The 55,274-nt window shown below is 67.8% G+C and carries 53 protein-coding genes, 1 other RNA gene and 1 riboswitch (2 of these 55 cut by a window edge); of the genes, 37 read left to right on the top strand and 17 right to left on the bottom strand.

Going from position 1 to position 55,274, the window contains the following annotated elements; genetic code table 11:
- From BLQ14_RS07070 to BLQ14_RS07085, 4 genes are all read left to right on the top strand, one after another.
- Positions 1-556, top strand: partial view of a 5-formyltetrahydrofolate cyclo-ligase gene (locus BLQ14_RS07070; protein ID WP_092499623.1) — the 3' portion only. Its footprint begins 29 nt before the window's first position; 556 of the gene's 585 nt are visible here — the last part of the coding sequence; its start codon lies off the left edge, out of view; its stop codon occupies positions 554-556.
- 10 nt (positions 557-566) lie between these two features.
- Complete coding sequence (locus BLQ14_RS07075; protein WP_092499625.1) at positions 567-1,379, top strand: TIGR00282 family metallophosphoesterase; 813 nt, start codon at positions 567-569, stop codon at positions 1,377-1,379.
- A gap of 3 nt (positions 1,380-1,382) precedes the next feature.
- A complete protein-coding gene (locus BLQ14_RS07080; RefSeq protein WP_092499627.1) occupies positions 1,383-2,285 on the top strand; it encodes a DMT family transporter in 903 nt (300 codons plus the stop codon).
- A gap of 166 nt (positions 2,286-2,451) precedes the next feature.
- Positions 2,452-4,167, top strand: a complete 1,716-nt coding sequence (locus BLQ14_RS07085; protein WP_092500206.1) for an SLC13 family permease — start codon at positions 2,452-2,454, stop codon at positions 4,165-4,167.
- Positions 4,168-4,247: 80 nt separating this feature from the next.
- On the opposite strand, the gene BLQ14_RS07090 is transcribed toward BLQ14_RS07085, so the two are convergent.
- The 3 genes from BLQ14_RS07090 to fabA are packed head-to-tail and all read right to left on the bottom strand — an operon-like array spanning position 4,248 to position 6,818.
- Positions 4,248-5,036, bottom strand: coding sequence for an enoyl-ACP reductase FabI (locus BLQ14_RS07090; RefSeq protein WP_092499629.1), 789 nt, complete (start codon positions 5,034-5,036; stop codon positions 4,248-4,250).
- Positions 5,037-5,042: 6 nt separating this feature from the next.
- The gene (gene fabB / locus BLQ14_RS07095) at positions 5,043-6,272 is read right to left on the bottom strand and encodes a beta-ketoacyl-ACP synthase I (protein ID WP_092499631.1); all 1,230 of its coding nucleotides are present in this window, start codon (positions 6,270-6,272) and stop codon (positions 5,043-5,045) included.
- Between the two features lie 39 nt (positions 6,273-6,311).
- Positions 6,312-6,818, bottom strand: a complete 507-nt coding sequence (gene fabA / locus BLQ14_RS07100; protein WP_092499633.1) for a bifunctional 3-hydroxydecanoyl-ACP dehydratase/trans-2-decenoyl-ACP isomerase — start codon at positions 6,816-6,818, stop codon at positions 6,312-6,314.
- Between the two features lie 169 nt (positions 6,819-6,987).
- Here fabA and irrA point away from each other — a divergent pair, with 169 nt between their 5' ends.
- Positions 6,988-7,410: an iron response transcriptional regulator IrrA gene (irrA, locus tag BLQ14_RS07105; protein ID WP_092499635.1), complete on the top strand. Its 423-nt coding sequence runs from the start codon at positions 6,988-6,990 to the stop codon at positions 7,408-7,410.
- 22 nt (positions 7,411-7,432) lie between these two features.
- Here the strand turns inward: irrA and BLQ14_RS07110 are convergent, their stop codons facing one another.
- Positions 7,433-8,293, bottom strand: a complete 861-nt coding sequence (locus BLQ14_RS07110) for a hypothetical protein (RefSeq protein WP_092499637.1) — start codon at positions 8,291-8,293, stop codon at positions 7,433-7,435.
- Between the two features lie 148 nt (positions 8,294-8,441).
- Between BLQ14_RS07110 and miaB the strand changes: the two genes are divergently transcribed.
- The 12 genes from miaB to BLQ14_RS07170 all read left to right on the top strand — a co-directional run bounded on the left by miaB (position 8,442) and on the right by BLQ14_RS07170 (position 20,498).
- Positions 8,442-9,764, top strand: a complete 1,323-nt coding sequence (gene miaB / locus BLQ14_RS07115; protein ID WP_092499639.1) for a tRNA (N6-isopentenyl adenosine(37)-C2)-methylthiotransferase MiaB — start codon at positions 8,442-8,444, stop codon at positions 9,762-9,764.
- A gap of 261 nt (positions 9,765-10,025) precedes the next feature.
- Complete coding sequence (locus BLQ14_RS07120) at positions 10,026-10,598, top strand: OmpA family protein (protein WP_092500207.1); 573 nt, start codon at positions 10,026-10,028, stop codon at positions 10,596-10,598.
- 24 nt (positions 10,599-10,622) lie between these two features.
- Positions 10,623-10,916 carry a hypothetical protein gene (locus BLQ14_RS07125; RefSeq protein WP_425412094.1) on the top strand — a complete coding sequence of 98 codons (294 nt, stop codon included), beginning with the start codon at positions 10,623-10,625 and terminating at the stop codon, positions 10,914-10,916.
- Between the two features lie 195 nt (positions 10,917-11,111).
- Positions 11,112-12,128, top strand: coding sequence for a PhoH family protein (locus tag BLQ14_RS07130; protein WP_092499643.1), 1,017 nt, complete (start codon positions 11,112-11,114; stop codon positions 12,126-12,128).
- Positions 12,112-12,717 (top strand): rRNA maturation RNase YbeY, encoded by a 606-nt coding sequence (gene ybeY, locus BLQ14_RS07135; protein WP_092500208.1) that lies wholly within the window; start codon positions 12,112-12,114, stop codon positions 12,715-12,717. The genes BLQ14_RS07130 and ybeY overlap by 17 nt, the downstream gene beginning before the upstream one ends.
- A complete protein-coding gene (locus BLQ14_RS07140; RefSeq protein WP_092499645.1) occupies positions 12,717-13,688 on the top strand; it encodes a hemolysin family protein in 972 nt (323 codons plus the stop codon). The genes ybeY and BLQ14_RS07140 overlap by 1 nt, the downstream gene beginning before the upstream one ends.
- The gene (gene lnt / locus BLQ14_RS07145) at positions 13,681-15,255 is read left to right on the top strand and encodes an apolipoprotein N-acyltransferase (protein WP_092499647.1); all 1,575 of its coding nucleotides are present in this window, start codon (positions 13,681-13,683) and stop codon (positions 15,253-15,255) included. The genes BLQ14_RS07140 and lnt overlap by 8 nt, the downstream gene beginning before the upstream one ends.
- 34 nt (positions 15,256-15,289) lie before the next feature.
- Positions 15,290-15,340: riboswitch (SAM-SAH riboswitch) on the top strand.
- An 8-nt stretch (positions 15,341-15,348) separates the two neighbouring features.
- Positions 15,349-16,500 carry a methionine adenosyltransferase gene (metK, locus tag BLQ14_RS07150; protein ID WP_092499649.1) on the top strand — a complete coding sequence of 384 codons (1,152 nt, stop codon included), beginning with the start codon at positions 15,349-15,351 and terminating at the stop codon, positions 16,498-16,500.
- 120 nt (positions 16,501-16,620) lie between these two features.
- Entirely contained in the window at positions 16,621-17,340 is a 720-nt protein-coding gene (gene trmB, locus BLQ14_RS07155) for a tRNA (guanosine(46)-N7)-methyltransferase TrmB (protein WP_092499651.1), read from the top strand.
- Between the two features lie 76 nt (positions 17,341-17,416).
- Positions 17,417-18,766 carry a 3-phosphoshikimate 1-carboxyvinyltransferase gene (gene aroA, locus BLQ14_RS07160; protein WP_092499653.1) on the top strand — a complete coding sequence of 450 codons (1,350 nt, stop codon included), beginning with the start codon at positions 17,417-17,419 and terminating at the stop codon, positions 18,764-18,766.
- A gap of 104 nt (positions 18,767-18,870) precedes the next feature.
- A complete protein-coding gene (cmk, locus tag BLQ14_RS07165; RefSeq protein WP_092499655.1) occupies positions 18,871-19,509 on the top strand; it encodes a (d)CMP kinase in 639 nt (212 codons plus the stop codon).
- On the top strand, positions 19,506-20,498 hold the full coding sequence (locus tag BLQ14_RS07170) for an aldo/keto reductase (protein ID WP_092499657.1): 993 nt from the start codon (positions 19,506-19,508) through the stop codon (positions 20,496-20,498). Before cmk ends, BLQ14_RS07170 begins: the two co-directional genes overlap by 4 nt.
- Before the next feature lie 198 nt (positions 20,499-20,696).
- On the opposite strand, the gene BLQ14_RS07175 is transcribed toward BLQ14_RS07170, so the two are convergent.
- From BLQ14_RS07175 to BLQ14_RS07200, 6 genes are all read right to left on the bottom strand, one after another.
- Complete coding sequence (locus tag BLQ14_RS07175) at positions 20,697-21,470, bottom strand: alpha/beta fold hydrolase (protein WP_092499659.1); 774 nt, start codon at positions 21,468-21,470, stop codon at positions 20,697-20,699.
- A gap of 8 nt (positions 21,471-21,478) precedes the next feature.
- Positions 21,479-22,075, bottom strand: a complete 597-nt coding sequence (gene recR / locus BLQ14_RS07180) for a recombination mediator RecR (protein ID WP_092499661.1) — start codon at positions 22,073-22,075, stop codon at positions 21,479-21,481.
- 5 nt (positions 22,076-22,080) lie between these two features.
- Positions 22,081-22,425 (bottom strand): YbaB/EbfC family nucleoid-associated protein, encoded by a 345-nt coding sequence (locus tag BLQ14_RS07185; protein ID WP_092499663.1) that lies wholly within the window; start codon positions 22,423-22,425, stop codon positions 22,081-22,083.
- Between the two features lie 71 nt (positions 22,426-22,496).
- Entirely contained in the window at positions 22,497-24,260 is a 1,764-nt protein-coding gene (locus BLQ14_RS07190; protein WP_092499665.1) for a DNA polymerase III subunit gamma/tau, read from the bottom strand.
- 91 nt (positions 24,261-24,351) lie between these two features.
- An RNA gene (gene ffs / locus BLQ14_RS07195) (signal recognition particle sRNA small type) lies at positions 24,352-24,448 on the bottom strand.
- Positions 24,449-24,504: 56 nt separating this feature from the next.
- Positions 24,505-26,355 carry a bifunctional 2',3'-cyclic-nucleotide 2'-phosphodiesterase/3'-nucleotidase gene (locus BLQ14_RS07200; RefSeq protein ID WP_092499667.1) on the bottom strand — a complete coding sequence of 617 codons (1,851 nt, stop codon included), beginning with the start codon at positions 26,353-26,355 and terminating at the stop codon, positions 24,505-24,507.
- Between the two features lie 236 nt (positions 26,356-26,591).
- On the opposite strand from BLQ14_RS07200, the gene nudC reads away from it, so the two are divergent.
- Together nudC and BLQ14_RS07210 are read left to right on the top strand one after the other, a co-directional pair.
- Positions 26,592-27,557 (top strand): NAD(+) diphosphatase, encoded by a 966-nt coding sequence (nudC, locus tag BLQ14_RS07205; protein WP_092499669.1) that lies wholly within the window; start codon positions 26,592-26,594, stop codon positions 27,555-27,557.
- Between the two features lie 70 nt (positions 27,558-27,627).
- On the top strand, positions 27,628-28,095 hold the full coding sequence (locus tag BLQ14_RS07210) for an SRPBCC family protein (protein ID WP_092499671.1): 468 nt from the start codon (positions 27,628-27,630) through the stop codon (positions 28,093-28,095).
- A gap of 37 nt (positions 28,096-28,132) precedes the next feature.
- Here the strand turns inward: BLQ14_RS07210 and BLQ14_RS07215 are convergent, their stop codons facing one another.
- Positions 28,133-28,969, bottom strand: a complete 837-nt coding sequence (locus BLQ14_RS07215; protein WP_092499673.1) for a prephenate dehydratase — start codon at positions 28,967-28,969, stop codon at positions 28,133-28,135.
- Between the two features lie 112 nt (positions 28,970-29,081).
- Here BLQ14_RS07215 and BLQ14_RS07220 point away from each other — a divergent pair, with 112 nt between their 5' ends.
- The 5 genes from BLQ14_RS07220 to BLQ14_RS07240 all read left to right on the top strand — a co-directional run bounded on the left by BLQ14_RS07220 (position 29,082) and on the right by BLQ14_RS07240 (position 35,719).
- Positions 29,082-29,618: a c-type cytochrome gene (locus BLQ14_RS07220; protein WP_092499675.1), complete on the top strand. Its 537-nt coding sequence runs from the start codon at positions 29,082-29,084 to the stop codon at positions 29,616-29,618.
- 302 nt (positions 29,619-29,920) lie between these two features.
- Entirely contained in the window at positions 29,921-31,756 is a 1,836-nt protein-coding gene (locus BLQ14_RS07225) for an extracellular solute-binding protein (protein ID WP_245657028.1), read from the top strand.
- Positions 31,757-31,792: 36 nt separating this feature from the next.
- Positions 31,793-32,878: a microcin C ABC transporter permease YejB gene (locus BLQ14_RS07230; RefSeq protein ID WP_092499679.1), complete on the top strand. Its 1,086-nt coding sequence runs from the start codon at positions 31,793-31,795 to the stop codon at positions 32,876-32,878.
- Between the two features lies 1 nt (position 32,879).
- Positions 32,880-34,082 carry an ABC transporter permease gene (locus tag BLQ14_RS07235; protein ID WP_092499681.1) on the top strand — a complete coding sequence of 401 codons (1,203 nt, stop codon included), beginning with the start codon at positions 32,880-32,882 and terminating at the stop codon, positions 34,080-34,082.
- Positions 34,079-35,719 (top strand): ABC transporter ATP-binding protein, encoded by a 1,641-nt coding sequence (locus BLQ14_RS07240; protein WP_092499683.1) that lies wholly within the window; start codon positions 34,079-34,081, stop codon positions 35,717-35,719. The genes BLQ14_RS07235 and BLQ14_RS07240 overlap by 4 nt, the downstream gene beginning before the upstream one ends.
- A 7-nt stretch (positions 35,720-35,726) precedes the next feature.
- Here BLQ14_RS07240 and BLQ14_RS07245 read toward each other — a convergent pair whose 3' ends face one another.
- Together BLQ14_RS07245 and BLQ14_RS07250 are read right to left on the bottom strand one after the other, a co-directional pair.
- Complete coding sequence (locus BLQ14_RS07245; RefSeq protein WP_092499685.1) at positions 35,727-37,013, bottom strand: homoserine dehydrogenase; 1,287 nt, start codon at positions 37,011-37,013, stop codon at positions 35,727-35,729.
- A gap of 89 nt (positions 37,014-37,102) precedes the next feature.
- Complete coding sequence (locus BLQ14_RS07250) at positions 37,103-37,888, bottom strand: hypothetical protein (protein ID WP_092499687.1); 786 nt, start codon at positions 37,886-37,888, stop codon at positions 37,103-37,105.
- 114 nt (positions 37,889-38,002) lie between these two features.
- On the opposite strand from BLQ14_RS07250, the gene BLQ14_RS07255 reads away from it, so the two are divergent.
- The gene (locus BLQ14_RS07255) at positions 38,003-38,590 is read left to right on the top strand and encodes a TetR/AcrR family transcriptional regulator (protein ID WP_092499689.1); all 588 of its coding nucleotides are present in this window, start codon (positions 38,003-38,005) and stop codon (positions 38,588-38,590) included.
- A gap of 39 nt (positions 38,591-38,629) precedes the next feature.
- Positions 38,630-39,154 (top strand): hypothetical protein, encoded by a 525-nt coding sequence (locus BLQ14_RS07260; RefSeq protein WP_092499691.1) that lies wholly within the window; start codon positions 38,630-38,632, stop codon positions 39,152-39,154.
- 12 nt (positions 39,155-39,166) lie between these two features.
- On the opposite strand, the gene BLQ14_RS07265 is transcribed toward BLQ14_RS07260, so the two are convergent.
- From BLQ14_RS07265 to BLQ14_RS07275, 3 genes are read right to left on the bottom strand one after another with little or no spacing between them, the layout of a single operon-like run.
- On the bottom strand, positions 39,167-39,724 hold the full coding sequence (locus BLQ14_RS07265; RefSeq protein WP_143004468.1) for a TadE/TadG family type IV pilus assembly protein: 558 nt from the start codon (positions 39,722-39,724) through the stop codon (positions 39,167-39,169).
- The gene (locus BLQ14_RS07270) at positions 39,721-40,272 is read right to left on the bottom strand and encodes a TadE/TadG family type IV pilus assembly protein (RefSeq protein WP_092499695.1); all 552 of its coding nucleotides are present in this window, start codon (positions 40,270-40,272) and stop codon (positions 39,721-39,723) included. The genes BLQ14_RS07265 and BLQ14_RS07270 overlap by 4 nt, the downstream gene beginning before the upstream one ends.
- Positions 40,269-41,987 carry a TadE/TadG family type IV pilus assembly protein gene (locus BLQ14_RS07275; RefSeq protein WP_170068364.1) on the bottom strand — a complete coding sequence of 573 codons (1,719 nt, stop codon included), beginning with the start codon at positions 41,985-41,987 and terminating at the stop codon, positions 40,269-40,271. Before BLQ14_RS07275 ends, BLQ14_RS07270 begins: the two co-directional genes overlap by 4 nt.
- Before the next feature lie 497 nt (positions 41,988-42,484).
- Here BLQ14_RS07275 and dnaG point away from each other — a divergent pair, with 497 nt between their 5' ends.
- The 11 genes from dnaG (at position 42,485) to ribD (ending at position 54,180) form a co-directional block, all read left to right on the top strand.
- A complete protein-coding gene (dnaG, locus tag BLQ14_RS07280; RefSeq protein ID WP_092499699.1) occupies positions 42,485-44,461 on the top strand; it encodes a DNA primase in 1,977 nt (658 codons plus the stop codon).
- A gap of 129 nt (positions 44,462-44,590) precedes the next feature.
- The gene (rpoD, locus tag BLQ14_RS07285) at positions 44,591-46,591 is read left to right on the top strand and encodes an RNA polymerase sigma factor RpoD (protein WP_092500209.1); all 2,001 of its coding nucleotides are present in this window, start codon (positions 44,591-44,593) and stop codon (positions 46,589-46,591) included.
- A 72-nt stretch (positions 46,592-46,663) separates the two neighbouring features.
- On the top strand, positions 46,664-46,942 hold the full coding sequence (locus BLQ14_RS07290) for an HlyU family transcriptional regulator (RefSeq protein WP_092499701.1): 279 nt from the start codon (positions 46,664-46,666) through the stop codon (positions 46,940-46,942).
- Between the two features lie 63 nt (positions 46,943-47,005).
- Positions 47,006-47,524, top strand: coding sequence for a ubiquinone anaerobic biosynthesis accessory factor UbiT (ubiT, locus tag BLQ14_RS07295; RefSeq protein WP_143004469.1), 519 nt, complete (start codon positions 47,006-47,008; stop codon positions 47,522-47,524).
- Positions 47,521-48,519, top strand: a complete 999-nt coding sequence (ubiU, locus tag BLQ14_RS07300) for a ubiquinone anaerobic biosynthesis protein UbiU (RefSeq protein ID WP_092499705.1) — start codon at positions 47,521-47,523, stop codon at positions 48,517-48,519. Before ubiT ends, ubiU begins: the two co-directional genes overlap by 4 nt.
- A 5-nt stretch (positions 48,520-48,524) precedes the next feature.
- Positions 48,525-49,430 (top strand): ubiquinone anaerobic biosynthesis protein UbiV, encoded by a 906-nt coding sequence (gene ubiV, locus BLQ14_RS07305; protein ID WP_245657003.1) that lies wholly within the window; start codon positions 48,525-48,527, stop codon positions 49,428-49,430.
- A 177-nt stretch (positions 49,431-49,607) separates the two neighbouring features.
- The gene (locus BLQ14_RS07310; RefSeq protein WP_092499709.1) at positions 49,608-50,414 is read left to right on the top strand and encodes a patatin-like phospholipase family protein; all 807 of its coding nucleotides are present in this window, start codon (positions 49,608-49,610) and stop codon (positions 50,412-50,414) included.
- 102 nt (positions 50,415-50,516) lie between these two features.
- Entirely contained in the window at positions 50,517-50,939 is a 423-nt protein-coding gene (locus tag BLQ14_RS07315) for a secondary thiamine-phosphate synthase enzyme YjbQ (protein WP_092499711.1), read from the top strand.
- A 7-nt stretch (positions 50,940-50,946) separates the two neighbouring features.
- Positions 50,947-52,506 carry a zinc-binding metallopeptidase family protein gene (locus BLQ14_RS07320; RefSeq protein WP_092499713.1) on the top strand — a complete coding sequence of 520 codons (1,560 nt, stop codon included), beginning with the start codon at positions 50,947-50,949 and terminating at the stop codon, positions 52,504-52,506.
- Positions 52,507-52,612: 106 nt separating this feature from the next.
- A complete protein-coding gene (gene nrdR, locus BLQ14_RS07325; protein WP_092499715.1) occupies positions 52,613-53,086 on the top strand; it encodes a transcriptional regulator NrdR in 474 nt (157 codons plus the stop codon).
- A 20-nt stretch (positions 53,087-53,106) separates the two neighbouring features.
- Positions 53,107-54,180, top strand: a complete 1,074-nt coding sequence (gene ribD, locus BLQ14_RS07330; RefSeq protein ID WP_092499717.1) for a bifunctional diaminohydroxyphosphoribosylaminopyrimidine deaminase/5-amino-6-(5-phosphoribosylamino)uracil reductase RibD — start codon at positions 53,107-53,109, stop codon at positions 54,178-54,180.
- A 48-nt stretch (positions 54,181-54,228) separates the two neighbouring features.
- On the opposite strand, the gene BLQ14_RS07335 is transcribed toward ribD, so the two are convergent.
- A protein-coding gene (locus tag BLQ14_RS07335; protein ID WP_245657004.1) for an ATP-dependent helicase crosses the window boundary here: on the bottom strand, positions 54,229-55,274 show its end. 1,327 nt of this gene lie beyond the right edge of the window; 1,046 of the gene's 2,373 nt are visible here — the last part of the coding sequence; its start codon lies off the right edge, out of view — the gene reads right to left on this strand; the stop codon is at positions 54,229-54,231.

Consider the following 55,274-nt stretch of genomic DNA (forward strand, 5'->3'; position numbering starts at 1 on the left):
GGCGCGGCAGGCCGCTCTTGCCCGGCGCGCAGCCGCCTTCGCCGCCGGTGACGGCGGCGCCGGGGCGGCGCGGCTGCTCGAGGTCCTGCGGCCGCACAGCGGCCGCGCGCTCGCCGGCTACATGCCCATGCGCACCGAGATCGACCCCTTGCCGGCGATGGCGGAGATGGCCCGTCATGGACCCGTGGCCATGCCTGTCATCGAGGGCATGGGGCGCCCGCTTCGATTCCGCGCCTGGAGCCCGGAGGCGGAGACGGTCGAAGGGCCCTTCGGTGCGAGAGTCCCACGCGAGGGGGAGTGGATCGTGCCCGAGGTTCTGGTCGTTCCGCTTCTGGCCTTCGACCGGCGCGGCGGGCGGCTGGGCTATGGAGGCGGCTTCTACGACCGCACGCTCGCGGCTTTGCGCGCCGCCAATCCGGCAACGCTGGCGATCGGTTTCGCCTTCGCCGCGCAGGAGGCGGAGGCACTTCCGCTCGAACCCACCGACGAGCTTCTCGACCTCGTGGTGACCGAGGCCGAGGTGATCGCGCTTGCACCGCGGCGCCGGAACGCTTAGGCGGGCGCCCATGCGACTTCTTTATCTGGGCGATGTGGTCGGCCGTGCGGGCCGGCGCGCGGTGATCGAGCGCCTGCCGGCGCTGCGGAAGGAATGGCGGCTCGACTTTGTCGTGGTCAACGGCGAGAACGCCACCTCCGGCGCGGGGCTCAACCCCGATCACGCCAAGCTGCTGCTCGAGGCCGGCGCGGACTGCGTGACGCTTGGCGACCATGCCTTCGACCACCGCGAGATGCTCTCCTTCATCGAGAACGAGCCGCGCATCCTGCGCCCGCTCAACTATGCCAAGGCCGCGCCCGGTCACGGCGCGCGCCTCTTCGAGGCTCCCGGCGGGCGCAAGGTGCTGGTCGCGCAGGTGCTCGGGCAGGTGTTCATGAAGCGCCCCTTCGATGACCCCTTCTCGGCGGTCGATGCCGTGCTTGCCGCCTATCCGCGCGGGGGGCTCGCGCAGGCGGTGATCGTCGATGTCCATGCCGAGGCGACGTCGGAGAAGATGGCGATGGGTCATTTCTGCGCCGGCCGCGCCTCGATGGTGGTGGGCAGCCATACCCATGTGCCGACGGCCGATGCGATGCTCCTTGACGGCGGCACCGCCTATCAGACCGACGCGGGCATGTGCGGTGACTATGATTCGGTGATCGGCATGAAGAAGGACGAGCCTCTCCGCCGGTTTGTCACCGGCATGGGGCAGGGCCGTTTCACGCCGGCGACGGGGCGGGCGACGCTTGCCGGGCTCTATGTCGAGACCGATGACCAGACCGGCGCGGCCACGCGCGTGGTCATGGTGCGCCAAGGCGGGCGGCTGGAAGCCTCGGGGCCCTGAGACATGCGCGCCGGCAGGCAAGTCGCCGCGGCGCAGCCCATCCACGTGGCCGCGCTGCTCGTCATCGGTGCGGGCTGGGGGCTCACACAGCCGCTCGCCAAGATCGCGGTGACGGCGGGGCTGCATCCGCTCGGGATGGTGTTCTGGCAGCAGGTGATCGTGGCGCTCATCCTTGGCGCGGTGCTCGCCCTGAGGGGCAGGCTGCCCGGCCTCTCGGCCGGGCGGATGGGCTGGTTCGCGGTGATTGCGCTTCTGGGCACCATCCTGCCCAATTCGGCGGGCTACACGGCGGCGATCCATCTGCCTGCCGGGATCATCTCGATCGTCACCTCGATGGTGCCGATCTTCGCCTGGCCGGTCGCGATCGCGTTGGGGGCCGACCGCTTCGAGCGCGTCCGCGCCGCCGGTCTCGCGCTCGGGCTGGCCGGGGTGGCCGTGCTCGTCCTGCCCGGCGCGGGCCTGCCGAGGGCGGCGGCGGGCGCCTTCGTGCTGCTCGCCGCGCTGGCGCCGCTCTGCTACGCCTTCGAAGGCAACCTCATCGCCCGTTTCGGAACTGCGGGGCTCGACCCGGTGCAGCTTCTCTTCGGCGCGAGCATCGTCGGTGCGGCTGGCATGCTGCCCTTGACGCTGGCCACGGGAACCTGGTTCGAGCTGGCGCCGCACTGGACAGCGGGGGATGCGGCGCTGGTGGTGTCTTCGGTCATCCATGCCGTCGTCTATGCGGGCTATTTCGCGGTCGTGCGGCGGGCCGGCGCGGTCTTCGCCGCGCAGGTGGCCTATCTCGTCACTGGCTTCGGCGTCCTGTGGGCAATGCTTCTGCTCGGCGAGCGCTACCCGGCCTCGGCCTGGCTGGCCATGGCGCTCATTCTGACCGGAATGACGCTGGTGCGCCCGAGGTTGACGTGAGCGGGCGTGCGCGCTTGCCGCGGGGGGCGCCGCGTGGCTAGATGGTGCCGCTTCGCAACAGCCCCGACAGCCGCGCGAGCCCCAGCAGAGGAATCCTGCCAAGGTGATTGATCTTCCCCTTGCCCCTTCCCTTCAGGCGGTTCTCGCGCTCGGCATCGTCGCCGGAATGTTCGTCCTGTTCCTGCGCGAGACGTTTCCACCGGAGGTCACCGCCATCGCCGGCGTGGCGGTGATGTTGTTCCTCGGGCTTCTGCCCTACGAGGCCGGGCGCGAGGTGCTGGCCAACCCCGCCCCCTGGACGATCGCGGCGATGTTCGTCGTCATGGGGGCGCTGGTGCGCACCGGAGCGCTGTCGTGGTTCACCCGGCTGGCCGAGACCCGCGCCGATTCGAACCCGCGCCTTGCCATTGCCAGTCTGATGGGTCTCGTCATTCTCACCTCGGCCTTCGTCAACAACACGCCGGTCGTGCTGGTGATGATTCCGGTTTTCGTGCAGCTGGCCCGCCGGCTGGGGGTGGCCGCCTCGAAACTGCTCATCCCGCTTTCATATGCGGCGGTTCTGGGGGGCACGCTCACGCTGATCGGCACCTCCACGAACCTTCTGGTCGACGGACTGGCCCGGACGCATGGATTGAGGCCCTTCTCCATCTTCGAGATCACCCCGCTGGCGGCGGTGCTGGTTGCCTGGGGAATGCTCTACCTCTGGCTCTTTGGCCGCCGCCTGCTGCCCGAGCGGTCGAGCATGGCCACCCTGCTCGGCGGGCGGCAACGGATGAAGTTCTTCACCGAAGTGGTGATTCCGCAGGACAGCCCGCTGATCGGCCAGCCGGTGCGGGAGGTGGAGCTGTTCAGCCGCGAGGGCGTGCGGCTCATCGACGTGATCCGTGGAGATGTCTCGCTCAGGCGCAACCTCGACGGGGTGAAGCTGCGCGCGGGCGACAGGGTGGTGCTGCGCACCGAGATGGCCGAGCTTCTGAGCCTGCGCGAGGAGAAGGCGTTGAAGCCGGTGAACCCGCTCGGCTCGCGCGAGACCACGACGGTTGAAGTCCTGATCACTCCCGGCTGCCGCATGGTCGGGCGCACGCTGGGCTCGCTGCGGCTGCGTCGGCGCTATGGCGTGTATCCGCTTGCGGTGCACCGCCGCGACGAGAACATCGGCCGTCAGCTTGACGATCTCGTGGTCAGGGTGGGTGACACGCTGCTGCTCGAGGGAGCGCCGGAAGATATCCAGCGCCTCGCCGCGGAAATGGATCTGCTCGATGTCTCGCGCCCCAGCGAGCGGGCCTATCGCCGTGCGCAGGCGCCGTTGGCGGTGGCAGCACTCGCCGGCCTCGTCATTCTCGCAGCCCTCGGCACCGCCCCGATCCTCGCCCTGGCGGTCATCGCCATGGCCTTCGTGCTGGTGGCGCGCTGCGTGGATGCCGAGGAGGCCTTCTCGCTGGTTGATGGCAGGCTGCTGGCACTGATCCTGGCCATGCTCGCCATCGGTGCCGGCCTCGAGCATACGGGTGCGGTGCAGATGATCGTTGATGCGCTTGCCCCGCAACTTGTCGGGTTGCACCCGTTCTTCCTGATCTGGGCGGTGTATCTGGTGACTTCGGTGCTGACCGAGCTCGTCTCCAACGCCGCCGTTGCCGCGGTGATGACGCCGGTGGTGATAGCACTTGCCAACACCATGGGGATCGAACCGCGCCCGCTGGTGGTGGCGGTGATGATTGCCGCCTCGGCATCCTTCGCCACGCCCATCGGCTATCAGACGAACATGCTGGTCTACGGCCCCGGCGGCTACCGCTTCACCGACTTTCTCAAGGTGGGGATCCCGCTCAACCTGTCGGTGGGGCTGATCGCCTCGGCGCTCATCCCCGTCTTCTGGCCGTTCTGAGCCTCAATACGAGGTCCCCGGCTGCCGGCGTCGGGCGCGGGCCGTGGAACGGGCCTTTTTCAGGCCCGTTCGCGGGGCGGTCAGAGGTTCTGCGCCTGAGGCATGCCGAGGACGTGATAGCCGCCGTCCACGTGGATGATCTCGCCGGTGGTGCAGGCGCCATAGTCCGACGCGAGATAGACCGCCGTGCCACCAACCGCCTCGAGCGTGGCGTTGCTGCCGAGCGGCGCGTTCATCTCGGTGTGGCGGAAGGTCTTGCGCGCCCCGCCGATGGCCGCACCTGCCAGCGTCTTCATCGGCCCCGGCGAGATGGCGTTGACGCGGATCTTCTCCGGGCCGAGGTCATTGGCGAGGTAGCGCACGGCCGATTCCAGCGCCGCCTTGGCCACGCCCATGACGTTGTAATAGGGCGTCACCCGGTTTGATCCCTGATAGGTCAGCGTCAGGATGGTGCCGCCCTCGCTCATCAGCGGCCGGGCGCGGCGGGCCACGTCGATCAGGGAATAGCAGGAGATCGACAGCGAGTTGCGGAAGTTCTCGAGCGTGGTGTCGATGAACCGGCCGTGCAGCTCGGCCTTGTCGGAATAGGCGATGGCGTGGACGACGAAATCGAGCCTGCCCCACTCCTCGCGCAGCCGGGCGAAAGCGGCGTCCATTTCGCCGGGATCCATCACGTCGCATTCCATCAGGAATTCGGACCCGAGGCTTTCGGCCAAGGGCCTGACACGCTTGCCGAAGGCGTCGCCCTGATAGGTGAAGGCGAGCTCCGCCCCCTCCGCCGCCATCGCCTTGGCGATTCCCCACGCGATGGAGCGGTCGTTTGCGACGCCCATGATCAGCCCGCGCTTCCCCCGCATCAGCTCAGCCATGCTGCGTCATCCCTCGTATCTGGAAAGGAGCATCGAGCCGTTGGTGCCGCCGAAGCCGAAGCTGTTGGTCATCACCGTGTCGAGCCCTGCGTTTTCGATTGTTTCGGTGGCGATCTCTCCGGGGCGGATCGCTGGGTCGAGATGCTCGATGTTGATCGAGGGCGCAATGAAATCGTCGCGCAGCATCAGAAGGCAGTAGATCGCCTCCTGCGCGCCGGCCGCGCCCTGGCTGTGGCCGGTCATCGACTTCGTGGAGCTGATCGGCGGCGTCTGGCCCTCGCCGAAGACGCGGCGCACCGCCTCCACCTCGCCCACGTCGCCCACCGGCGTGGAGGTGCCGTGGGCGTTGATGTAGCTCACCCGCCGCCCCTCGGGCAGGGTCTTGAGCGCCAGCCGCATCGCCCGCTCGCCACCCTCGCCGGAGGGGGCGACCATGTCATGACCGTCCGAGGTGGCGCCGAAGCCCGTGACCTCGGCATAGATGCGCGCGCCGCGGGCACGGGCGCGCTCGAGATCCTCGAGCACCACGATGCCGCCGCCCCCGGAGATCACGAAGCCGTCGCGGTCGGCGTCGAAGGCGCGGGAGGCGCGCTCGGGCGTGTCGTTGTATTTCGAGCTCATCGCGCCCATCGCGTCGAAGAGGCAGGACAGCGTCCAGTCAAGCTCCTCGCCGCCGCCGGCGAACATGATGTCCTGCGCGCCAAGCGCGATCTGCTGGGCGGCCATGCCGATGCAGTGCAGCGAGGTCGAGCAGGCGGAGGTGATGGAGAAGTTGACGCCCTTGATCGCGAAGGCGGTCGCGAGGTTGGCGGAGACGGTGGACGACATGCACTTGGGCACGGCGAAAGGGCCGATGCGCTTGGGGCTGCCCTTCTCCACTACCGTCTGGTGGGCGGCGAACATCGCCGAGGTTGACGGCCCGCCCGAGCCTGCGATGAGGCCGGTCATCGGGTTCGACACCTCCGCCTCGGTGAGCCCGGAGTCCTCGATGGCCTGGCGCATGGCGATGTAGGCGTAGGCCGCGCCCGGGCCCATGAAGCGCAGCAGCCGCTTGTCGATGTGCTCGGCGGGGTCGATGTCGATCGCCCCCTTCACGCAGGAGCGGAAGCCGCGCTCGGCGTAATCGGGCGCGAATACGATTCCCGAGCGGCCGGCCTTGAGGCTGGCGGCGACCTCATCGGCATTGTTGCCGATCGAAGATACGATCCCAAGTCCGGTGACGGCGACGCGGCGCATGTGCAACTATCCCTTGCGGCCCGGCGAATGGTCGGGGTGTCAGTCGGTGAACAGGCCGACCTTCATGTTCTCGGCGGTGAACACCTCTTCACCGTCGGCCAGAATGCGGCCGTTGGCAATGCCGAGCTTGAGCTTCCGGTCGATGACCCGGGTGAACTCGATCTCGTAGCGCAGGAGCTTGTTGACGGGCGTGATCATGCCGGTGAACTTCACCTCGCCCACGCCGAGCGCGCGACCGCGCCCCGTCATGCCGCGCCAGCCGAGCGAGAAACCGGTAAGCTGCCAGAGCCCGTCAAGCCCAAGGCAGCCCGGCATCACCGGGTCGCCCACGAAATGGCATTCGAAGAACCACAGATCCGGGTGGATGTCGAATTCGCCCACGGCATGGCCGCGGCCATGTGCGCCGCCGTCATCCGAGATCTCGGTGATGCGGTCGAGCATGAGCATCGGCGGCATCGGCAGCTGCGGATTGCCCGGTCCGAAGAGCTCGCCGCGGGCGCAGGCCAAAAGGCCTTCCTTGTCGAAACTGCTCGGAAATGCAGACATGCCGTCCCCCTCCGGATCAACCTGCGGCTCAACCGGCCTCCGTCTATCACCGGCGGCGCGAACTCTGCAATAGCGGCCAGGCCCGGCGCCCCGTGGCATGGCAGCGCGGCTTTGCGATTGAAAATCATCTGCTGCGCCGCCTATATTCGCGTTTCAAGGAGGGGCCGGCATGGCGCTCGACGAGGCATGGCAGGAACGCGGCAGGAAATGGCTTGAGGCGGGTGGGCTCAGGCCCACGCGCCAGAGGCAGGTTCTGGCAGCACTTCTCATCGGCGACGGCCGTGACCGGCATGTCACGGCCGAAAGCCTGCATGCCGCCTGCGCCGAAACGGGTGACACGGTTTCGCTCGCCACCGTCTACAACACGCTGCGCGCCTTCTGCGAGGCGGGGCTGATCCGCGAGGTCACGGTTGACGGGCGCGGCAGCTACTTTGACACCCGCACCGATGATCATCCGCACTTCTACTGGGAAGATGACGGACAGCTGGTCGATGCGCCCGCCGACGAACTCGACATCGCCCGCCTGCCCCCGCCGCCGGAAGGTGCGGCGGTTGCGCGCGTCGATGTGGTGATCCGCCTGCGCCGGCGCTGATGGTGCTCGGGGCCAGGGGCGCTCAGAACCACTGGCCCGGTTCCATCAGCCCCAGATTCATCAGCTGCGTCGAGGACCACTCGAACGGCACCGAGTTGTGCCACCGGAAGGTGCGGATGTCGAAGCTCGAGCCGGCATTCGTCTTCAGCGCCTTGGCGGTGCGGAACGAGCAGATGGCGGCGGTGAGGTTGTTGTGCCACGGACAGGCGTAGGTGTTGTACTCTTCCTCGTCGAAGGTGTGGTCGGTGCGCAGATGCAGCCCCTTTTTCGCGCGAAAAAGGCTGATGCGGTCGATCTTGCGGCGGTCCTTCGGCACATGTTCCTCGAAGCGCCATCTGAGACCGCCATAGAAGTCGAGCTGGCGCTCCTTGGGGCCGTTTTCGCCGTGGCGGGATAGCGCGTAGTAGCCGGTGCGGTCGAGGCAAGCATCGGTGAGCGACACCGCGTTGGGGTGGCGCTCGAGGTCGCCGGCGTAAAGGTCGATGACGTAGGTCAACATGGCCTCGCGCCGCTCTTCGGCATGGAAGGCGAGCATCTCGGCCACGCTTCGCGTCTCGCAGAAGGGGAAGAAGAGATATTCGGCATTGTAGCAGTAATAGAGCCAGACGTTCGGGGCGGCCGCGATCACCCGGTTGACCGTATCGACAAGCAGCGCAGTCGTGGTCACGTGCAGATCGACCCGATGCACCTGCTCCTCCAGAAGCCGCGAGAGCCGCAGCTCGATCGGTGCAAAGAGCACAAGCTCGGCGAAACCCGTGTTGAGGTGGTGCCGAATCGTGGAATCGACCTCGACGAGGTCTTCGGCGAAGACGAGCGCCACCGGCCCCTTGGCCAGTGCCCTGCGACCGTCGGTGAGAAAGGCTTCCAGGCTCTGATAGCGCATGTTCTGGTTCTTGATACTGCCCGCATGTTGAATTTCCCACGAAACGCCCCAGCCTATCAACCGTTGCGGCGGGGCTGCGGGTGATGTAGGCCCCGCGCATTCCAAAGGCGCCCATCTGAAGGGCGTCCATCGGCAAGGCCCTGTGACGATGACCGGCGAACGCAAGCTCTACATCCGCACCTATGGCTGTCAGATGAACGTCTATGACAGCGAGCGCATGGCCGAGGCGCTGGCGCCGTCGGGCTACGCGCTGACCGATACGCCCGAAGAGGCGGATCTGATCCTGCTCAACACCTGTCACATCCGCGAGAAGGCGGCCGAAAAGGTCTATTCCGAGCTTGGCCGGCTCAAGCCGCTGAAGTCCGCCAACCCCGATCTGAAAATCGGCGTGGCGGGCTGCGTGGCGCAGGCCGAGGGCGAGGAGATCCTGCGCCGCCAACCGCTTGTCGATCTCGTCGTGGGGCCGCAAAGCTATCATCGCCTGCCCGAGCTCGAGGCGCGTGCGCGCGCCGGCGGCGCGGTGGTGGACACCGATTTTCCCGCCGAGGACAAGTTCGAGCACCTGGGCGCTCGGCCGAAGGCAAGCCGCGGCCCCACGGCCTTTCTGACCGTGCAGGAGGGCTGCGACAAGTTCTGCGCCTTCTGCGTGGTGCCCTACACGCGCGGTGCCGAGGTCAGCCGCCCGGTGGAGCGGGTTTTGGCCGAGGCGCGCGATCTGGTGGCGCGCGGGGTGCGCGAGATCACGCTTCTGGGCCAGAACGTGAACGCCTATCACGGGATCGGCCCCGACGGAGAAGACTGGAGCCTTGCGCGGCTCATTCGCGCGTTGGCCGAGATCGAGGGCCTTGCCCGCATCCGCTACACCACCTCCCACCCGAACGACATGACCGATGACCTGATCGCCGCGCATGGTGAGGTCGAGAAGCTCATGCCCTATCTGCATCTGCCGGTGCAGTCGGGGTCTGACCGCATCCTCAAGGCGATGAACCGCAAGCACACGGCCGAAAGCTACATTCGCCTCATCGAACGCATCCGCGCCGCGCGGCCCGACATCCTGATCTCGGGCGACTTCATCGTCGGCTTCCCCGGCGAGACGGAAGAGGATTTCGAGGCCACGCTCGCGCTCGTGCGCGAGGTGCGCTACGGGCAGTGCTACTCCTTCCGCTATTCGCCGCGGCCCGGCACGCCCGCGGCCGAGCGTGCACAGGTGGCGCCCGAGGTCGCCTCCGAGAGGCTCACGCGACTGCAGGCGCTGCTCGAGGCGCAACAGCGCGAGGTCCAGCAGGAGATGGTCGGCCGCACGCTCGAGGTGCTGTTCGAGAAGCCCGGCCGCATGGCGGGCCAGATGGTGGGCAAGTCGCCGCATCTCCATGCCGTCCATGTCAGCGGCGGCGACATTGCCGTCGGTGACATTCGGCCGGTGCGCATCACAGCGAGCGCATCGCATTCGCTTGCCGGCGAGCTCGCCTAGCCGGGACGTCGCGTCGCCGGCGGGGCAGCTCCCGAAACCCCTGTCTCTCATCGTCCACATCGGACAAGGCGCGGGGCATGGCCTTGACCCGAGCCTGGCCGGCGTGCCGCTGCGATGTGACGAGATGTTGTAAAACCTCTTCCCTTTGCACCAAGACTTGTTAAAGTCATCCATATCCTGTGGGCAGGTTTTCGGCACAGGCGACAAAATGCGGTAATGCCCGCGGCGCCTGAAAGGCAGCAGGGAGAGGGCGAAAAGGCGATGGGCAAGATCATTGCGATACGGAAAGGGGGGCTGGCGGCGGCGGTTGCGCTGGCCGGGTTCACGGCGGTGTCAGCCTGGGCTGACGAGACGGGCGGGCGGCGTGCCATTGTCGGCGAGTCATACATCCCGACCATCTGGATCGATCCCGACGGTTGTGAGCACTGGGTGATGGATGACGGCTGGGAGGGGTACATGACGCCCCATGTCACCCGCGAGGGAATCCCTGTATGCCGGCGCGTCAACACTTGCGCGGTCATGAACTCCGACACGCTCTTCGCGACCGACAGCTACAGGCTCAGCCGCGGCGCCAGGGCGCGCCTCGAGGATTTCTTCCGCACCGCAGGCGCGACCGCCTACATCATCGTCGGTCATACCGACAGCCGCGCGAGCGACGACTACAACCTGCGTCTTTCGCTGCGGCGCGCCAACGAGGTGGCGCGGGTGGCCAAATCGGTTGGCGCGCGGATTGCCGATGTGCGCGGTTATGGCGAGCGGATGCCCATTGCCTCGAACGCCACGGCCGAGGGCATGGCCCGCAACCGCCGCGTCGAGATCATCTGCATTCGCTGAGCTTCGGGGGGCATTGGAATGAGCATGTTCAGAGCAGCCGCACTGATCGCAGCAGCGGCGCTTCTCGCCGGGTGTGTCGACAACAAGACCGACAAGACCGTCGATCGCGGCATCGACTCGAAGCACCTCAGCCAGCTGCGTGCCGGCATCTGGGTGGACCCGAACGGATGTGATCACTGGATCATCGACGATGGTGCCGAAGGGTACCTCTCGCAGCGGCTCGACAAGTACGGCAAGCCGGTGTGCTCGGGCGTCGCGCCCCCGAACACTGCCATCGGCCCCTACAAGGCGGGTTCGGACGTGTCCGACCCGATCTGAGTTTTCGCGCCGCGGGCTTGCCGCGCATGTCGTGGAGATTACATCGCGCCGTGCCCCGGCAAGGGTGCGGCGCGCCTGCCTTTTCGAGGTGCGGGCCGTGCGCAATATTCCGGCCGGGGCGGCAAGCGGCCTTGCTCTTGCCGCAAGGCCTTGGCACCATGCGAATGAACCCGCCTGCTTGAGAGGGAACCACGCTTGAGCGTCAGCGCACTGACCCCGTCACCCATTGCCGAGGACAATGGCGACACTCTGATCGAATTCTCCGACAACCGCCTCCTGATCGATCTTTGCGGCGAATTTGACCGCAACCTTGCCCAGATCGAGCACGCCCTCGATGTCCATATCCAGCGCCGTGGCAATCTTCTGACCCTGCACGGGGAGGCGCCGGCCCGCGCCCGCGCGGCGGAGGTCCTGACGGCCCTCTACGCGCGGCTCGAGGCGGGGCGCGGCATCGACTCCGGCGCCATAGACGGCGCCATCCGCATCGGCGCGGGCGAGGAAGGGGCGGCGCGCTTCCCTGGCGAGCAGATGGAGCTCTTCAGCGGCGGCCGTGTCGAGCTGCGCACACGCCGCAAGATCGTGGAGCCGCGCACCCAGGCGCAGCGCGCCTATGTCGCCAATCTCTTCAAGCACGAGCTCAACTTCGGCATCGGCCCCGCAGGCACCGGAAAGACCTATCTCGCCGTCGCCGTCGGCGTGACCATGTTCATCGCCGGGCAGGTGGACAAGATCATTCTCTCCCGGCCGGCGGTCGAGGCGGGCGAGCGCCTTGGCTTCCTGCCGGGGGACATGAAGGAGAAGGTCGACCCCTACATGCAGCCGCTTTATGACGCGCTGGGCGATTTTCTGCCCGGCAAGCAGCTTGCGCGGCTGATGGAAGAGAAGCGCATCGAGATCGCGCCGCTTGCCTTCATGCGGGGGCGGACGCTTTCCAACGCCTTCATCGTTCTCGACGAGGCCCAGAACGCCACCGCCATGCAGATGAAGATGTTTCTCACCCGCCTCGGCGAGGGGAGCCGGATGGTCGTCACGGGTGACCGCAGCCAGGTTGACCTGCCGCGCGGCGTTGCAAGCGGCCTCGGCGACGCCGAGCGGCTGCTGAAATCGGTGGAGGGGGTGGGATTTTCCTATTTCACCGCGCGGGATGTGGTGCGCCACCCCCTGGTTGCGCGGATCATCGAGGCCTATGACGCCGATGACCGAGGCGAATGACGCCCCCCGCGCCGCCGGGCAGGAAGGCGGCCCCGCCGAGGTCATCATCGAGGACGGGCGATGGCAAGCGGTCGAGATCGAAAGGTTGGCCGAGCGCGCGATCTCGGCCGGACTTGCGCAGCTCGGTCTCGCGCCGGAGCGCTTTCTGGTCAGCATCCTGGCCGCGGACGATGCCGCCATCGCCCGGCTCAATCGCGATTTCCGGGGCAAGGACCGCCCCACAAACGTCTTGAGCTGGCCCTCGGTCGAGCGGCGCCCCGCCGTGCCGGGGCAGGCGCCACCGCTGCCCGGTGCGGGCGAGGAGGAGCTCGGCGACATCGCGCTCGCCTACGAGACCTGCACGAGGGAGGCGCGCGAGGCCGGGATTTCGTTGCAGGACCATGTGACGCACCTGCTGGTGCATGGGCTGCTGCACCTATTGGGTTATGACCATGAGCGCGACGCCGATGCAACGCTCATGGAGATGCAGGAGGTGGCGATACTTGCAGGCCTTGGCATCGCGAACCCATATAGGTGGCAGGAAGAAGCGGATCGGCCCGCCGAACAGGGTGGGAACGGACAGCGATCCGCGCAGGATGGAAAGGATTGATGGCCAACGCAGAAGCGGGTCAGTCTAGCGCGGCGCAGGGCGCGCGCATCACCCGCGATCAAGGAAAGTCGGGGCTCCCCCTGCAGACTGACGAGGAGCCTCAGTCGTCCGGCGGCATTATTGCCCGACTGTTCAGGAAGCTTGGGGGCGGTTCGGCGCCCGCGGCGGCGCGCGATGCCGGCCGCGCGTCACGGGCCAATGGTGCCTCCGCCCACGGCCTTGCGAACCTCGGCAGGTTGCGCGTGGCGGATGTGGCCGTGCCCAAGGCCGAGATTGTCGCCGTGCCCATCGACATCAGCCGGGACCAGCTGCTCGAGGTCTTCCGCAAGAGCGGCTACTCGCGCCTGCCGGTCTACCGCGGAACGCTCGACCACCCCGTGGGCCTCGTGCACCTCAAGGATGTCGCCCTCGAACATGGCTTCGGCAAGGAAGGCAAGCGCTTTTCCCTGCGCAAGCTCCTCAGGCCGCTGATCTTCGTGCCGCCGTCGATGCCGATCGGCGTCCTGTTGCAGAAGATGCAGAACGACCGCATCCACATGGCACTCGTCATCGACGAATATGGCGGGGTGGACGGGCTTGTGACCATCGAGGATCTCATCGAACAGGTGATCGGCGAGATCGAGGACGAGCACGATGTGAACGGCGACAGCTACTGGGTTCAGGAAAAGCCTGGCTGCTACCTTGTTCAGGCCCGTGCGCCGCTCGACGAATTCGAGGAGGAAATCGGAATTCCACTCCGCGTGAGCGAGGAAGAGGAAGACGTGGACACCGTCGGCGGGTTGGTCTTCCTGCTTGTCGGGCGGGTGCCCGCGCGCGGCGAGGTGATCCGCCATCCGGCCGGCCCGGAATTCGAGGTCGTCGATGCCGACCCCCGACGCGTCAAGCGGCTGCGGGTGCGGCTGCCGCAGGCGCTGGCGAAAGCGGGCGAGGCGAGCGCCGTTTCGGCGCGGCAAGCGCGGAGCGATGGCTGACATCCGTGCTGGCGCCACATGGCGGTTGCTGCCGGCCCGGCCGCGCGGGCGGATGGCGCTTGCCGCGCTGGCAGGCGCGCTCGCCGCCGCGGGACAGGCGCCGCTGGGTCTTGCCTGGGCGACCCTGGTGGCGCTTGCCGCGCTGTGCGCGCTGCAGCTTGGTGCCCGGGGCCCGCGCGAGGCAGCGTGGCTCGGCTGGGCGGGTGGAACCGGCCATTTCGCGGCCGCGCTGTTCTGGATCGTCGAGCCGTTTCTTGTGGACGCCGCACGCCACGGCTGGATGGCCCCGTTCGCCCTCGTGGGCCTTGCCGGGGGGCTTGCGTTGTTCTGGGCCGGGGCGTGCTGGCTGGCGGCCTGGCTCAGGCCCGGCTCCGGCGCCGCTCCGGCACTTGCCTGGGCAGCGGCCCTTGCGGGCGCGGAGGCCGTTCGAAGCTATGTTCTCACCGGTTTTCCCTGGGCGCTCATCGGCCATGTCTGGGTGGGCTGGCCGGCGATGCAGCTTTCCGCATGGGTCGGGCCGCTCGGCCTGACGGCGCTGACCGTTGTCACCGCGGCCCTCGCCGCGGCGCTCGCATTCTCGCGTCGCTGGAGTCTGCTGCCGGGCCTGGGCGCATGCGCGGCCTTGCTCTTCGTGCCCGGCCTCGCCGCTGAGCGCAGCGCCGAAGGTGCCGGAGCGCAGGCCGTCTTGCCGGCGGCGAGCGCGCAGGCGCGGCCGCTTGTGCGCCTCGTCCAGCCCAACGCCGCGCAGCATCTGAAGTGGGATCCCGAACACGCGCTGCGTTTCTGGCAGCGTCAGATCGACTTCACCGCGGCGCCGGCGGAAGGCGGGCGGCGACCCGATCTCGTCGTCTGGCCCGAGACGGCCGTGCCCTGGCTCCTCGAACGTGCGGGCGCCGCGCTCGAGCGGATTGCAGAGGCCGCCGATGGGGTGCCGGTTGTCTTCGGCATCCAGCGCACCGAAGGCGGGCGGGCTTACAACTCGCTGGCGCTGCTTGATGCGGACGGCTCTCTCGCTGCGGTCTATGACAAGCATCATCTCGTGCCATTCGGGGAGTATCTGCCCTTTCCCGGGCTCATGGCGCGTCTCGGCCTTTCCGCCTTCACCGCACAGGCCGGCTATGGTTACACGCCCGGGCCGGGGCCCGTATTGCTCGCGATTGGTGGCGATCTGGGGCAGGCGCTGCCGCTCATCTGCTACGAGGCAATCTTTCCGCACGAAGTTCTCGCCGCACCCGGTCGGGCGGACTTCATCCTGCAGATCACCAATGACGCGTGGTTCGGCACCCTGGCGGGGCCTCAGCAGCATCTGGCCCAGGCGCGGCTGAGGGCGGTCGAGACCGGGCTGCCGGTGGTGCGCGTGGCCAACACCGGCATCTCGGCGGTGATCGACACGCGGGGACAGGTGATCGGCTCGCTGCCCCTGGGCGAGGCCGGATATCTCGACCTCGCCTTGCCGCCGCCGGAAAGACCTACCATCTATGCGCGAGCGGGTGATGCGCCGGTCATCCTTCTGCTGACCGTCGGGCTTGCGGCGCTTGCCGCGACGGGCCGGCGAAAACCCGGTTGAACTCGGACCGATCCGCGGGTAACGCAAATCGGTCAGCGCGTCACAACGGCTTCCTGGCGTGGCGTGGCTTAAACCCAATGGAGCACTCCCCCGATGTCGCGAAAGAACTACCTCTTCACCTCGGAGTCGGTTTCCGAAGGCCATCCCGACAAGGTCTGCGACCGAATTTCCGACGCGGTGCTTGATGCCTTCCTTGCCGCCGATCCCAATGCGCGGGTTGCCTGCGAGACCTTCGCCACCACCGACCGCGTGGTCATCGGCGGCGAGGTGCGCGGGCCGGGCGAGGTGATCGAGCGTGTCGAGCAGATCGCGCGGGACTGCGTGCGCGACATCGGCTACGAGCAGGACGGCTTTCACTGGGCGAACATGAAGGTGGAAAGCTACCTGCACGCCCAGTCCGCCGACATCGCCCAGGGCGTGGACCGCGAGGGCGCGGGCGATCAGGGCATCATGTTCGGCTATGCGGTCAACGAGACGCCGGAGCTGATGCCGGCGCCGATCCAGTACGCCCATGCGATCCTGCGGCGCCTGGCCGAGGCGCGGAAGTCGGGAAGGGAGCCCAAGCTCGGGCCGGACGCCAAGTCGCAGCTGACCCTGCGCTACGAGGACGGCAGGCCGGTCGAGGTGACCTCGCTGGTGCTTTCCACGCAGCATCTCGACGAGACGCTGACCTCCGATGACGTGCGCGCCATCGTCGAGCCCTACATCCGCGAAGTGCTGCCCGAGGGCTGGCTCACCGAGGCCACCGAGTGGCACGTCAACCCCACCGGCAAGTTCGTCATCGGCGGGCCGGACGGGGATGCGGGGCTCACGGGACGCAAGATCATCGTCGACACCTATGGCGGCGCGGCGCCGCATGGGGGCGGGGCCTTCTCCGGCAAGGATCCCACCAAGGTGGACCGTTCGGCGGCCTATGCTGCCCGCTATCTGGCCAAGAACGTGGTGGCCGCGGGGCTTGCGGAGCGCTGCACCATCCAGCTTTCCTACGCCATCGGCGTGGCCAGGCCGCTTTCGGTCTATGTCGACACGGCGGGAACGGGCCATGTGCCCGACGAGGAGATCGAGAAGGTCGTCGCCGGGATCATGGATCTCACTCCGCGGGGGATCCGCGAACATCTGGGGCTGAACCGGCCGATCTATCAGCGCACCGCCGCCTACGGTCACTTCGGGCGCGCGCCCGAGCCCGATGGCGGGTTCTCGTGGGAACGCACCGATCTGGCCGAGGAGCTGAAGAGCCGCTTCTGAGCCATCCCGCGCCTGCGGCGCGAACGCCGCTCTGCGGCGTGCCTCCGGCGGGGGTATTTCGGCCAGGATGATGGAAACCGGGGCGTGACGGGCTGAAGGGCCCTTGCGAGCTGAGACGGCATGACTGACCAGCGAAAGGAAGCGGCTCCGGCCAAGCCGTGGCGCAACTTCTACGGCCGGCGCCACGGCAAGGCGTTGCGCGACAGCCAGAGGAGCTATCTTGCCGAGGATCTCGGGCGGCTCTCTCCGGGACCGGTGAATTGGGAGGAGAACCCCGAGCGCCGGCCGCTTGATCTTGACCGGCTCTTCGGCGGGCGCCCGGTGTGGCTCGAGATCGGCTTCGGGGGCGGGGAGCACATGGTGCATCAGGCGAGGCTCAACCCCGGCGTGGGGCTGATCGGCTGCGAGCCCTTCATCAACGGTGTGGCCATGCTTCTGGGCAAGATCCGCGAGGCGGGGGTGGAGAACATCCGCATCCACCCCGGTGATGTGCGCGATCTCTTCGACGTGTTGCCGGATGCTTCGATCGAGAAGGCCTTTCTGCTTTATCCCGACCCCTGGCCGAAGAAGAGGCACCATCGGCGGCGCTTCGTGACGCCCGAGCATCTTGAGCCGCTGGCGCGGGTGATGGCGCCGGGCGGCGAGTTTCGCGTGGCCACCGACATCCCCGATTACGTGCGCCAGACGCTCGAGGAGGTGCCGCGTCACGGCTTCGAATGGCTGGCGGAAGGGCCGGAGGACTGGCGGCGTCCCTGGGATGACTGGCTGTCGACCCGCTATGAGCAGAAGGCCCTGCGCGAGGGGCGGGTGCCGCATTACCTGACCTTCCGGCGGCTCTGAGCGCAGGCGATTGGCCATGGACCTTGACCGCGGCTCGCGCTAGCCAGCGGCGTGATCGAGCAAGGAGGGTGATGCGATGTCGAGCCACGGCGACCCCGTTCCCATGACCGCCCGGCCGTCGGGCCCGCTCTCCGGCGTGGCGGAGGTGCCGGGCGACAAGTCGGTCTCGCACCGTGCGCTGATCCTGGGCGCGCTGGCGGTGGGCGAGACGCGCATCACCGGGCTTCTGGAGGGGCAGGATGTGCTTGACACCGCCCGCGCCATGCGCGCCTTCGGCGCGCAGGTGGAGCGCGAGGGGGAAGGCCTTTGGTCCGTCCGGGGCGTGGGCGTGGGCGGATTCTCGGAGCCTTCGGACGTGATCGACTGCGGCAACTCCGGCACCGGCGTGCGGCTCATCATGGGGGCGATGGCCACGACGCCGATCACCGCCACTTTCACGGGCGATGCAAGCCTGCGGTCGCGCCCGATGGGGCGGGTGACCGAGCCCTTGGCGCTCTTCGGGGCGCGGGCGGTGGGGCGCGCGGGCGGGCGGTTGCCGATGACGGTGGTGGGCGCGCCCGCGCCGGTGCCGGTGCGCTACGCGGTGCCGGTGCCGTCTGCGCAGGTGAAGTCGGCGGTGCTGCTGGCCGGCCTCAACGCGCCGGGCCAGACGGTGGTGATCGAACGCGAGGCGACACGCGATCACACCGAGCGGATGCTTGCCGGTTTCGGAGCGGAGATCGTCACGGAGGACGGCCCGGAGGGCAGGGTGATCACCCTCACCGGTCAGCCCGAGCTGAAGCCACAGACCATCGCCGTGCCGCGCGATCCGTCCTCGGCGGCGTTCCCGGTGGCGGCGGCGCTCATCGTCGAGGACTCGGAGGTGCTGGTGCCGGGCATCGGGCTCAACCCCACGCGCGCGGGGTTTTTCACAACGCTGCAGGAGATGGGTGCTGACCTGTCCTTCGAGAATGCCCGCGACGAGGGCGGCGAGCCGGTGGCCGATCTGCGCGTGCGCTTCTCTACGCTCAGGGGCATCGAGGTGCCGCCTGAGCGCGCGCCGACGATGATCGACGAATACCCCATCCTTTCCGCCGTGGCGGCCTTTGCCGAGGGCACGACGGTGATGCGCGGGGTTGGCGAGCTGCGGGTGAAGGAGAGCGACCGGATCGATGCGATGGCGCGCGGGCTCGAGGCCTGTGGTGTACGCGTCGAAGAGGATGAGGAGACGCTCATCGTCCACGGTCTGGGGCCGGGGGGCGTGCCGGGCGGTGCCACGGTGGAAAGCCGCCTTGATCACCGCATTGCCATGTCCTTTCTCGTTCTCGGGCTGGCGGCGCGGGCGCCGGTCACGGTTGATGACGCGAGCCCCATCGCAACCTCCTTTCCGGTGTTCGAGGAGCTCATGCGCGGGCTTGGCGCGAGGCTCGAGCGGGGCGGCGCGTAGCCGGCCGCGTGCGCCGAGTGGCGAGGTCCGACGGGCCTTCCGCGATAGACTTGAGCCCCGCGCAGGCCTGCGTTACCGCTTGGGAAATCTGCGGGAGTGGCGCGATGGCATTCACGGTGGCGGTCGACGGGCCGGCGGCGGCGGGCAAGGGCACGGTGGCGCGGGCCGTGGCCGAGCATTTCGGGCTTGCCCATCTCGATACCGGGGCGCTCTACCGCGCCGTGGGGCTCAAGGTGCTCGAGGGGGCCGATCCGGTGGACGCCGCCCGCAGCCTCACCCCCGCCGATCTCGAGCGCTCCGATCTGCGCACGCCTGAGGCGGCGGATGCGGCGAGCAAGGTGGCGACCATTCCCGAAGTGCGCGCGGCGCTGCGCGATTTTCAGCGCGCCTTTGCCCGGCGCGCGGGCGGCGCGGTGCTCGACGGGCGCGACATCGGCACGGTGATCTGCCCTGATGCCGAGGTGAAGCTCTTCATCATCGCCTCCGACGAGGTGCGCGCCGAGCGCCGCTGGAAGGAGCTGCGCGAACGCGGGATCAATGTGACGCTGGCTGATGTGCTGGCCGAGCTGCGCGAGCGCGACCGGCGCGACACCACGCGCACCGATTCGCCGCTGCGGCCGGCGGAGGATGCCATCATCATCGACACGACGCATCTGACCATCGACGAGGCCATCGCCCGCGCCGTGGCCGAGGTCGAAAAGCGGCTGCCGCCGGAGATGCGCAAGCAAGGGAAGGCGCAATGAAGGCAAGGAAACTCGGGGAGGGGGGGCCGGAGGTTCCCGCCCTTGGGGTGGGGGCGATGAGTTTCTCGGATTTCTATGGCCCCACCACCGAGGAGAACTCGCACGCCGTGCTGCGCGCGGCCTTCGAGGCGGGCATCCGCCACATCGACACCTCCAACGTCTATGGCATGGGGCGTTCGGAAGAGGCGATCGGCGCCTTCCTGCGCGAGGTGCCGCAGGCGCGCGAGCAGTTTGTCATTGCCACCAAGGCCGGGATCGTGCCGGGGCCGAAGCGCCGCTTCGACAACTCGCCCGAGCATCTGGTTTCGGAGCTTGAGGGAAGTCTCGGGCGGCTTGGGGTCGAGGCGGTCGATCTCTTCTACGTGCACCGCCGCGATCAGAGCATCCCCATCGAAGAGGTGGCCGGGACGCTGGGCGAGATCGTGCGCTCGGGCAAGGCAAAGGCCGTGGGATTTTCGGAGATCGCGCCGTCGTCGCTCAGGCGGGCGCATGCGGTATTTCCGGTGGCGGCGGTGCAGTCGGAGTATTCGCTCTCGACCCGCGCGCCCGAGCTTGGGCTTGTGCAGACCTGTGCCGAGCTTGGCGTGGCACTTGTGGCCTTCGCGCCGGTGGGCCGGTCGCTCTTGACCGATCATCCACTGCCGCTCGAGGTGGCGCAGGGGCTGGGCTTTCTGAAGCAGAACCCGCGCTTCATGGAGCCGAACTACGCGGCCAACATCGCCGTGACCGACAGGCTCAGGGCGCTGGCGCGCGAGATGGGCGAGCCCACGGCGGCGCTGGCCATCGCCTGGGTGCTGAGCAGGGGCGAGCATGTGCATGCCATTCCCGGCACGCGTTCGGTGGCGCATTTCCGCGAGCTCTTGCGCGGGGCGGAGCTTGAGCTTTCCGATGCTGATCTCGCCGCGATCGAGGCGGCGCTTCCGGTGGGCTGGGCGCATGGCGACCGCTACTCGGAGGCGCAGTGGGTGGGGCCGGAGCGCTACTGCTGAGGCGTGGCGCTACGGAAGAATGGCGCCATTCGCGTCAGGAAGCTGGAGAACGGCCCGAGCGATCGCAGGCTTTCCGCCCGGGGCGCGGAGCGGCCCGGGCATGCGCCCGCCCGCCCCCTTGGCGGGCGCATTCGCGCCCACCCGGGCGGGCGCATGCCCTGTGTTTCGTCGTCGAGCGATTCCGGTCAGAACCGATATTCATTGCGTGTCAGCCTCGAGAAAGGCGCGCACCGCGGCCTCGAACTCGCGCGGGCGATCGGCGTGAAGCCAGTGGCCGGCCCGCGGGATTGCCGCGAAGCGGGCGCGGGGAAAGAGCCGCTTGATCGCATCGCGGTGCTCGCGGCGCACATAATCGCTCTCCGCCCCGGTCAGAAACAGCACCGGCCCATCATAGCGCCCGTCGATGTCGGGCCAGCCGGTGATGCGCTCCATCTCCCGGTCGAGCACGTCGAGATTGAGCCGCCAGCGCCGGGCGGGCACGTCGAGCGACTGCAGAAGGAAGGCGCGCAGGCCGGGATCATCCACGAGGTCATGCAGCGCCGCATCGGCGTCCGAGCGCCGCTCCATCCGCTCGAGCGGCACGGCGCGCATGGCTTCGATCAGGTGGCGCTGGCTGTGGCCGTAGGCCACGGGCGCGATGTCGGCGACGATGAGCCGCTCGACAAGCTCGGGGCGGGTGAGCGCCAGCACCATGGCCGCCTTCCCGCCCATCGAATGGCCAAGCACCGCCATGGGCCCCCCGAGCGCCTCGATGGTGTCGGCAAGATCGCCGGCCATGTCCTCGTAGCTCTGGCTTTCGGCCCGGGGGCTTTGGCCGTGGTTGCGCATGTCCACCGCGACCACCTGGCGGTCGTCCGAAAGCCGCTTGGCGATCACACCCCAGTTGCGCGCCGAGCCGAAAAGCCCATGCGCGATCAGGAGCGGCGGCTTGCCGGGGGCGGGGGCGCCATGGGTGACGGTGTGAAGCCGCATTGCCTTCCTCAGAGTGTCTTGCGCGCCCTGAGGGCGGCGGTGATGGTGCCGTCGTCGAGATAATCGAGCTCGCCGCCCACCGGCACGCCCTGGGCAAGCGAGCTCACCCGCACCCGGCCCTCGAGCGCATCGGCGATGTAGTGGGCCGTGGTCTGGCCATCGACGGTGGCGTTGAGCGCGAGGATCACCTCGGTGATGTTCTCCGCTTCGATCCGGTCGAGAAGGCGCGGGATGCGCAGCTCTTCCGGGCCGATGGAGTCGAGCGCCGAGAGGGTGCCACCGAGCACATGATAGCGGCCGCGGAAGACGCCCGCGCGTTCCATCGCCCAGAGATCGGCCACATCCTCGACCACGCACAGCTCGCCATTGGCGCGCGCCTCCGAGGCGCAGATCGGGCAGATGTCGGCGGTGGCGATGTTGCCGCAGTTGAGGCATTCGCGCGCGGTTTCGGCGACCGCCTGCATCGCCTGGGCGAGCGGTGCCAGAAGCTGGCCGCGCCGGGCGATGAGATGCAGAACCGCGCGCCGCGCCGAGCGGGGGCCGAGCCCCGGCAGCCGCGCCATCATGTCGATGAGCGCCTCGATCTCCTGCGGCGCGTCGGCCATTCGCGTCAGAAGGGCAGCTTGAAGTCGGCAGGCAGGCCAAGCTCGCCAACGAGCGCCTGCATCTCTTCGGCGCCCTTGGCCTGCGCACGGGCGAGCGCGTCCTTGACGGCGGCAAGGATCAGATCCTCGACCACCTCCTTTTCCTCGGGCTTGAAGAGGGAAGGGTCGATCTCGAGCGCCTTGAGCTCGCCCTTCGCCGTGGCGGTGACGCGCACCAGCCCCGCGCCGGCCTCGCCGGTGACGGTGATGGTCTCGAGCCGCTCCTGCAGCTCGCCCATCTTGGCCTGCATTTCCTTCGCGGCCTTCATCATCTTGGCCATGTCGCCCATGGCCCCGAGCCCCTTCAGCATGCCTCTCTCCCGTGGCTGAGTTCACTCACGACATAGCGGCGGGGCGGGCAGGCGGCAAGCGACGGCGGCCTTCAGCCGTCCTCGAAGGGGTCCCACTCCTCGCCCGCCTCCTCTGCCTCTTCTTCCGCTTCGGGCAGCGCCTCCTGCGCCGCCTCGGCGATGATCTCCTCGGGCTTGCGGATCGCGGCGATGCGGGCGGCCGGAAAAGCCTCCATCACCGCCTGTACGAGCGGATGGGCCAAGGCCTGTTCCTCAAGCGCGCGCCGCTCCGCCTCGCGGGCCTCGGCGATGGTGGGCGCGCCTCCCTCCGCAACCACGCTGACCCCCCAGCGCACACCCGTCCATGCCTGCAGCCGCTGGCCGAGGCGCGCGGCGAGATCGCCCGGCGCGCCGGGGGCGGGCTCGAACTCGATGCGGCCGGGGGCGTAGCGGACAAGCCGCACGCCTGTCTCAACATCCACAAGAAGCTTCACGTCGCGCCGGGCGCGGATAAGCTCGAGCACATCCTCGAAGCGCCCATAGCGCGCAAGCGCCGTCTCGGGGGCCTCGGCAAGCGCCGTTGCGGTGGTCACGCCACCCGAGCCGCCCCCGCGCGGGGGCGGGGAGGAGCGGCCGGCCGCACTGCCGGGCCCGCGAGGCGTCGCGGGTGCCGTGCCCCCGGCGGCAGGGGGTGCGCCGGCCGGTGCCTCGGGCAGGCGGCGGATCAGCTCCTCGGGCGGGGGCACATCGGCCACATGCGTCAGCCGGATCACCGCCATCTCTGCAGCCATCATGGCGTTGGGCGCCTGCGCGACCTCGTCGAGCGCCTTCAGCAGCATCTGCCAGGTGCGGGTGAGCACGCGCATCGGCAGGCGGGAGGCCATGTCGAGCCCGCGCGCGCGCTCGTCGGGGCCGACGGTGGGGTCTTCGGCCGCCTCGGGCGTGATCTTGATGACGCTGAGCCAGTGGGTGATTTCGGCGAGATCGCGCAGCACCGCCATCGGGTCGGCCCCGGCGGCGTATTGCGCGGCGAGCTCGGCAAGCGCACCGGCCGCATCGCCCTTCATGACGAGATCGAAGAGGTCAAGCACCCGGCCCCGGTCGGCAAGCCCCAGCATGGCGCGCACCTGATCGGCGGTGACCTCGCCCGCCCCGTGGCTCAGCGCCTGATCGAGCAGCGAGGTCGCATCCCGCGCCGAGCCCTCGGCGGCCCGGGTGATCAGCGCCAGCGCCTCGTCGGTGATCTGCCCGCCCTCGGCATCGGCAATGCGGCGCAGAAGCCCCATCATCTGCTCCGGCTCGATCCGCCGCAAATCGAAGCGCTGGCAGCGCGAGAGCACCGTGACCGGCACCTTGCGGATCTCGGTGGTGGCGAAGATGAACTTCACATGCGCCGGCGGCTCCTCGAGCGTCTTGAGAAGCGCGTTGAAGGCCGAGGTGCTGAGCATGTGCACCTCGTCGATGATGTAGATCTTGTAGCGCGCCGAGGCCGCGCGGTAGTGCACGCTGTCGATGATCTCGCGGATGTCGTCCACCCCGGTGTGCGAGGCGGCGTCCATCTCCAGCACATCCACGTGCCGGCCTTCGGCGATCGCCACGCAGCTTTCGCAGGTGCCACAGGGCTCGGTGGTGGGCCGGCCGTCGCCGCCCGTGCAGTTGAGCCCCTTGGCGATGATCCGCGCCGTCGTGGTCTTGCCGGTGCCACGGATGCCGGTGAGGATGAAGGCCTGCGCGATGCGGTCCGCGGCGAAGGCGTTCCTGAGCGTGCGCACCATCGCCTCCTGCCCGACGAGGTCGGCAAAGGTTTGCGGGCGGTACTTGCGGGCGAGAACGCGATAGGCGGGAGCGTCGGACATTCGCGCGGCATTCCTCTGAACGGCGACAGGAGAAGAGACTAGGCCAGAGGGCGGGCGAGGTCCACCGCCGGAGCTGCCGGGAAGGGGAGGGGGTGAGAGGCTGGACAGCGACCCAGGCGGGACTCGTTACGGCTGCTTCCTTCCGGACCTGACCGGGTTGGCGAGGCGCCTGCCCGCGCCAGCCTCTCGCGCACCGATCTATGCGAGCGACAAGGGCAATACAAGGCGCAGCGTGCGCCCACGGTCAGAGACGGAGGCGAAAGCGCATGAAACCGCCCGGCGCCGGACCCTCGGGGGTGATGTCGAACCCCTCGAGTGCCTCGAGATGATCGGCAGCGCCCGGCGCGGTGTCGAAGAAAACCTCCGCTCCGCCGAGCGGGCGGAAACGCCACACCGGGAAGCTGGCGGGCACTATGGTGCCATGCGCCTCGACGAAGCGGGTGAGAATCTCGAGGCTCGTATCTTCGCTCTCCAGGATCGCCTCGCCGCCAGTGCCCGGGAAACGCCCGCCGCCGGCGGCGCGGTAGCTGTTCGTGACCATGAGAAACGCCGCATCATCGCGCACCGGTTGACCATGCCGGCGCAGGTTGACGACCCGGCCTTCACTTTCGGGCCGGGAGAGATCGATCTCGTAGCTGATGCCGTCAATGATGTCGAAGTCATAGGGCGGAGCTCCGTCCTTGACGAGCGCCTGTCCTGTCTGCCCCGGCGTCACCTGGCAGAACAGGCTGGCGGCGCGCTCCAGCCAGCCGCGCAGGTCGGCGCCGGTGATCCGCAGCACCGCGAGCGTGTTGGGGAACGGGCAGATTTCGGCCAGATGTCGCAGGCTGATCTCGCCGGGAGGAATGTTGGTGTAATGTTGCGGCCCCGCGCGCCCGCCCGCCCGCGCGGACGCCGCCGCCGACAGGAGAGGCAGGCCGTCGAGGCCCGCGGCGGCGAGCCGCGGACGCATATGCCAGCGCTGGGCCGCGTTCAGAAGCCGCACGGTCGGCGCGTGGCCGAGAAGCGCGAAGTGAGTGGTCAGCGCGGCCGCGCTCCGCCCCGCCGGCCGATGGATGTGCGCCAGAGTCGCCCGGTGGGCCGCCTCGGTTGCGGCGATGACCTCGCTTGCCGCCGCGCCTGCCGCAAGCGGGGCCACGGGAAGGGCGCGGCTCTGATGTCCTGCAATGCGCCAGGCGCGACCATGCCGTTCCATTATCAGGTCGATGAGCCCCAGATGCGTTCCCTGCGCACCCGCCATCACCGCCGGTTTGCCGTGCAGCGTGCCCGCCTCTCCGTCAACTGCCGGTGTGCCTTCGGTCGGGCTTCGGGGAAAAAGATCATGTTGATGGCCGGCGACGACGACATCGACCCCCTCCACCGCCGCGAGCGGCACGGCCGCGTTCTCCATGCCGCAAACATGCGCACTCTCGCCGATCCCGGAGTGGCTCAGGGCAACCACCAGCTCAGCTCCGGCCTCGCGCATCCGCGGCACCCACGCCCGCGCCGCCTCGACGATGTCCCGGGTGTGGAGTCTGCCGCCAAGCCGCCTTCGGTTCCAGGCCGCCAGCTGCGGCGGCGCGAAGCCGATCACGCCCACGCAGAGCTCATGGTGCCGGCCCGCGTCATCGGTGACGTCCCGGCGAAGGAGAACGTAGGGCGGAAACAGCGTCTCGTCGCATTCAGGGCGCGGCCCGAGGCGGGTGGCGACATTGGCCAGCACCATCGGGTGGCGGGCCGCGCGCGTTGCCCTGAGCAGGAAGCCCAGTCCATAGTCAAAGTCGTGGTTGCCCAGTGTGGCGGCGTCGTACCGGGCGGCATTCATTGCCGCGATCATCGGATGTGCGCCGCTCTGCCATCCGCCCCAATGGGCCAGAAAATCTGCCATCGGGGTGCCCTGAAGGAAATCGCCACAGTCGAAGAACAGCGTATTCGGAGCTTCACGCCGCAATCTCTGGGCAAGTGCTGCGGCGGCCGCGAGGCCGGTGTTCGGCCGGCGTGCCCCGGTGAAGTAGTCATAGGCGCAGAGCTGAAGGTGGAGATCGGTGGTTGCCAATATCCGCAGCCGTAGCCGGGTTCGTGCCGTCGCGCCGGTGGGTTGGACGGATTCGAACATGGTCTTCCACTCCCCCCGGCCTCAAGCGCGGCGAAGCGCATGCCGGCAACACAATGTCCACTGACGCGCATGCAGGCGCGGCATGCCGCGTCGGCGAAACCACCAGCGGCAGACGCACGCTAGAGTTGTATTCTCGTTGCGTCAATGGCCGAGCAGGGGACGGAATGCCCAAGCTGATCTTGCCCTCGAGCGGATTCCGTCGCAACAGCCGTCAACGACTGGCGGGGAGGAGGGGCATGCGGATTGGCGAGAGCGTTACCTTTGGTGGCTCCGGGCTCGAGCGCGCGGCGCATCTGCGCGGCGACGCTCAGGCGCAGGCACGCCTTCTGGCCGATCGCCAGGCGGGCGTTCTGGCGCTCTGGCGCGGCAAGCCGGCGGTGGAAAGAGGCGACACGGCCCGGCTGTGCTGGCTCGCGCCGGGCCATCCGGTTCTGGCCGAGGCGCAAGAGGCGCCGATCTTTCTGGGCCTCGACGCGGGCGCACCACGTTTCGCGGTCGATGTCTCGGCATGGCAGCCCGAGGAGATGCCCGACACGCTCGGCGCCTTCTTCGATCCATCCGAGCAGCGCCATCCGCAGATGCCGGAGGGTGCGGCGTTCGTCGAGCTGCGGGGCGTCATGGCGCTGCTGTCCGCGCGGGATGCGGAGCTTGCCGCGATGGCGCGCGCTCTGACCGGGTGGCACGCCGCGCACCGCTTCTGCGCGCGTTGCGGCGGGGCGAGCGTTCCGGCGCAGGCGGGATGGCAGCGGGACTGCCCCCGGTGCGGGGCGCGTCACTTCCCGCGTACCGATCCGGTGGTGATCATGCTGGTCACCCGCGGCAACCGGGTGCTCCTTGGCCGGTCTCATGGCTGGCCGGAGGGCATGCATTCCCTGCTGGCCGGTTTTGTGGAGCCCGGCGAGCCGATCGAGGGGGCGGTGCGCCGGGAGGTGGCCGAGGAGACAGGCGTGCGCGTCGGCCGTGTCACGTATCTTGCGAGCCAGCCCTGGCCGTTTCCCTCATCGCTGATGATCGGGTGCCGGGGCGAGGCCGTGAGTGACGCGATCAGGATCGATCGGGCCGAGCTTGAGGGGGCGGTGTGGGTCGGGCGCGAGGCGCTGGCAGCGGCCTTTCGCGGCGAATGCAGCGCGATCCGGCCCGCCCGGCGCGGCTCGATCGCCAACTTCCTGCTCTGGAACTGGCTTGCGGACCGGCTGGATTGACGGCAAGACGGATCGGCCAGAAAAGGCCGGCGAGCCGCGACATGCGGGACGTTGAGGAGGCGGGCAGGGCATGAAGATTTCCACACGCCGCGACATCGAGGCCCCGATCGAGGTGGTCTTTGCCGCGGTGACCGATTTCGAAGGATTCGAGCGGCAGGCACTGCGGCGCGGTGCCGAGGTGCGGCGCGAGGATCCGGATGGTTCGCCGGGGCTCGGCAGCCGCTGGACCATCCGCGGCCGGTTCCGAGGCCGGCCGCGCGAGCTGGAGGCTACCCTGTCGCGCTACGAACCGCCCGAAGCGATGGCCTTCGATATCCGCGCGGCCGGCATCGAGGGACGGCTGGAGATCGAGCTGGTTGCTCTCTCCGCGCGCCGCACGAGACTGCGCCTCGCGCTTGAGCTGCGGCCCAATACCTTCAAGGGGCGGTTGCTGTTGCATTCGCTGAAACTGGCGAAAGGCGCTGCGAAGTCGCGCATTGACGGGCGACTTGAGCAGTTCGCCCGCCGTCTGGAGGAAACCGGGACCCCGCTGAGCTGAACGGCCCTGCCCTCGCGGCACGGGGGCCGGGCGCCGTTCACAGGACCGGGCGTCCGCGACCGGCGGGATAGACGCCCAGAACGTTCACATGCGAGGAGAAATAGGCCAGCTCCTCCAGCGCGAGGCGCACGTTGCGATCCTCGGGATGTCCCTCGATGTCGGCATAGAACTGGGTGGCGGTGAAGGTGCCGTCGAGCATGTAGCTTTCGAGCTTCGTCATGTTCACGCCGTTGGTGGCAAAGCCTCCCAGCGCCTTGTAGAGCGCGGCGGGAATGTTGCGCACCTGAAAGACGAAGGTGGTCATCATCCGCTCCGCCCGCCTGCTCAGATCGGGCTCGCGGGCCATGACCAGAAAGCGCGTGGTGTTGTGGCCGTGATCCTCGATGTGGCGGGCCAGCACTTCGAGCCCGTAGATCTCGGCAGCCAGCTCGGAGGCCAGCGCGCCGAGCGACGGATCGCCCGCCTCGGCCACATGGCGCGCCGAACCGGCGGTATCGGCGCCGGTGACACGCTCGATGCCGTGACGGTTCAGGAAATCGCGGCACTGGCCGAGCAGCACCGTGTGGCTCATCGCCCGCTTGACCTGCTCGAGCCTGGTTCCGGGCAGCGCAAGGAGGTTGATGTGCACGCGCACGAAGGCTTCCTCGACGATGTGCAGCCCGGACTCCGGCAGAAGGTGATGAATGTCCGCCACGCGCCCGTAGGTGGAGTTTTCCACCGGCAGCATCGCCAGATCAGCGTCGCCGTTGCGCACGGCCTCGATCACGTCCTCGAAGGTGCCGCAGGGAACGGCTTCCATCTCGGGGTGGGTTTCCCGGCATGCCTGGTGCGAGTAGGCACCGGGCTCTCCCTGAAAGGCGATACGTCTGGTCATGGACTTCGGGCGCGGGTTGCTGCGGTCAATTGCCTCCCGGCGGCTCATATACCTTGCGCTTTGCTCTTGGAAGCGGATACATGCGGCAAAACTTCACGGGACGGATGGCGTCATGATCGACACGATGACCGGAACCAAGATCGTGGGCGGCTTCTGCGGCTCGCTCCTGGTGTTTCTGCTGATCAACTGGGCCAGCGAAGGGCTGTACCATCGCGGCAGCGGGCACGGCTACGAGGAGGGCCATGCCGTGCAGGGCTACGTGATCGATACCGGAGAGGAAGAAGGAGGCAAGACTGAAGTCGCGGAGGAGGCCGGCCCCGACTTCGCCGAGGTCTATGCCAGTGCCGATCCGGCGAAGGGCGAAGCAGTGTTCCGCGCCTGCAAGGCGTGCCACAAGCTTGAGCCCGGCGCGAACGCGACGGGCCCCACGCTTTACGGTGTGGTTGGCCGGGCGGTCGATTCGGTAGAGGGCTATGCCTATTCGGGTGCGCTTCGAAAGGTCGCCGATGTCTGGACGCCGGAGAACCTCGACAAGTTCCTTGCCGATCCGAAGGGCTTCGCGCCCGGTACGAAGATGAACTTCAAGGGCATCAAGAAGATCGAGGACCGCGCCAACCTCATCGCCTACCTCGCCCAGCACGGCGGTTGAACCGAGAGCGGGCGTGAAGCCCGCAGCGACATCGGCGCTGCATTCGGGGCCGTTCCGCATTGCGGAGCGGCCCTCTTCTATTGATTGCCGATATGTGAAGGCGGCGCGCGCCCTGCTCACCACGCCTCACGATTTTCTGATCCTTCCTCTCTGATAATCTGTGAAAATCCTGCAGCTTGCCCTAGACTCTCGCGCAAGCCGCCACGGGCAAGGTTCATACAGGGGAGGCATCGATGCAGAGGACCGCCGCGGGGATCACCTACGAACGCCAAATCGCAAGCCATGTCGCCGCTGTCGCCGTGATGCTCGCCGTCATGGCGCTGCTGGCGCTCTCGAGCGGGGCGGCGCGCGCGCAGGAGATCATCAAGGCGCATGGCATCTCCACCTTCGGCACGCTGAAATATCCCGCCGACTTCGAGCACCTCGACTACGTCAACCCCGAGGCGCCAAAGGGCGGCGAGATGTCGATCTGGGCCTTCGGCGGCTTCGACTCGATGCATCCCTACACCACCAAGGGCCGGGCCGGGGCGCTCTCGACCATCTTCTTCGAGTCGCTGCTGGAAGGCACCGCCGACGAGATCGGCGCCTCCTACGGACTTCTCGCCGAAAGCCTGGAATACCCCGAGGACCGCTCGTGGGTGATCTTCAACATCCGCCCCGAGGCGCGCTTCTCCGACGGCACGCCGCTGACGGCCGAGGATGTGGTGTTTTCCTACGAGCTCTTTCGCGACAAGGGGCTGCCGAGCTTCCGCGCGGTGCTCAGAACGCAGGTCGAGAGCGCCGAGGTGCTCGGCCCGCACCGGGTGAAGTTCACCTTCACGCCCGGCATCCCGACGCGCGATCTGCCCGAGACGGTGGGCGGGCTGCCCATCTTCTCCAAGGCGCACTACCTCGCCAACAACCGTGATTTCGAGGAAAGCTCGCTCGAGCCGCTCCTGGGCTCGGGGCCCTATGTGCTCGACCGCATGGAGGTGGGCCAGACCATCGTCTATCGCAAGGATCCCGACTGGTGGGGCGCGGATCTGCCGATTAACCGGGGGCGCTACAATTTCGAGACGATCCGCATCGAATATTACGCCGACTACAACGCCGCCTTCGAGGGCTTCAAGGGCGGCAGCTACACCTTCCGCAACGAGGCGTCCTCCAAGATCTGGGCCACCGGCTATGACTTTCCGGCGGTGCAGAAGGGCTGGGTGGTCAAGCGCGAGCTGCCCGATGGAACCATCGCGCCGGGGCAGGCCTGGGCGATCAACATGCGCCGGCCGCATCTGCAGGATGTGCGGGTGCGCGAGGCGCTTGGGCTGATGTTCAACTTCGAGTGGTCCAACGAGAAGCTCTTCTACGGGCTCTACGAGCGCATCCATTCCTTCTGGGAGAACACCGAGCTTGCCGCCTCCGGCGTGCCCGCCCCGGAGGAGGTGGCGATCCTGAAGCCGCTGGTTGACGAAGGGCTGCTGCCGCCCTCGATCCTGACCGAGGAGGCGGTGATGGCGCCGGTTTCATCGGCGAGTCGTCAGCTTGACCGGGGCAATCTTCGCAAGGCCTCGGCGCTTCTCGATGAAGCAGGTTGGACCGTCGGCTCCGACGGCATGCGTCGCAACGCGGCGGGCGAGCTTCTGACCGTGGAATTCCTCAACGACAGCCAGACCTTCGACCGCGTCATCAACCCCTATGTGGAGAACTTGCGCCGGCTCGGGGTGAATGCCGTTCACCAGCGGGTGGACAATGCCGAGGCGACGAACCGCGAGCGCAACTACGACTTCGATCTGGTCACCACCCAGTTCCGCATGAGCTACATCCCCGGCGCCGGGCTGAAACAGTATTTCGGCTCGGAGACAGCTGACAGCTCGGTGTTCAACCTGATGGGGCTGAAGGATCCGGCGGTGGACCGGCTGATTGACCTCGTGATCGCCGCCGAAACGCAGGAAGAGCTTCTGCATCGCGTGCACGCGCTCGACCGCGTGCTGCGCTCGATCCGCTTCTGGGTGCCGCAGTGGTTCAAGGATGTGCACACGGTTGCCTATTACGACATGTATGAGCATCCCGACCCGCTGCCGCCCTATGCGCTGGGGAACCTCGACTTCTGGTGGTACAACGCCGAAAAGGCCGAGAAGCTGAAGGCCGCGGGTGCCTTCTGAGGCGGGCAAGAGAGGCAAGCGAGCGGAGGGCTCCTGATGGGCGCCTACATCCTGCGCCGGCTGCTGCTGGTGATCCCCACCCTGTTCGGGATCATGGTGGTCAACTTCACGCTGACGCAATTCGTCCCCGGCGGGCCGATCGAGCAGATTCTCGCCAGCCTCGAGGGCGAAGGCGATGTCTTCCAGACCATCGCCGGCGGCTCGGATGCGGGGCTTCAGGAAGCCGGCGGGGGTGACGAGCGCTACCTTGGCGCGCGCGGGCTGCCGCCCGAGTTCATCGCCGAGCTCGAGCGCGAATTCGGCTTCGACAAGCCAGCATGGCAGCGCTTCGCGCTGATGATGTGGGACTACATCCGCTTCGATTTCGGTGAGAGCTACTTCCGCTCGGCAACCGTGATCGACCTTGTCATCGAAAAGATGCCGGTCTCGATCACGCTGGGGCTCTGGTCAACGCTGATCGCCTACATGGTCTCGATCCCCCTCGGCATCCGCAAGGCGGTGCGCGACGGCACGCCCTTTGACACCTGGACCTCATCGGCAATCATCGTGGGCTATGCCATCCCCGGATTTCTCTTCGCCATCCTGCTTCTGGTGCTCTTCGCCGGGGGCAGCTACTGGAAGATATTCCCCCTGCGCGGGCTGACGAGCGAGAACTGGGAGGAGCTGAGCCTGATCGGGAAGGTGCTCGACTATCTGTGGCACATCACCCTGCCGGTGATCGCCTCCACGATCTCGAGCTTTGCGACGCTCACGCTTCTGACCAAGAACTCCTTTCTCGACGAGATCAAGAAGCAGTATGTGATCACCGCCAAGGCAAAGGGGCTGTCGGAGCGGCAGGTGCTCTACGGGCACGTCTTCCGCAACGCCATGCTGATCGTGATCGCGGGCTTTCCGGGCCTCTTCATCTCGGTGTTCTTTGGCTCCTCGATCATCATCGAGACGATCTTTTCGCTCGACGGGCTCGGGCGGCTCGGATTCGAGGCGGCGGTGGCGCGGGATTACCCGGTGATCTTCGGCACGCTCTTCGTCTTTGGCCTGATCAGCCTTGTCGTCGGCATCCTGTCGGACCTGATGTATGTCTTCGTCGATCCGCGGATCGACTTCGAGAGCCGGGAGACCTGAGATGGCACTGGCCGAGAAGGAAATCGCTACACCCGAAGAGGCAGCCACGAAGCCCCGCCTGCCCGTGGAGGCGCCGCCGCGCGGGCTGAGCCGCTTCTTCCGCCTCTCGCCGCTCAACCAGCGGCGCTGGCGCAACTTTCGCAACAACCGCCGCGCCTACTGGTCGCTCATCATCTTCTCGATCCTCTTCGGCATCTCGCTCTTTGCCGAGTTCCTGGCCAATGACCGGCCGATTCTCGTGCAGTATCGCGGCCAGTATTACACCCCGATCTTCAACTTCTATCCCGAGACGGCCTTCGGCGGCGATTTTCAGACCGAGGCGGTCTATTCCGACATTGAGGTGCAGTGCCTCATCGTCTCGGGCGGGCTCGAGGCGTGTTTCGACGACCCCGAGGGCATCATCGCCGATGCCGAGGACGGCATCGTGAACGGCGAGCCGATCGAGAAGGGCTGGATGATCTGGCCGCCCATCCCCTACAGCTACAACACCATCGCCGACATCGACGGCACCGCGCCTTCGCCGCCCGACAAGGATCACTGGCTCGGCACCGATGACACCGCCCGCGACGTGCTCGCGCGCGTCATCTACGGCTTCAGGCTGTCGATCCTGTTCGCGATCATCGTTACCACCATCTCCTCGCTGGTGGGCATCGCCGCGGGCGCGGTGCAGGGCTATTTCGGCGGCTGGCTCGATCTCGTCTTCCAGCGGCTGATCGAGATCTGGGTCTCCACGCCCTCGCTCTATGTCATCATCATCATGTTCGCGATCCTCGGGCGCAGCTTCTGGCTTCTCGTGTTTCTCACCGTGCTCTTCGGCTGGCCGGCGCTCGTCGGCGTGGTGCGGGCGGAGTTCCTGCGGGCGCGCAACTTCGAATATGTGCGCGCGGCGCGGGCGCTGGGCGTGTCGAACCGGGTGATCATGTTCCGCCACATGCTGCCCAATGCGATGGTGGCGACGCTGACGCTGATGCCCTTCATCGTCACGGGCACCATCGGCACGCTCGCCTCGCTCGACTTCCTCGGCTTCGGTCTGCCCTCCTCGGCGCCGTCGCTGGGCGAGCTCACCTTGCAGGCCAAACAGAACCTGCAGGCGCCATGGCTCGGCTTCACCGCCTTCTTCACCTTCGCGATCATGCTGTCGCTGCTCGTCTTCATCTTCGAGGGCGTGCGCGACGCCTTCGACCCCAGAAAGACTTTCCAATGAGCGAGAACGGGCAAGACGCACGGGCCGCCGCGGAGCCGCTTCTTCAGGTGCGCGACCTGTGGGTGCGGTTCCGCCAGGATGGGCGGGAGACCGAGGCGGTGCGCGGCGTCTCCTTCCATGTGGAGAAGGGAGAGACGGTTGCGCTTGTCGGCGAGTCGGGCTCGGGCAAGTCGGTGACGGCGCTTTCCACCGTCTCGCTCCTGCCCGACAGCGCGCGTGTCGAGGGCTCGGTGCGCTACCGGGGCGAGGAGCTCATCGGCGCCTCCGAGAAGCGGCTGATGGAGGTGCGGGGAAATGACATCAGCTTCGTCTTTCAGGAGCCGATGACCTCGCTCAACCCGCTCCACACCATCGAGAAGCAGATCATGGAGAGCCTCGCGCTGCACCAGGGGCTCACCGGCGAGCCCGCCCGCGAGCGCGTGGTCGAGCTTCTCGAAAAGGTCGGCATCGACGAGCCGCGCCGGCGGCTCAAGGACTATCCGCACCAGCTTTCGGGCGGGCAGCGCCAGCGGGTGATGATTGCCATGGCGCTGGCGAACGGCCCCGATCTTCTGATCGCCGACGAGCCGACAACCGCCCTCGATGTCACCATCCAGGCCCAGATCCTCGAGCTTCTCTATCAGCTCAAGCAGGAGGAGGACATGAGCCTTCTCTTCATCACCCATGACCTTGGCATCGTGCGGCGTATCGCTGACCGGGTCTGCGTGATGAAGGATGGCGAGATCGTGGAACAGGGGCCGACAGCGGAGATCTTTGCCAACCCGCAGCATCCCTACACCCAGATGCTTCTTGCCGCGGAGGCCACCGGCAGCCCCGCAGCGGTGCCGGCCGACGCGGCGGAGGTCGTGGCGACCGAAAAGCTCAGGGTGTGGTTCCCGATCCAGCGCGGGCTCTTGAGGCGCGTGGTGGGCCACATCAAGGCGGTGAACGAGGCCACGATCTCGGTGCGTGCCGGCGAGACGCTTGGGATCGTGGGCGAGTCCGGCTCGGGCAAGACGACGCTGGCACTGGCGATCATGCGGCTCATCTCCTCGGAGGGGCGCATCATCTTTCAGGGCGAAGAGATCGACCGTTTCACCAGTCGCCAGATGCGCCCGCTGCGCCGGCACATGCAGATCGTCTTTCAGGATCCCTACGGTTCGCTGTCACCGCGCATGACGGTGGAGGAGATCATCGCCGAGGGGCTCACCGTGCATCGCGTCGACGCCGGACGCGACCGGCGCGAGATGGTGGCCGAAATCATGGAGGAGGTCGGACTCGATCCCGCGACGATGTATCGCTACCCGCACGAGTTCTCCGGCGGGCAGCGTCAGCGCATTGCCATTGCCCGGGCGATGATCCTGCGGCCGCGCCTTCTGGTGCTCGACGAGCCGACGAGCGCGCTCGACATGACCGTGCAGGTGCAGATCGTGGAGCTCTTGCGCCGGCTGCAGGAGAAGCACGGGCTCGCCTACCTCTTCATCAGCCATGACCTGAAGGTGGTGCGCGCGCTCAGTCACCGGGTGATGGTGATGCGCCGCGGCGACATCGTGGAGTGGGGCACGGCGGAAGAGATCTTCGACAACCCCCGCCATCCCTACACCAGGGAGCTGATGGCCGCCGCCCTCGGCAAGCGCGCGGGCGGCGCGGCGGCCTGAGGCGCGCTCAGACGTCCTCGATGCGGATCGCCACCGGCTGACCCTCGACCACGCCCGTCTCCGGCATGGCCGCGAGCGCCCGGTCGAGCGCGCTGCGAGGCGTGGGATGGGTGACGATGAGCACCGGCGCCACCGGCTCGGAATGGCGATACTGTCGCATCCGGTCGATGGAGATGCCCGCCTCGCCAAGCACTGCGGCGACCCGTGCCAGGGAGCCGGGACGGTCGAGAAGCTCCATCCGCAGGTAGTAGGGCGCGGGGGCGGTGGCCGGGGCCGGGCGGGGCGGCACCAGCGTTGTCGCCGGCTGGCCGAATGTCGAGAGCCGCGTGCCGCGGGCGATATCGAGGATGTCGGACAACACGGCCGAGGCGGTGGGCCCCTCGCCCGCGCCGGCGCCCTGCAGCACGATCTGCCCCACGGCGTCACCCTCGAGGACCACCATGTTGGTTGCCGCCTCGAGCTGGCCAAGCGGACTCGTCGCCGGCACGAGGCAGGGTGACATGCGCTGCTCCAGCCCGGCGGCCGTCATCTGCGCGACGCCAAGAAGCTTGATGCGGAAACCCATGTCGCGGGCCGCCTCGATGTCGCGGATCGAGATCCGCTCGATGCCCTCGATCTGTACCGCGTCGAAGGCGACCTGCGTCCCATAGGCGATGGAGGCGAGAAGCGCGAGCTTGTGACCGGCATCGATCCCGCCCACATCGAGCGTGGGGTCGGCCTCTAGATAGCCGAGCCGGCGCGCCTCCTCGAACACCGCGTCGTAGCTGAGCCCGCCGTGTTCCATCCGCGTCAGGATGTAGTTGCAGGTGCCGTTCATCACCCCGAGAACACGCCTGACCTCATTGCCGGCAAGCCCTTCGCTGAGCGCCTTGACCACGGGAATGCCGCCGGCCACCGCCGCCTCGAAGCGCAGCACGACACCGGCGGATTCGGCAGCCTCGGCCAGTGCCTGGCCATGGTGCGCAAGCATTGCCTTGTTGGCGGTCACCACATCCTTTCCCGCGGCGATGGCCGCTTCGGTGGCGGCCTTTGCCGGACCGTCCGACCCTCCGATCAGCTCGACCAGAACATCCACGTCCGGCCGGCGTGCAAGGGCGACGGGATCGTCCTCCCAGTCATACGCGTCGAGCTTCACGCCACGATCCCTGTCGCGACTGCGGGCCGAGACGGCGGTGATCACCACCGGGCGGCCGCCGCGGCGGGCCAGCAGCTCGGCGCGGCGCTGGATGATCTTCACCACGCCGGCACCAACAGTGCCAAGCCCGGCGATGCCGAGGCGCAGAGGGTCGGTCATGGGCGCTCTCCGTGAGATCCGTGAGGGTAGCGGTGTTCGGCCCCCTGTTAGCGTCGGATCGGGGCTGGTGCAACGCGGGGGCGAGAGCCTCAGTCGGTGGCGCCTGTTGCGCCTTCACGGCTCAGCCGCAGGCGCTCGAGGAGAAGGCGGCGGCGTTCTTCCGGCGAAAGACCGGAAAGATCCTCAGCGCCCGCCTCGGTCGCTCTGCGGGCCAGATCGGCCCGGCGCCGCGCCCGATCGGCACTGGCCGTGTCGGCGTCGCGCTCCGCGACCTCGTGCAGGCGTGCCAGTCGTGCCTCGAGTGCAGGATCCGATCCGCCGCGAGAAGCGAGGCCGGCGAACTTCTCCGTCTCGACGAGATCAAGCAGTCGTCGCGCGTCGCCTATCCTGACGTCGGAGCCTGGGGCAGGCGACTGGTGCGCCTGCGCCACGGCACCGAGCGCCTCGCGCCCTTCGCGCAGCCGCTCACGTGTGGCGACGTCGACAACCTCCCTCCGGGCCAGCTCCGCGCCATCGCGCAACGCGGCACCGCGGCGGGCCAGGTCGGGCGCAACGCTCGGTGTCGTCAATTGCGCGTTGCGGCGCAGTTGCGCGCCTTTCGCGGCAAGGTCGGTGGCGCGTGGCGGAAGCGCAAGCGCAGCCTTGCGCCACGCCGCCTCGCCGCGTGCCTCAAGTTCTCCTGCGGCATCATCGCTCAGCCGGTCGTCCGGCGGAATCAGACCGACAAAGGCATCAGTCGCGACGAGCGCGGGGTAGGATGACGCGGCGTCCTGCGCTGCCCGCTCCGGCACGTCCGGAAACGGCGTGCAGGCGGCGAGCCCCGCAGTGCCCGCAACGATGATCATGACCGCGCTGTGGCGGGAAAGTTTGCCCATGACGGCCTCCGTGCCGGTGCCGCGAGCCTAGCGCGCCTGCCGCGCCGCGGCAAGCGCGGTCGGACAAGGGGCTTGGGTCTTGATATGAACGAATGTTCAGTTAAACCCGGGGCCATGGCACGCAAGTCCGGCTCCCACGGCGAGATCACCGGCCCGCGCATTCTCGCGGCCGCGGAAAGGCTGATTGCCCGCAAGGGCTTTGCCGCGGTCACCATGCGGGAGATCGCGCGCGAGGTCGGCGTGCAGGCGGGGGCGCTCTATCTCTACATTCCCGACAAGCAGACGCTTCTGTTCGACCTGATGCGCAGGCACATGGAAGAGCTGCTTGCCGCCTGGGAGGCCGAGCCCAAGGGTGAGACGCCGCTGGAGCAGCTGGAGGCGTTTGCCCGTTTCCATATCCGCTTCCACCTCGCTCGCCCCGATGCCACCTTCATCTCGTACATGGAGCTGCGCAATCTCGAGCCGGAGAACTTCGCCCGCATCGAAGCGCTGCGCAAGCGCTACGAGGACATTCTCGAGGGCATTCTGAAGGAGGGTTCGGCCGCCGGGGTCTTTCGCGTGCCCGACACCAAGCTTGCCACCATGGCACTGATCGCGATGCTCACGGGCGTCAACACCTGGTATCGGGAGGGCGGTCGGCTGAGCCGCGAGCGGGTCGAGCGCATCTACTGGAACATGGTGCGCCGGGCGGTTAAGGGGTGAGGCAGGGCCGCCGCGTAGCGGTGCAGGCGAGGCACGGACATGACGGGCGAGACGGCATCGGTGGGCGAGGTGCAGGCGCGGCTGTCGGCAAGCGCGCCGCGGCGATGGCTGGCGGTCGGCATGCTGGTGGCGCTGGCCGCGCTTCTCGGCTGGGTCGCGCTCGACACTCCTCCCGCCTCGCTCGCGCTGCGACTGCTCCTCGTGCTGATCGCGGCCGGCGCGCTCCTTCTCGCGCGGCAGGTCTGGCGGGCAACGGGGCGCGAGCTCCTGCTCACCGAGGCCGGGATCGTTGACAGCGACGGATGCGAAATTGCCGCGATGGACGATATCGTCGCCGTCGAGCGCGGGGCCTTTGCCTTCAAGCCCTCCAACGGGTTTCTGCTGCGCCTTGCGCGGCCGCATCCGCAAGGCGCGGCATGGCGACCGGGGCTGTGGTGGCGCGTCGGCAGGCGGGTCGGCGTCGGCGGGGTGATCCCGGCCGCGCCCGCCAAGTTCATGGCGGAACTCATCGCCGATCGGCTGGCCCGGCGTGACAACCGGCCCGATGGTGGCAGCCGCGCGTGACGCGCGCCACGATCAGCCCGTCTCGAGCACCAGTTGCGGCGCGAAACGCGGGCGGGTGACGACGAAACTGCGAAATTCCATCGGCTCGAGCATGTAGCTCGTCAGTGGCTGGAACCGGCTCCATGCCTCGAGCAGGATCAATGTCTCGCCAACCCCCATCGGCGGGATCTCGTCGAGCAGGGTCTGCAACTCGGCGCTCGTCAGAGGTTCGCGGTTGCCCGCCGCGAGGGAGTCGACCAGCGTCGGGGTTTGCCGGTCCGCGTCCTGGCGCACCACGCTCACGCGAAGGGAGGTTCCTTCGCTGGCGCGGGTGAGAATGCGGTGCAGTCTGTTCAGGCCGGCCACGTCCTCGGCATCGACGGGGTCGGTCATCCGGCTGAGCGCGTCGGCGAGGGCATAGGAGGCGTTGACGTTGGCGTGCATCGTTCGGAAGCCGTCGGCAATGGTGAACACCCCGAAGATCGCCCAGATCATGAAGGGCACGACGAGCACCGCCTCGACGGAGATCACCCCCGAGCCGTCCTCGACGAATCGCCGCAGTGGCGCGGGAAGGCGCATTCGACGGGTCATTCCGTTGGCTCCGTGACGAAGATCTGTGCTGCCACCATGGCGTAGTCGTCCTCGCTCACGCGAGTAAGCTCCGCGCCAAGGCCCGCCGTCGGAAACAGCGGGCGGAACACAGCGCACAGGCGCAGAAGCATCAGCCGGTTGCCGCCGCCGCTCTCGTCGAAGATGATTTCGGGCGTGTAGTCATTGGCGCGGTCACGGCAGTAGACGGGGCCTGGGTCGAATTCCCAGCTTTCCGTGTCGATCGCGCGCAGCTCGATATGCAGCGCGTTTTCGCAATCGGGCACCATCACTGCCGCCTCGCAGACGATCTCGATCATCTCGCTGTAGCTCGGCGGATCCTGGGGGTTGAGCCGAAGGACGCGCACGGACTCATCCACCGCGTGATCGAGAAGCGCCTGGCGGGTGCTGTAGAGGCCCGCCTCGAACCCTGTCATCATAAGCAGGATGACGAGCGGGAACATGATCACGAACTCGATCGACGCCGTTCCCGCCTCGCCCCGCAGGAGACATCGGCCCCTGCGCCCAAGACACGCGAGCCACCTGCTCATTGCGTCAACCTCAGCACGCTGATGGAGGAGGCGATGGACCGGAAGGCCTCCGCGATGTCGAGACCTTCGACCCGGAAGAAGTGCGACGGCGTGGTCGCGCAATCCGAGAGGATGCGCGCCGTGCGGTTGTCGACTTCGAAGCCGATGGTGTAGATCACGATCCCCTGCTCCTTGGCGGCGGAGCAGATGGCATCGAGGCGGTCGTCCTTCTCGCTCGAACGGACCGAGTCGTAGACATCCAGCCAGTCATAATAATCGCTGGACCTGCCGGTAACGAGGTAGCGCATGTAGGCGTGCCCCGAGACGGAGGCGCGAGCCCAGAGTTCAGGATAGGTCAGCTGGTAGGCATCATCGCCGCCGTAGGGGCGGTCCTTCCACTTTCGGTTATGCGGCCAGAAGAAGGCCCAGTCCTCGCACGGATCGTTGCCGCCGCGGTTCTCGGCATTGTTGTGGTCCGAGGAATTGCCCGGCGCGCACTGGTCGCCATTGCCCCAGCCGTTGTTGCCCTTCTTCTTCCGTTGCTGGGCCCAGATCGAGAAGCGGCCGCTGTCGGGGTCATACCAGACATCCGTCGGGCCTTCGCGATACTCGTCCTTGAGCACATATTCGGTGGTGTTTTCGCCGTCGGTCATCAGCACCACCACCTTGAGGGTCCGCCCCTCGTCGTAGGGCACCGGGCGCTCCATGAAGGCGGCGTCCAGCCGCCCGTCGGCGATCATTTCCTGCACCACGGGCTGCAGCGAGGGATCAAGCAGCGCCACGCCCCACTTCATGCCGATCTCCGCCGAGGTGTTGCCGTCGGCGCTCAGTGCCTCGATCGCATCGATGAGCTCATGAGCGTCACCCGAGAAGGGCGTGATTTCGGTTCCCGGCTCGGTGCGGCACACAAAATACCTGGCACTGGTCCCGTGTTGGTATGAGGACCAGGGGTCGAAATGACCCGAGCGCTGCAGCTCGGCGTCGGGGTCGAGCGCGGTGCTCTCGAAGTCGGCGGCATCGAAGTCGATGCAGTTCGAATAGTCGTGCTCGTCGGTGACGTTGAGGTAGGAGAGAAGCTCGGCGCCGGCATTCACCTGACTGGCGAAGGGCACGATCGAAACCGAGGTGGCGCCTGCGTCACTGGCGTTGAACACCGTCTCGATGAACTCGCTTCCTGCCTCCTTGAGCTGGTCGAGCTTGTTGCGCCAGCCCATGGAGCCGGAGACGTCGAGCACCATAGAGATCTCGAGCTTGGCGATGTATTCGCGTGCGGTGGCGGCGGAGGCGGCTTCGAACTTGTCGATGCCCACAAGCTTGATGAAACTCGTCGGAATGTCTGCGGAAGCCGTGGCGCTCACGGCCCGGAGGCCGAAGCGCTCCTCAACCGTGATGTCCTGAAGGTAGTCGGACAGTCCGGCAGCCGCGAAGTAGTCGCGCACCACCTGTTCGGGGTCGCGCGGCTGGGTTGCCGAAGCTGCGGCCAGCACCGCCCGATCGAGCGTGGCCTGAAGACGGGTGCGCATCGTCTCGGTGCGCATCAGGTCAAGCCCGAGCCCGGTGACGAGAAGAATCGCCAGAAGCAGGAACATGGAGAAGACGACAAGCGCGCCGTCCTCCTCGCGCCCGAAGCGCGCGGCGAGGCGCCGGGCATTGAGCGCGGTCGCCGCTTTTTTCGCCGCGCCGTTCCATCCGGTCGCCCGGGCGCGTCCGGCCCGGATGCGCAGTCGGCGTCTCATCATTTTTTCCCTCCAATGGAAGGCCCCCGCCATTCTGCAGGGACACGGCACTTATCCAGGCTCAAATGGATGCGCGCGGAGTTTGGCGGCTTTGTGGCCGCGCTCGGGCCGATTTCCGCCCGCAAGGCCTGCCTTCGCGCGCCCTGTGCCGAACCGGATGGCGGAATGTCTCCCTGTAGTGAAAAATGCCGGAGCCGACATGGGAATTGTCTCCCGGCGCGCTGTGCCGAGATGCTGTATATCAAGCCGTGGTTGATTGACTGGGCCGGGGATCGCGCAGTCATTTAAGAAGCGGAGCCTGGTTTTTTTCATGCGTTCCGCAAGTGATCGTTTCGAAATGGTCGACACCTGGCCTTGCGATCGCCGAATCTCTCGCGTTGGGGAAACAGTGCACGCCGTTCCCGCCCGAGGCTGGCCGCTAACATTGGCGATTCGAGCCGTCCGCGCGATGGCGCGGCGCGCTGGACTTCGCCGCGCTCCGCGCCAATATTCGATCCATGAGTCTGCCCCCCGGATTTCTTGACGAATTGCGCGCGCGTGTGAGCCTGGCGCAGATTGTCGGGCGCAAGGTCACGTGGGACATGCGCAAGTCAAACCAGGGCCGGGGCGACTGGTGGGCGCCTTGCCCCTTCCATCAGGAAAAGACCGCGAGCTTTCACGTCGACGACCGCAAGGGCTACTACTACTGCTTCGGCTGCCACGCGAAGGGCGACGCGATCAGCTTCCTGCGCGAGACCGAGAACCTCGGCTTCATGGAAGCGGTGGAGGCGCTGGCGCGCGAGGCCGGCATGGAGATGCCCGCGCGTGACCCCAAGGCGGCAGAAAAGGCCGACCGGCGCGCGCGCCTTGCGGAGGTCATGGAGCAGGCGGTGCGCCATTACCGGCTCATGTTCGCCACCGCCGCGGCGGGGCCGGCGCGCGACTACCTTGCCGGGCGCGGGCTTGACACCGAGGCCTGCGCGCGCTGGGAGATCGGTTTTGCGCCCGATACGCGGCAGGGGCTCTTCCAGCACCTGACAGGCAAGGGCGTGCCGGCCGAGGACGTCATCGCCGCCGGGCTTGCCGCGCTGCCCGAGGGCGGCGGCGCGCCCTACGACCGCTTCCGCGGCCGCATCATCTTTCCCATCCGCGACGGGCGCGGGCGCGCCGTGGCGCTGGGCGGCAGGGCGATGGACCCGAACGCGCGCGCGAAATATCTCAACTCGCCCGAGACCGAGCTTTTCGACAAGGGGCGCACGCTCTTCAACCTTGCGCGTGCGCGCGAGGCGGTGGGCAAGGGAGCGCCGCTGATCGTGGCCGAAGGCTACATGGATGTGATCGCGCTCGCCGAAGCCGGTTTTGCCGGCGCCGTTGCCCCGCTTGGCACGGCGATCACCGAAGAACAGCTGGAGATGCTCTGGCGGCTTGCGCCCGAGCCGATCGTGGCGCTCGATGGCGATGCGGCGGGGCTTCGGGCGGCGATGCGCCTTGTCGATCTGGCGCTGCCACGGCTGCAGCCGGGACGCTCGCTGCGTTTTTGCCTCATGCCGGCGGGGCAGGACCCCGACGACGTGATCCGCGCCGGCGGGGCGGCGGCGATGGCCGCGCTTCTCGGCCGGGCCGAGCCGATGGTGCGGCTGTTGTGGCGGCGCGAGACCGAGGGCAAGGTCTTTGACAGCCCCGAGCGCAAGGCCGCGCTCGACCAGCGTCTGCGGGAGGCGATCAGGCGCATTCCCGACGCCGGGCTGAGGCGCCACTACGGCGAGGAGATCGCGGCGCTCAGACAAGCGCTGTTCCGCCCTGCCGGGCCGAGTTCGCGCGGCCCCGCAGCGGGCAGGAAACGCTCCAAATGGGCCCCGGCCGGCCCGAGCCCCGCCCTGCGCCGTTCCCCGCTCGCGGCCGACCCGGCGGCGGCCGAGCGTCTGCGCGAGGCGGTGATCCTTGCCGCACTCCTTGCCCATCCCGTGCTCCTGCCCGATTTCGATTCGGCTCTCGAGCGGCTCGACTGCCTCGACCCGGAGCACGAGCGGATCCGGGCCGCTCTCCTGGCCGAGCTGCACGCCTGTGGCGAGACTGCGCTTGCGGCCGTGCCCGAGGGAGTTCGGCGGCGGCTTGGCGATGGGCCCCTTGAAAAGCTGCGGTCACTGAGCCATCTGCGCGTCGTGCCAGGGCTGAAACCGGGCGATGGGCCCGAGCTGGCGCGAAAATCCATCGAGGACGCCTTCACCCGACTCATCGCCGAGAGGGGCTGGCGTGCAGAGGTCGAGGAGGCAACGGCGGAAATCGCGGGCCTTGCCGACGAAATGGTCACCTGGCGGCTTGGCCGCGCCGGAGAGGAACGGCACCGGGCACTGATGGGGGTCAGCGAGGATGAAACCGAGTTCGTCCGTGCCGAGAACGGTCTTCTGATCGACCGCCGCGAATGGGAGGCCCGACGTGCCCGCCTCGAGGCGGTCGATTTCCGGCGTCGCAAGCGGCGCCGGGACAACAGCTGAGACACAAGCGCAGGCAGATGCCGCGCCGATTGGGAAAAGGTTAGGAAAACGGGGTAGACGGGTGTGCGAATCAGTGATTCGCGCTATCTGATTCGAAATCTCTCGATGCCCCACGCGAAGGAGTGCCGCATGGCCGCCAAGGACACCGAAGATCGCAAGCCCGACGAGCAGGAAGCGGAAGTGATTCTCGACATGAGCCAGGCGGCGGTCAAGAAGATGATCGCCGAGGCGCGCGAGAAGGGATACATCACCTACGACCAGCTCAACCAGGTGCTGCCACCCGATCAGGTTTCCTCCGAGCAGATCGAGGATGTGATGTCGCTCCTGTCGGAGATGGGCATCAACGTCATCGAGGACGAGGAGGCCGAGGAGGAGGAGGCCGGCTCGGGAGGCGATGTGGTCGAGGTCTCCTCGTCGCGCGAGGTCACCGTCGCCACCACGGAGACGGAAAAGCTCGACCGTACAGACGACCCGGTGCGCATGTATCTGCGCGAGATGGGCTCGGTGGAGCTTCTATCGCGCGAAGGCGAGATCGCGATTGCCAAGCGCATCGAGGCCGGCCGCAACACGATGATCGCCGGGTTGTGTGAATCGCCTCTGACCTTTCAGGCGATCACCATCTGGCGCGACGAGCTTCTCAACGAGGACATCCTGCTGCGCGACGTCATTGATCTCGAGGCCACCTTCGGCAGCTCGATGGATGGCGATGACGACGACGAGCCCGTGGTCGGTGGCCTGAACGGCGCGGCAGCACCGGCGGGCGGCAGTGGCGCGGCCAAGCGCAAGGCCGAACCCGAGCTCGACGCGGACGGCAACCCGATCCGATCCGACGACGATGACGACGAGGAAGAACAGGCCAACATGTCCCTCGCCGCGATGGAGGCGGCGCTCAAGCCCAAGGTTCTCGACATCCTCGACCGGATCGCCCGCGACTACCAGCGGCTGTCGGAGATGCAGGACCTGCGCATGTCGGCCACCCTCAACGAGGACAACACCTTCTCCGCTCGCGAGGAGGCCGAGTATCAGAAGCTGCGTTCCGAGATCGTCAAGCTCGTCAACGAGCTGCACCTTCACAACAACCGCATCGAGGCGCTGATCGACCAGCTCTACGGCATCAACAAGCGCATCATGTCGATCGACAGCCAGATGGTGAAGCTCGCCGATCAGGCGCGCATCAACCGCCGCGAATTCATCGAGGAATATCGCGGCCGCGAGCTTGATCCGACTTGGCTTGACGACATGGCCAAGAAACCCGGCCGTGGCTGGCAGATGCTCATCGAGCGCTCGCGCGACAAGATCGAGAAGCTGCGCGCCGAGATGGCGCAGGTGGGCCAGTACGTGGGCGTGGACATCTCCGAGTTCCGCCGCATCGTGAACCAGGTGCAGAAGGGCGAGAAGGAGGCGCGCCAGGCCAAGAAGGAAATGGTCGAGGCGAACCTCAGGCTCGTCATCTCGATCGCCAAGAAATACACCAACCGCGGCCTGCAGTTCCTCGACCTCATCCAGGAGGGCAACATCGGGCTGATGAAGGCGGTGGACAAGTTCGAGTATCGCCGCGGCTACAAGTTCTCCACCTATGCCACCTGGTGGATCCGTCAGGCGATCACCCGGTCGATCGCCGACCAGGCGCGCACCATCCGCATCCCCGTGCACATGATCGAGACGATCAACAAGCTGGTGCGCACCAGCCGCCAGATGCTGCACGAAATCGGCCGCGAGCCGACGCCCGAGGAGCTCGCGGAGAAGCTGCAGATGCCGCTCGAGAAGGTGCGCAAGGTGATGAAGATCGCCAAGGAGCCGATCTCCCTCGAGACGCCGATCGGCGACGAGGAGGACAGCCAGCTTGGCGATTTCATCGAGGACAAGAACGCCATCCTGCCGCTCGATTCGGCCATTCAGGAGAACCTGAAGGAGACCACCACCCGCGTTCTGGCCTCGCTCACGCCGCGCGAGGAGCGGGTGCTCAGGATGCGCTTCGGCATCGGCATGAACACCGATCACACGCTGGAGGAGGTCGGGCAGCAGTTCAACGTCACCCGCGAGCGTATCCGCCAGATCGAGGCCAAGGCGCTTCGCAAGCTCAAGCACCCGAGCCGTTCGCGCAAGCTCAGAAGCTTCCTCGATCAGTAGGGGCGGGGCGTGCCAGTGATCCGCCGGCGGCCGGGGGCGTGCCCGGCCGCGGCGGCAACCGGAGGAGAGCCGATGTCAATCCTTTCAAGACTGTTCGGGCGGAGAGGCGGCGGCATTGCCGACGCGCCCGAGCCAGAGCGGCATGGCGACTATGCGATCTACCCCGAACCGATCGCCGAGAAGGAGGGGTTTCGCGTTGCCGCGCGCATCGAGCTCGAGATTGACGGCGAGACGAAGAGCCACCGCATGATCCGTGCCGACATCTGCACCACCCACGAGGCGGCCGTAAGCCTGACGCTCGTGAAGGCGCGCCAACTCATCGACCAGCAGGGGCCGCGGATCTTCGGTTGAGTCTCTGCCGGCAATTGACGTTCGTCAATTCGGGCCGTGCAAGCGCTTGCTATGGCTCCCGGCATGTCGACGCCGGAGTCTGCCCATCATCCTCGGCCGCGCCCGCTCCCGGCGCCGCCGTTGCCGCTTTTCCTTCTCAATCCGCTCCTCGCGCGCGTTGCGCGCCGGATCGCGACTGAGAACCCCCGCATGTTCAACCGACTGGGCCCTTGGGTGGGCAGTGATTTTGTCATTGATCCGGTCGACATGCCCTTCGCGCTGCACTTGCGTCCCGATCCGGCCGCCCCCGTATTGCGCGCGGTCTCGCGCCGGGCGCTGCCGGAGCATGTGGCCTATGTCGCGGGCCGGTTTCTCGATCTGCTGGAACTGATCGACGCCGACCGTGATGGCGATGCCCTCTTCTTTTCTCGCGAGCTGGAGATTTCGGGCAATACCGAGGCGGTTGTCTCGCTGCGGAACGCCCTGGACGACATAGACGGCTCGATCGCCGAACGCGTGGCCGTGATGCATGGGCCGCCGGGCCGCGCCGCCCTGAAGGTGTTGCGTCACATGGCCAAGAAAAGGAGAGCCGGGAAACAATGACCTGTGGAGAACTCGTCTGCCCAGCGGGCACCCCGGCGGCACTGCGTGCAGCGGTGGATGCCGGCGCCGATGCCGTCTATTGCGGATTTCAGAACGCAACGAATGCGCGCAACTTTCCGGGGCTGAACTTCACTCCCGAAGAGATGGAGGAAGGCATCGCCTACGCCCATGCGCGCGGAGCCAAGGTGCTGCTCGCGCTCAATACGTTTCCGCCCGCGGGCAAGTTCGGCCTTTGGCTCGAGGCTGCCGCCATGGGTGCGCGCATGGGTGTCGATGCGATCATAGTGGCGGACATCGGCGTCGCTGCTCGCGTGCGGGAGACACATCCCGACCAGAGGCTTCACCTCTCGGTGCAGGCCGCCGCTTCGAGTCCTGAGGCGATTTGCTATTACGTGGAAAACTTCGGCATCAAGCGCGTGGTCCTGCCACGCATTCTGACGATCCCGGAAATCAAGGCTTTGATGGCCGAGATTCCCTGCGAGGTAGAGACATTCATCTTTGGCAATCATGGCCTGATGGTCGAGGGGAGGTGTTCGCTGACCAACTACGTCACCGGCCTGTCGACCAATATGGACGGGGTTTGCAGCCCCGCGGGACATGTCGAATACCTTCGCGAGGCCGATGGTGGCATGACCACGCGCCTCGGCGCCTTCACGATAGACCGTTTCGGCCCCGGGGAGACCGCCGGCTATCCGACGATATGCAAGGGCCGATACCGCGCGCCCTGCCGCGAGGGCGGCTACTATGCCTTCGAGCAGCCGGTAAGCCTTAATCTTGCGCCCCTCCTGCCGGAGCTTATGGCCGCAGGTGTGCATGCCTTCAAGATAGAGGGCCGTCAGCGTTCTCGCGCCTATGTGAGCCAGGTCGTTTCGGCCTTTCGCGTAGCGATCGACGCGATCCGCGAGGGCCGTTCGCCGGAGTTGGCAAGCCTGGTCGCGCTGACGGAGGGGCAGAAGGAAACCCAAGGCGCGGCGGCGTCGAAGAAATGGCGGTGATACAGATGGAACTGACCCTCGCTCCGATTCCCTTCCACTGGCAACGCGAGGAGCGGCGCGACTTCTACGCCCGCATCGCCGACGAAGCGCCGGTAGACAATGTCGTGCTCGGCGAGCTGATCTGCTCCAAGCGCGCGCCCTTCTTCGAAGCCGATCTCCCCCGGATCGCCGAGCGGCTGGAGCGTGGCGGCAAGCGGGTGATCTGGTGCTCGCTGTCCGAGGTGGTGCTGAAACGCGAGCGCCGCGCAACAGAGGATCTTTGTGCTGCCGCTGACGGGCGCCTCGTGGAGGCCAACAATGCCGCCGCGCTGCGCGCGCTCGCCGGCCGCCCGCACCGGGTTGGGCCAATGCTGAACATATACAATGAAGAGACGATGGCCTTTCTCGCCGAGCGTGGCGCGATCCACTTCTCGTTGCCGCCGGAACTGCCGCGCGCCTCGGTTGCGGTGATGGCCTCGGCGGCGCATCGGCTCGGCGTATCGCTCGAGGTACAGGTCTTTGGCCGGGCCTCTCTCGCGGTTTCGGCGCGCTGCTATCACGCCCGCGCCCATGGCCGAACGAAGGACAACTGCCTTTTCGTCTGCGAGGAAGATCCCGACGGGATGCCGCTCGATACGACGGCCGGCGAGCCCTTTCTGGTGATCAACGGCATCCAGACCATGTCGCGCAGCTATGTCAATCTGGCTGCACATGTGCCTGATATCCGCTCGCTCGGGGTCAAGGAGCTGCGCCTCATTCCTCAAAGACAGAACATGGTCGCTGTGGCGCGTGTCTTTTCCGAGGTGTCCCGAGGCACGATTTCCGGCGAGGAAGCCGCCGCACGTCTTGACGCTCTGGAGATGGGAGTGCCTTTCTCGAACGGCTTCTGGCAAGGCGAGGCGGGCTACCGGTGGATCGCTCGCGCAAGTTGAGCCGCGACAGGGCGTGAACTTGCCCCTTGGCGCAATGGCGCGCCATGGACTAGTCAAGGGGCATGACCAGTAGCCGCATCGGGTTGTCGCACCCGCTCCATTCCACGTTTAACGTCGCTCTGTCCGCGCGAGCGCACCCGCTTGCCTCCCAGGGGTGGCGAGATTGCAGCGTTCGCCATGACTGACATTGCTCTTGCGCTTTCAGGCGGTGGCGCCGCGGGGCTTGGGCACATACCGGTACTCGAGGGGCTCGATGCGCTCGGGATGAAGCCGGTTGCCATCGCCGGCACCTCCATCGGGGCGCTCATCGGGGCGGCCTATGCCGCCGGACTGACGGGCGCCCAGATCAGGGCTCATGTGCTGGAGCTTCTGACCTCGCCGTCTCGGGCGGCGCGCAGGCTGTGGGAGGAGGCCCGCTCGAACGGGATCGGCAAGCTTTTGTCGCTCGAGGCTGAAACGGTCGTCTCCATCGCGTTGCCGCCGGGCGTTCCCGAGCGCTTCGAGGATCTGGAGATACCGCTCAAGGTCATTGCCACCGATTTTCACGGCCGCGCCGAGCGGCGCATCTCGCGCGGCAACCTGCGCGCGGCGCTGGCCGCGTCGATTGCCATTCCGGGGGTGGTGCGCCCGGTGGTGCTGGATGGCCGCGTGATGGTGGACGGTGGGGTGACCAACAACCTTCCTGTCGAGGCGCTTCCAGACGGCGCGCTGACCGTGGCCGTCGATGTTGCCAGCGAACCGCCAAGCGAGTCGACCGACATTCCGAACGGGCTTGCGCTGTCGCTGGGAGCGCTGCGCATCATGATGCAGGAGCTTCTGGAGGTGCGGCTCTCGCGCCGCCCGCCGGACGTGCTCATCCGCCCGCCCTGCAGCCGTTTCATGGCGCTGGAGTTCTATCGCGCCGCCGAAATCCTCTCCGCGGCGGAGCCTGCGCGGGAGGAGACCCAGACCGCCATCCGCCGGGCAATCGCGATGCGGGCATGACGGCTGAGCGGCCGGCGCTGCCGCAACCGTGGCGCAACAGCTTGTCGCGGCTCTTGCCGGGCGGCTGTCAAAACAATCGCGGCGGCGTTACCCTCCGCACCCATGCTGACCACATTCCGCATTCCCACCAGCGGCCCCGGTGCCTACGAGTTCACCGGCGAGGTTCTCCGCTGGCTGCGCGGGCAGGGTGACGGGCTTGTGACACTCTTCGTGCGCCACACTTCCTGCTCGCTCCTCATCCAGGAGAACGCAGACCCGGACGTGCAGCGCGATCTGGCCGAGTTCTTCCGCCGCCTCGTGCCACGCGGCGACGACCCCTCGATGCGCTGGCTCAGCCACACGCTCGAGGGCCCCGACGACATGCCCGCCCACATCCGCGCCGCGCTCCTGCCGGTTTCGCTCTCGATCCCGGTGGAGGGAGGGCGCCCTATGCTGGGCACCTGGCAGGGGATCTTCCTCGTCGAACACCGCGACCGGCCGCACCGCCGCGACGTCGCCGCCCATTTTGCCCCGGACAGCCCGTGAGAAAGCCATGACCGACCCCGTGATCGCCTCCGCCGAACTCTGGATCTCGACCCACAAGCACGTTCTTTCCGACTGGTGCGCCACCATCTTCGACTTCGCCGAGCCGGCCTGGCGCGAGTACCGCTCGGCGGCGTGGTATGTGGAGCGCCTCAGGGCCGAAGGCTTCGAGGTGGAGGAAGGCTCGGCCGGCATGCCCACCGCCTTCGCCGCCCGCTGGTCGAACGGGCCGGGCCCCGAGATCGGCATGTATGCCGAGTATGACGCCGTGCCCGCCAACTGCCAGGCGCCCGCGCCGCGCCGCGCGCCGCGAGAAGGGCTCGGCTTCGAGGCCGCGGGCCACACCGACCCGCATTCGGCGCTGGGCGTGGGCGCGCTCGCAGGGCTTCTTGCCACCAAGGCCGCGATGGAGGCGCATGACATTCCCGGCACGCTGCGGTTCACCGGCGAGCCGGCCGAGAAGGTGCGCGGCTCCAAGCCTCTGCACGCCGCTGCGGGCTATTATGACGGGCTTGCGGCGATGCTCTCCTTCCACCCCTTCTACATGCTGCCGCTGTGCAACACCGTACGTTGGGACACGCACTGCGGCGCCGCCTTCTCGATGATCTACTCCTTCCGCTGCGAGGAGCCGCATCTGTGGGGCGCGGGCGATGGCGCGCCGATCCCGCAATCCCATGCCGCCGTGCGCGCGCCGGGGGCCAATGACGCGCTGATGCTGATGTATCAGAACGCCCGCGCCCTGCGCGACTCGATGCTGCCGCATGCCGGCGGCTGGTCGGTGTCGGAGGCAATCATCTCGGCCGGGCAGGCAACGGCCGACAACCTGCCGGGTTATCGCGCCGATCTGCAGTACATCATCCGCACGCCTGATCTCGCCTCGGCCGAACGTTTCGCGGCCGCACTTGACCGCGTGGCCGAGCAGGCCGCCGCCCTCACTGGCTGCCGGGTGGAGAGGCACTGGGTGTCGAAGTCCCGCCCCGGCCTGCCCAATCATGCGCTGGCCGAAGTGGTCTGGGAGGCGCTCAGGCAGGTTGGCCCGCCCGAGTGGGACGAGGGCGCGCGCGAGATCATGCGGCAGGTGCAACGCGAATGCGGCGCGGCGCCCGCCGAAGAGCCGCTCATCCCCGAATGCACTCGTCTCATCGACCCGCGCGAGGCGGAAGCCGCGCTGCGCCGGCAGCTTCCTCCGGAGCAGGAGCACTTCACCTCCGACGACTACACCGAGATGTGCTGGCACGCGCCCACCGCGCGGCTCTACATCGCGCGCCCCGCGCTCGTGGGCGGGCCTTACCCGCCCTGGGCGATGAACGCGCTCGGCGGGATACCGGCCACCATCGACCCCACGGTGATCTGCGCGGGCCGGGTGCTGGCACGCGCCGCACTCAGGCTCCTGCGTGATGCTGACGCGAGGGCTGCGGCTTGGGCCGAGTTCGAGGCGCGCACCGGCGGAGGGCCCGGCGGGTCGGAATGGATTGCGCCGCTTGCCGATTATCCCCCACCCATCGGCTTCGCCTGGCCCGAATATGTGGAAACGCCGCGCGGGCGCGACTGGCACATTCCCTCGCGCTGAGGACCGACGCGCCGCATCTCGTGGCGGCGATTTTGGCCTACCCAAGCCATAGAGGGCGGCCTATAGTGCCTGTGGAAAACCGGGGACTGACACCGAGGGAAAGGCCATGCGCTGCCCGTTCTGTGGCAACATCGACACGCAGGTGAAGGACTCGCGGCCCGCGGAGGATCACGTCGCGATCCGCCGCCGCCGCTTCTGCCCCGCCTGCGGGGGGCGTTTCACCACCTATGAACGGGTGCAGCTGCGCGACCTCGTGGTCATCAAGTCGAGCGGTCGGCGCGAGCCCTTTGACCGTGACAAGCTCGAGCGCTCGATCCGCATCGCCATGCAGAAGCGCCCGATCGAGCCCGAGCGCATCGACCAGATGATCTCGGGCATCGTGCGCCGGCTCGAGAGCATGGGCGAGACGGACATCCCCTCCAAGGTCATCGGCGAGATCGTCATGGAGACGCTGGCGCGCATCGACACCGTCGCCTACGTGCGTTTTGCCAGCGTCTACAAGAACTTCCAGGCCGCTGACGATTTCGACAAGTTCGTCGCCGAGCTGCGCCCGGCGAAAGAGGACGCGTCCGAGGGGTGAGCGGCCCCGATCCCCGCCACATGGCCCATGCCCTGCGGCTCGCCGCGCGCGGGCTCGGGCACGTCTGGCCGAACCCGGCGGTGGGCTGCGTGATCGAGCGCGAGGGCCGCATCCTTGGCCGGGGCTGGACGCAACCGGGCGGCCGGCCCCATGCCGAGACGGTGGCGCTTGCACAGGCGGGCGCGGCGGCGCGCGGCGCCACGGCGCATGTGACGCTGGAGCCCTGCGCCCATTACGGGCAGACCCCGCCCTGCGCCGACGCGCTGGTGGCCGCCGGCGTGGCGCGGGTGGTGGTGGCGCTCAGCGATCCCGACCCGCGGGTGAACGGGCAGGGGATTGCACGGCTGCGGGCCGCCGGCATCGAGGTGGTCGAAGGCGTATGCGCGGCCGAGGCCGAACGACTGCAGGAGGGCTTCCTGCGGCGCGTGCGCGAGGGCCGGCCGATGGTGACGCTGAAGCTCGCCGCCAGCCTCGACGGGCGGATCGCCACGGCCACCGGCGAGAGCCGCTGGATCACCGGCGCCGAGGCGCGCCGCGAGGTGCATGCCCTGCGCGCGCGCCATGACGCGGTGATGGTCGGCGGCGGCACCGCCCGGGCCGATGACCCCGCCCTCACCGTGCGCGGTCTGGGCGTGGCGCATCAGCCGGTCCGGGTGGTGCTCTCGCGGCGTCTCGCGTTGCCGGAGGATGGGGTTCTGGCGCGCACTGCGGGCGAGGTGCCGCTGTGGCTCCTGCACGGGCCGGATGCTCCGGCGGAAGCGCGCGGGCGCTGGGAGGCGCATGGCGCGCGGCTCATCGAGGTGCCGCTTGGACCGGGTGGGGAGCTTGACGTGACGGCGGCGCTCGTCGCGCTCGGCGCGGCGGGGCTCACGCGGGTGTTCTGCGAGGGCGGCAGCGCGCTCGGGGCATCGCTGATGGGCGCGGGGCTTGTCGACCGGCTCATTGTCTTTTCCGCCGGAATGGCGCTTGGTGCAGAGGGGCTGCCCGCGGTGGGCGCGCTGGGTCTTGCGCGCCTTGCCGAAGCGCCGCGCTTCGCGCTGGAAGAGACGCGCGCGCTCGGCGGCGACGTGATGTCATTGTGGCGGCGCGCGTGAAGGCGATGCGCGCAGGGCGCGCGCGGGTCCGCAAGGCCTGAAGGGCGCTCAGAACGGCACGTCGGAGGCGGCGTCGGCGGCAACGACGAAGCTTGCCACCACCTTCTTGCGGCCGGCTTTGTCAAAGGCGATCTCCAGCTTGTCGCCCTCGATCGCGCAGACAACGCCGTAGCCGAACTTGTCGTGAAACACCCGGTCGCCCTCGGTGAAGGCCGAAACCGCCTCGAGGTCGATCACCTGATGGCGCGCGGCGCGCGGCTGGCTCATGCCGCGCTCGGCCGAGCGCTCCTGCAGCCGCCGCCAGCCGGGCGAGTTGTAGACATCGGCCCGTGCCGCGCGCGCCTCCAGTCCGCTGCCGTGCGCCGTCGCGGCGGCGCCGTAGCCCCCGCCGTAGAGGCCCGGCGGGGTGAGAACCTCGACATGCTCCTCGGGCAGCTCGTCGATGAAGCGCGAGGGCAGGGCGGACTGCCACTGCCCATAGACGCGGCGATTGGCGGCGAATGAGATGGTGCAGAGCTCCTCTGCCCGGGTGATGCCGACATAGGCAAGCCGCCGCTCCTCCTCGAGGCCCTTGAGGCCGTTCTCGTCCATCGAGCGCTGCGAGGGAAAGAGCCCGTCCTCCCAGCCCGGCAGGAACACCGCCGGAAACTCGAGCCCCTTGGCGGCGTGCAGCGTCATGATTGACACTTTCGCACCTTCCGCCTCGGTGTCGTTGTCCATGATCAGCGCGACATGCTCGAGAAAGCCCTGAAGGTTTTCAAATTCCTCAAGCGCCTTCACGAGTTCCTTGAGGTTCTCGAGCCGCCCCGGCGCCTCGGGTGTCTTGTCGTTCTGCCACATCTCCGTGTAGCCCGACTCGTCGAGGATCTGCTCGGCGAGCTCGATGTGGGAGGCCTTCGGGTCGAGCGCCAGCGCGTGCCAGCGGGCGAAGGCGGCGGCAAGGCGCAGCATCTCGCCCTTCGCCTTGCCGGTCAGCGCCCCGCTCTCGGCCGCCCTGCGGGCCCCCTCGAGCAGCGGCACGCCCGCCTCGCGCGCCGTGCGCTGGATCACCTGCATCGCCTTGTCGCCGATGCCGCGCTTGGGCGTGTTGGCAA

Origin of the sequence: Meinhardsimonia xiamenensis (assembly GCF_900102905.1) — a bacterium.
In the GTDB taxonomy this organism is placed as follows: domain Bacteria; phylum Pseudomonadota; class Alphaproteobacteria; order Rhodobacterales; family Rhodobacteraceae; genus Meinhardsimonia; species Meinhardsimonia xiamenensis.

Coding starts and splice junctions, on each gene's coding strand:
- BLQ14_RS07255 (WP_092499689.1), top strand. CDS start 38,003: ATGGCACGCAAGTCCGGCTCCCACGGCGAGATCACCGGCCCGCGCATT.
- BLQ14_RS07175 (WP_092499659.1), bottom strand. CDS start 21,470: ATGCGGCTTCACACCGTCACCCATGGCGCCCCCGCCCCCGGCAAGCCG.
- metK (WP_092499649.1), top strand. CDS start 15,349: ATGTCGCGAAAGAACTACCTCTTCACCTCGGAGTCGGTTTCCGAAGGC.
- BLQ14_RS07210 (WP_092499671.1), top strand. CDS start 27,628: ATGAAGATTTCCACACGCCGCGACATCGAGGCCCCGATCGAGGTGGTC.
- dnaG (WP_092499699.1), top strand. CDS start 42,485: ATGAGTCTGCCCCCCGGATTTCTTGACGAATTGCGCGCGCGTGTGAGC.
- aroA (WP_092499653.1), top strand. CDS start 17,417: ATGTCGAGCCACGGCGACCCCGTTCCCATGACCGCCCGGCCGTCGGGC.
- BLQ14_RS07220 (WP_092499675.1), top strand. CDS start 29,082: ATGATCGACACGATGACCGGAACCAAGATCGTGGGCGGCTTCTGCGGC.
- recR (WP_092499661.1), bottom strand. CDS start 22,075: ATGGCCGACGCGCCGCAGGAGATCGAGGCGCTCATCGACATGATGGCG.
- BLQ14_RS07185 (WP_092499663.1), bottom strand. CDS start 22,425: ATGCTGAAGGGGCTCGGGGCCATGGGCGACATGGCCAAGATGATGAAG.
- BLQ14_RS07230 (WP_092499679.1), top strand. CDS start 31,793: ATGGGCGCCTACATCCTGCGCCGGCTGCTGCTGGTGATCCCCACCCTG.
- BLQ14_RS07310 (WP_092499709.1), top strand. CDS start 49,608: ATGACTGACATTGCTCTTGCGCTTTCAGGCGGTGGCGCCGCGGGGCTT.
- BLQ14_RS07270 (WP_092499695.1), bottom strand. CDS start 40,272: ATGAGCAGGTGGCTCGCGTGTCTTGGGCGCAGGGGCCGATGTCTCCTG.
- BLQ14_RS07120 (WP_092500207.1), top strand. CDS start 10,026: ATGGGCAAGATCATTGCGATACGGAAAGGGGGGCTGGCGGCGGCGGTT.
- irrA (WP_092499635.1), top strand. CDS start 6,988: ATGGCGCTCGACGAGGCATGGCAGGAACGCGGCAGGAAATGGCTTGAG.
- BLQ14_RS07250 (WP_092499687.1), bottom strand. CDS start 37,888: ATGGGCAAACTTTCCCGCCACAGCGCGGTCATGATCATCGTTGCGGGC.
- BLQ14_RS07290 (WP_092499701.1), top strand. CDS start 46,664: ATGTCAATCCTTTCAAGACTGTTCGGGCGGAGAGGCGGCGGCATTGCC.
- rpoD (WP_092500209.1), top strand. CDS start 44,591: ATGGCCGCCAAGGACACCGAAGATCGCAAGCCCGACGAGCAGGAAGCG.
- ubiV (WP_245657003.1), top strand. CDS start 48,525: ATGGAACTGACCCTCGCTCCGATTCCCTTCCACTGGCAACGCGAGGAG.
- BLQ14_RS07075 (WP_092499625.1), top strand. CDS start 567: ATGCGACTTCTTTATCTGGGCGATGTGGTCGGCCGTGCGGGCCGGCGC.
- trmB (WP_092499651.1), top strand. CDS start 16,621: ATGACTGACCAGCGAAAGGAAGCGGCTCCGGCCAAGCCGTGGCGCAAC.
- BLQ14_RS07275 (WP_170068364.1), bottom strand. CDS start 41,987: ATGAGACGCCGACTGCGCATCCGGGCCGGACGCGCCCGGGCGACCGGA.
- fabA (WP_092499633.1), bottom strand. CDS start 6,818: ATGTCTGCATTTCCGAGCAGTTTCGACAAGGAAGGCCTTTTGGCCTGC.
- fabB (WP_092499631.1), bottom strand. CDS start 6,272: ATGCGCCGCGTCGCCGTCACCGGACTTGGGATCGTATCTTCGATCGGC.
- BLQ14_RS07225 (WP_245657028.1), top strand. CDS start 29,921: ATGCTCGCCGTCATGGCGCTGCTGGCGCTCTCGAGCGGGGCGGCGCGC.
- BLQ14_RS07085 (WP_092500206.1), top strand. CDS start 2,452: ATGTTCGTCCTGTTCCTGCGCGAGACGTTTCCACCGGAGGTCACCGCC.
- BLQ14_RS07080 (WP_092499627.1), top strand. CDS start 1,383: ATGCGCGCCGGCAGGCAAGTCGCCGCGGCGCAGCCCATCCACGTGGCC.
- BLQ14_RS07265 (WP_143004468.1), bottom strand. CDS start 39,724: ATGACCCGTCGAATGCGCCTTCCCGCGCCACTGCGGCGATTCGTCGAG.
- nrdR (WP_092499715.1), top strand. CDS start 52,613: ATGCGCTGCCCGTTCTGTGGCAACATCGACACGCAGGTGAAGGACTCG.
- lnt (WP_092499647.1), top strand. CDS start 13,681: ATGGCTGACATCCGTGCTGGCGCCACATGGCGGTTGCTGCCGGCCCGG.
- miaB (WP_092499639.1), top strand. CDS start 8,442: ATGACCGGCGAACGCAAGCTCTACATCCGCACCTATGGCTGTCAGATG.
- BLQ14_RS07170 (WP_092499657.1), top strand. CDS start 19,506: ATGAAGGCAAGGAAACTCGGGGAGGGGGGGCCGGAGGTTCCCGCCCTT.
- BLQ14_RS07320 (WP_092499713.1), top strand. CDS start 50,947: ATGACCGACCCCGTGATCGCCTCCGCCGAACTCTGGATCTCGACCCAC.
- BLQ14_RS07235 (WP_092499681.1), top strand. CDS start 32,880: ATGGCACTGGCCGAGAAGGAAATCGCTACACCCGAAGAGGCAGCCACG.
- BLQ14_RS07090 (WP_092499629.1), bottom strand. CDS start 5,036: ATGGCTGAGCTGATGCGGGGGAAGCGCGGGCTGATCATGGGCGTCGCA.
- BLQ14_RS07315 (WP_092499711.1), top strand. CDS start 50,517: ATGCTGACCACATTCCGCATTCCCACCAGCGGCCCCGGTGCCTACGAG.
- BLQ14_RS07140 (WP_092499645.1), top strand. CDS start 12,717: ATGGCCAACGCAGAAGCGGGTCAGTCTAGCGCGGCGCAGGGCGCGCGC.
- nudC (WP_092499669.1), top strand. CDS start 26,592: ATGCGGATTGGCGAGAGCGTTACCTTTGGTGGCTCCGGGCTCGAGCGC.
- ybeY (WP_092500208.1), top strand. CDS start 12,112: ATGACCGAGGCGAATGACGCCCCCCGCGCCGCCGGGCAGGAAGGCGGC.
- BLQ14_RS07200 (WP_092499667.1), bottom strand. CDS start 26,355: ATGTTCGAATCCGTCCAACCCACCGGCGCGACGGCACGAACCCGGCTA.
- ubiU (WP_092499705.1), top strand. CDS start 47,521: ATGACCTGTGGAGAACTCGTCTGCCCAGCGGGCACCCCGGCGGCACTG.
- BLQ14_RS07125 (WP_425412094.1), top strand. CDS start 10,623: ATGTTCAGAGCAGCCGCACTGATCGCAGCAGCGGCGCTTCTCGCCGGG.
- BLQ14_RS07190 (WP_092499665.1), bottom strand. CDS start 24,260: ATGTCCGACGCTCCCGCCTATCGCGTTCTCGCCCGCAAGTACCGCCCG.
- ribD (WP_092499717.1), top strand. CDS start 53,107: ATGGCCCATGCCCTGCGGCTCGCCGCGCGCGGGCTCGGGCACGTCTGG.
- BLQ14_RS07110 (WP_092499637.1), bottom strand. CDS start 8,293: ATGCGCTATCAGAGCCTGGAAGCCTTTCTCACCGACGGTCGCAGGGCA.
- BLQ14_RS07245 (WP_092499685.1), bottom strand. CDS start 37,013: ATGACCGACCCTCTGCGCCTCGGCATCGCCGGGCTTGGCACTGTTGGT.
- BLQ14_RS07260 (WP_092499691.1), top strand. CDS start 38,630: ATGACGGGCGAGACGGCATCGGTGGGCGAGGTGCAGGCGCGGCTGTCG.
- cmk (WP_092499655.1), top strand. CDS start 18,871: ATGGCATTCACGGTGGCGGTCGACGGGCCGGCGGCGGCGGGCAAGGGC.
- BLQ14_RS07240 (WP_092499683.1), top strand. CDS start 34,079: ATGAGCGAGAACGGGCAAGACGCACGGGCCGCCGCGGAGCCGCTTCTT.
- BLQ14_RS07215 (WP_092499673.1), bottom strand. CDS start 28,969: ATGACCAGACGTATCGCCTTTCAGGGAGAGCCCGGTGCCTACTCGCAC.
- ubiT (WP_143004469.1), top strand. CDS start 47,006: ATGTCGACGCCGGAGTCTGCCCATCATCCTCGGCCGCGCCCGCTCCCG.